We start from the raw sequence: 54,922 nt of genomic DNA, 5'->3' as shown, positions 1-54,922 counted from the left end.
CCGGCCACCCCGCACGCGCAGACGCCGCGTGGCCGTCCCGCGGCACTGGCCCCAGGCATCCGTGCGTGCCACACGTCCGAGCGCCGAGCAGGTCCGCTCCGCGCCGCCGAACGGTCGCGGCGAGCGCGTCGGCGGATGCCTCGCGGACCCCGTCGGTGGGCACTGACACAATCGACCCGGTGAGCACCGAGCCAGGGGGCACCGAGAAAGCCGAGCGCCCGCCGAATTCCGCCGAGCACCCCTTTCCCGTCCGCAGCATCGCGGTCAAGGTGGCGCAGTGGATCGATCGACTGGGCGTGGTCTGGGTCGAGGGTCAGATCACACAGATCAATCTGCGCCCCGGTACCCGTACCGCGTTTCTGGTGCTCCGCGATACCGCCGCCGACATGTCGCTCTCGGTCACCTGCGATCCGGATCTGCTGCGCAATTCGGCTGTCCCGCTGCAGGAGGGCAGCCGCGTGGTGGTGTACGGCAAGCTGTCGTTCTTCACCGGTCGCGGCACGCTGTCCCTGCGCGTCACCGAGATTCGCCCGGTCGGCATCGGCGAACTGCTCGCCCGGATCGAGCGGCTCAAGGCGCTGCTGGCCGCCGAGGGCCTCTTCGATCCACGCCTGAAGCGCCCGATCCCCTTCCTGCCCAACCGGATCGGCCTGATCACCGGTCGCGCCAGCGCCGCCGAACACGATGTGGTGACCGTCGCGACCACCCGCTGGCCCGCCGTGCGCTTCGAGATCCGCAATACCGCCGTGCAGGGTCCGACTGCGGTTCCGCAGATCCTCGAGGCCATCGCGGCCTTGGACGCGAATCCCGACGTGGACGTGATCGTGCTGGCGCGCGGCGGTGGCAGCGTCGAGGATCTGCTGCCGTTCTCGGACGAGACGCTCTGCCGGGCAATCGTTTCCGCCAAGACCCCGATCGTGAGCGCCATCGGTCACGAGCCGGACAACCCGATCTCCGACTATGTCGCGGATCTGCGCGCCGCCACCCCGACCGATGCCGCCAAGCGCGTCGTACCGGATGCCGCCGCGGAAGCCGCACTGCTGCAGGAACTGCGGGCCCGCGCCGCCGCCGCGCTGCGCGGATGGGTGGATCGCGAATCGCGCGCGCTGCACCAGATCCGTTCGCGCCCCGTGCTGTCCGATCCGCTGCGGTTGCTCGATCAGCGCCACGACGAGATCGAGCGGCATCACCGTTCCGGCCGCCGGGCCATCGATCACGTGCTGAACTCCGAATCCACCGCGACCCGCCATCTGCGCGAGAAGCTTTCGGCTCTGGGTCCGGCGGCCACGCTCGCGCGCGGCTACGCGGTGGTGCAGCGCGTCGCCGGCAAGGAACGCGAAGTGGTGCGCGCCATCGAGGATTCACCACCCGGCACCCAGCTCCGCATCCGCGTGGCCGACGGCGCGATCACCGCCGCCGCGCTCGCCGCCCAGCCCCTCGGCCCCCGAAAGGAATCCAGCACCGAATGAACGACGACGACCAGAACGAAATTGCCACCTTCGGCTACGAACGCGCCCGCGACGAACTCGTCAACGTGGTGAAGATGCTCGAGCAGGGCGGCCTCGATCTCGACGAATCCCTCACCCTCTGGGAGCGCGGCGAAGCCCTCGCCAACCGCTGCGAGGAACACCTCGCGGGCGCCCGCAAGCGAGTGGAAGACGCCCTCGCTCACCGCAATCAGGAGAACTGAGCGCTCGGAGAGGTGCGGTCGCGCGGCGAACACAGCCGCGCGACGACATGCACCTCGGTGCAGCGCTCAGGACGGCCCAGAACTCGAGGCGGGGCGCACCCAGGGTGAAAGTGGGGCAACGCTCGGTGCGGCGCGCGGCCCTCGAAGCGTGGTTCGGCCCTCGGAGCGGGGTTGGGCTCAGGTGCGGGGCAGCGGCTGGGCGTTGTCGACCGCTGTGGCGAGGGTGGTGAAGGCGCCCTTGTTGCCCGCGCCCTTGATCAGCACCCGCACATCGCCGAAGTCGGTGATCCAGGCGGGTTCGGTGCCGGTCTCGCCGTAGACGACCCACTTGCGATCGCCGATCTGCTCGGTCCCGGTGGCGTAGCGGGTGCCGACGATCTTCTTGGCGAGCGCCTCTTCGGTGGCGTCGGTCTGCGTGAGCTGCATGTACGTGCCCTGCGGCGTGAGGAATCCGACGGTGCTCACGTCGTTCACGGTGCCGCCCGCGGTGGAGGCGGTCGTGATCTTGTCGCGACTGCCCGAGTTGGCCGTCCATTCGGCCGGCAGCGCGGGCTCGCGCACGGAGAACGCGAAGTCGTGCGCATCGGACTTCAGCGCGGTGTGCACGTCGATGTGCGGAACCTGGCCCGCCGTCGGACCATTGGCCGTGAACGTGCACTGGCTGGCGATGCCCGCGATGACCAAGCAGATCAGCACCAGGGGTAGCAACGACCAGAACAGGTCCTTGTAGTCGTGCTGGGTCCGGGGCTTTTGGTACGACACGCCCCCAGTATCCACGGGCCCCGGTTGCGACCCGGCTCACACTCTCGTGTCGCGCGGCGGGAGGTTCCCCTGTCAGCGGCTTCGCGGGCGTAGAGGCTCACCACCAGCACGGGAGTGAAACGTCAGTACTTGCGGAGGTCGCCGAGGCGCAATGAGACAATTCACGCAGCAGTAGACAACCACAGGAGGCACCGCAATGACGGCACCCACGCCCGCACCCAGCCGCCGGGAGGCTCCGGACCGCAACCTCGCGCTGGAGTTGGTCCGGGTCACCGAGGCCGGCGCCATGGCCGCGGGCCGTTGGGTCGGCCGAGGCGACAAGGAGGGTGGCGACGGCGCTGCGGTGGACGCGATGCGGCAGCTCGTCGCGACCGTCTCGATGCGCGGCATCGTGGTGATCGGTGAGGGCGAGAAGGACGAAGCGCCCATGCTTTACAACGGTGAGCTGGTCGGCGACGGCACCGGCGCGGAACTCGACTTCGCGGTCGACCCGATCGACGGCACCACCCTGATGGCCAAGGGCTCGCAGGGCGCCATCTCGGTGCTCGCGGTCGCCGAGCGCGGCGCGATGTTCGACCCGTCGGCGGTGTTCTACATGGAGAAGATCGCCGTCGGCCCCGACGCCGCCGACGTGATCGACCTGTCCGCCCCCATCGCGGAGAACCTGCGCCGGGTCGCCAAGACCAAGAAGTCCTCGGTCTCGGACCTGACCGTGTGCATCCTGGATCGCCCGCGCCACGCCCAGTACATGCAGGACGTCCGCGACGCCGGCGCCCGCATCCGGCTGATCTCCGACGGTGACGTGGCCGGGGCCATCGCCACCGCCCGCCCGGAGTCCGGCGTGGACATGCTGATCGGTATCGGCGGCACCCCCGAGGGCATCATCGCCGCGGCGGCCATGCGCTGTATGGGCGGCGCGATGCAGGGCAAGCTGGCCCCGAAGGACGACGAAGAGAAGCAGAAGGCGATCGACGCCGGCCACGATCTGGACCGTGTGCTGTCCACCGAGGACCTGGTCTCCGGCGAGGACGTGTTCTTCTGCGCCACCGGCGTCACCGACGGTGATCTGCTGCGCGGCGTGCGCTACTACGGCGGCGGCGCGTCCACCCAGTCCATCGTGATGCGCGCCAAGTCCGGCACCGTACGCCTGGTGGATGCCTACCACCGTCTGACCAAGCTGCGCGAGTACGCCTCGGTCGATTTCGTCGGTGACGAGCACGCCACCCCGCCGATGCCCTGATTCGCGACCTCGCGCGCGAAACCCCCGGCGCGCGAAAACCCTTGCCTCCCAGCGAGGATTTCTCCACCCCGGCCGGACAGCCAGCAGCTGTCCGGCCGCGGTCGTTCCCGGAGCCGGAGTCGCGACGCGCCCGGCCCGTATTCCTGAACCGCGATGTGCGGATCGCCTCAGACGTGGCTCCCCCATCGGGCGCGAACCGGGCATAGGGTCGAAATCATGACCGAGACCGAGTACCGCATCGAACACGACACCATGGGCGAGGTCCGCGTTCCCGTCGACGCTTTGTGGCGGGCGCAGACCCAACGCGCGGTGGAGAACTTCCCCATCAGTGGCCGCGGCCTGGAGCGCGCGCAGATTCGCGCGCTGGGCCTGCTCAAGGCCGCGTGCGCGACCGTGAACAAGGAACTGGGACTGCTGGACCCGGCGAAGGCCGACGCCATCGTCGCCGCGGCCACCGAGATCGCGGACGGCAAGCACGACGACCAGTTCCCGATCGATGTGTTCCAGACCGGCTCGGGTACCAGCTCGAACATGAACGCCAACGAGGTGATCGCGAGCATCGCCGCGCGCGACGGCGTCACCGTGCACCCCAACGACGACGTGAACATGTCGCAGTCCTCCAACGACACCTTCCCCACCGCAACGCATCTGGCCGCCACCGAGGCCGTGATCAAGGATCTGGTTCCCGCGCTCGAGCACCTGCGCCTGGCCCTGCTGGACAAGTCCGAGCAGTGGCGCGAGGTCGTGAAGTCCGGCCGCACCCATCTGATGGATGCCGTGCCGATCACCCTGGGCCAGGAGTTCAGCGGATACACCCGGCAGGTGAGCGCGGGCATCGAACGCCTGCTGGGCACCCTGCCGCGCCTGGGCGAGCTGGCCATCGGCGGCACCGCCGTCGGCACCGGCCTCAACGCCCCCGACGGTTTCGGCGCGAAAGTCGTTGCGGCGCTGTCTCGATCCACCGGCCTGGACGCGCTCTCGGAAGCGGAGAACCACTTCGAGGCCCAGGCGGCGCGCGACGGCCTGGTCGAGGTGTCGGGTTCGCTGCGCACCGTCGCCATCAGCCTCACCAAGATCGCGAACGATATTCGCTGGATGGGTTCGGGTCCGCTCACCGGTCTGTCCGAGATCCAGCTGCCGGATCTGCAGCCGGGCTCCTCGATCATGCCGGGCAAGGTGAATCCGGTGCTGCCCGAGGCGGTTACGCAGGTCGCGGCGCAGGTCATCGGCAATGACGCGGCCATCGCGTGGGGCGGCGGCAACGGCCACTTCGAACTGAACGTCTACATCCCGGTGATGGCGCGCAATGTGCTCGAGTCGATCCGGCTGCTGGCCAATGTCTCCCGCCTCTTCGCGGACAGGTGCGTGGCCGGTCTGGTCGCCGACGAGGACCGGCTGCGCCGCCTGGCCGAGTCCTCCCCCTCCATCGTGACCCCGCTGAACTCGGCGATCGGCTACGAGGAGGCCGCGGCCGTAGCGAAGGAGGCCGTCAAGTCCCACAAGACGATTCGGCAGACCGTCATCGATCGCGGGCTGATCGGCGACAACCTGTCGGAGGCCGAACTCGACCGCCGTCTCGATGTGCTGTCCATGGCGAAGGTGGACGACAAGTAGGTCCCCCATCGGCGGCCGGATGTCGGCTAGCGTTCTCCCTTGCAGATAACGGTCGAATTATCGTCTTCCGAAAGGGATTTCGTGAAAATACGGGTTGTCGTCGCCGCAGCGGCGACTCTGGTGGCGTTGTCGTCGGGCTGTTCCTCGGGCAGCGACCACCACCCGGATGCCGCTCCGGCCTCCGCCACCAGCGCCGCCACGACCACGCCCGCGACCTCGTCGGCCGCACCCGGCGGCAAGGCCGCCGATTCGGCCGCCTACCGCCAGACCGACGGCGTGCTCGCGACTCCCGGGTACTTCTTCCAGACGCCCAGCGGCAATTTCCACTGCGCCATCTTCGACAAGCCGATCGCCTTCACCACCGGCTACTCGGCGGATCTGGGCTGTCAAGGTCTGGTCGCGGCGGTTCCGGACGGTGAAAAGCCTTGTGCGAAACCGGAACAATCGCAGGCGCTGATGCCCGCCTTCGGCCTCGCCGACAATGGCTCGCGTTTCACCTGCACGGCCGACGCACTTTTCTACGGCACCAGCGATTCTCCGGCGCTGCCGTACGGGCAGTATCTGAAAGTCGGCTCCTACAAGTGCCTTTCCCAGGAAATGGGAATCACCTGCTCGACCACCGATCAGGGTGCTTCTTTCTTCGTGTCGAAAGAGTCCAGCAAGCTGGTGAATTCAGCTGCCGGAGGAAATGGCGGAACCGATTCCGTATCGGTGCCCGACGTGGGTGGCGAGCGCCCCGCGAAAGCGGCGCAAATCCTGCAGGACGCGGGGTTGAAATACACCCAGATCGGCGGCAGCGATCGCGGTTCCCACGGCGCCCAATGTGTCGTGGTGAAACAAGCTCCGATCGCTGGATCCCAGGTCAAAGCGGGTGCGGAGATCACTCTGACCACCGGTGAGGCATCGCCGAACGGAACTCCCTGCTGATCCAGCCGGTCAGCGACCCATTTTTCAGATCCTTGAAAATAGTGAAACGCATCACGCGTTGCTATCGATTAACTGAATGTCCGCAAAATGCGGATGTTCACGAAAGGATCAGAACAATGTTGGTTGCAATTGGAGCGGGACTCGTGGCACTGTTCACACTCGGCGTCGGAGCCGTTCTGACAGCGCTGGGCATCATTCTTTGAAACCAAGCAGTGTGGGTATGGCGGCGTGAGCCGCCATACCCACGTTCGCTGTTCGTCGTTCACTGCGCGGCAATGATTTCCGGGTAGTTCTTCAGATCGATATCGTTCTTGGCGGAATCGCCGTATTTCACCATGAGCGTGAATCCCCGTGTTCCCAGGAACCAATTGCGCAGGCGCACACCGAGCGACGTGCGCGGGGCCAGGAAACGTCCCGGGCTGGCGTCGTCCGCCTTGCGGATGTAGCGCTTCATGATCTGCTCGTACCGAGCGAACGCCACCGTGTGATCACCGTCCGCGAGCGCCAGTTCCCCGGCGAGCACGTAGGCCCCCACGACCGCCAGGCCCGTGCCGAATCCGGCCAGCGTGTGGCCGTAGGCCGAATCGCCGACGAGGGCCACGCGCCCCTTCACGAAGTTCTTCATCGACACCTTGGCGATGGCGTCCAGATAGAAGCCGTCCAGGTCCGGGAGTTCGGCCAGCATGCTCGGCACCCGCCAGCCCATGCCCGCGAACTTCTCCGCGACGATGCGGCGCTGAGCATCGAGATCGTCTCGGGCGTAGTCGAGTTCGGGCGAGGCGAACAGGTAGAACTGTGAGGCCTTCGAACCGCCGGTCATGGCGAGCCGGCCGGGTGCGTTGCAGCCGAGGGACCGCGCCCGCTCCCGCTGCCAGTGCGGTTCGTTCTCCCAGTGCGATCCTCCCGCGAGGGCGTAGTAGTAGCCCTCGTGCTGGACGAATTCCTTCTCCGCGCCGAAGGCCAGCTTCCGGACGCGGGAGTGGATCCCGTCGCAGCCGATCACCAGGTCGAACGTCCGGGCGGGCGCGTTCTCGAATTCGACGTGCACACCGTGTTCGGTGTCGGTGAGCGCGGTGACGGTGTCACCGAAGAGGTATTCGCATTCGCCGGCGGTGCGCCCGTAGAGGACCTCCGCGAGATCGCCGCGCAGGATCTCGACATCGCCGCCGATGAAGTCGCCCGGGATGAGCCCGCGCCGCGCGCCGTTCTCGTCGACCATCACCCAGTCGGTCTTGCCGGTCTGGCGGCGCTCGATGTCGGCCAGCACGCCCATCCGCTCGAGCACCGTCATGTGGACCTCACCGGTGAAGTCGATGGCGTGGCCGCCGGGCCGCAGACCCGGTGAGCGCTCGACGACGGTGACCTCGAAGCCGTAGGCGTGCAGCCAGTAGGCGAGGGCGGGACCGGCGACGCTGGCGCCGGAGACGAGGACGGTGGCCTTGCTCATGATCTGAACCCCTTCATTAACTGCGTCCATAGGACGCTGTTTGTTGTCATTAGCGTATGCTGGACGCAGTTTCACGTCAAGAACCTTTTCCGGAAGGATGGCGACCATGCCGGCACCGACCGCTCTCACCCTGCTGTGGGGCTCCCAGGACCGCCCGCGCCGCGGGCCCAAGCCCTCCCTCACCCTGGAGGGCATCGTGGACGAGGCCATCGCCCTCGCCGATGCCGAGGGCCTGGCCAATCTGTCCATGGCGCGCCTGGCCGAACGCCTCGGGTGCGCCAAGATGGCGCTGTACCGCTATGTGCCGGGCAAGGGCGAGCTCACCGCGCTCATGTTCGACGCCGCCCTGGGCGCGCCCCCGGAACGGACTGCGGCACACGGTGATTCATCGGAGTACTGGCGCGACTACCTGCGGCTGTGGACCGAGACCTTCTTCGAGCGCGCCTGCGCCCACTCATGGGCACTGGAACTCATCCACGGCGTCCGCCCGATCGGCCCGAACGAGATGAGCTGGCTCGAGTCCGCGCTGGCCGAACTCGCGGACACCGGGCTGAACGCCTCGGAACGACTCGACGCCATCGTCCTGCTGCTCGGCCACGGCCGCAGCCTGGTCCAGACGATGGCCGGCAGCGACGCGGATGCCGAGGGACGCCTCGCCACCGAGATCGCCGGAGTGCTGAAAACCCACTCCGAGCGCTATCCGTCCGTCGCGGCGGCCTACGCCGAGCAGGCCGCCGCGGCCGATCCCGGCCGCAACAACGCCCTCGACTTCGGCATCGATCGCATTCTCGACGGCCTCGCCAGCCTCATGGCCACACGGCGGACCTGACGCGCACGCCGAGCAGCGCCCGGTCGCGACGAAGACCGTGGATGCCTATGCCCGCCGGGTGATTCGGCCTAGAGTCGATTCATGGCGGAGCTACCCGAATTGCAGCAGGACGCGGTCAGCACGGTGCGCGAGTTCTTCGCGGCACTGGAGATGAACATCGTGAACGAGGCGCTGGAACTGGCCGATCCAGGCATCGTCTGGAAGAACACCTCCCTGCCCGACGTGCGCGGCCTCGACCGCGTGCGCTGGGTGCTCGCCGGATTGAACAAGCCCCAGTTCGGCTTCCGGGTCGACATGCACCACATCGCGGCCACCGACGAGAACGTCGTGCTCACCGAGCGCACCGACTACCTGCGCTTCGGGCCCGTCGAGATCGCCTTCTGGGTGTGCGGCACCTTCGAACTGCGCGACGGCCGCATCACCCTGTGGCACGACCACTTCTCCTGGGAGAACTTCCTGCGCGGCACCGCGACAGGCCTGTTCCGCGCCGTGTTCTCGCGCTGAGCGAACGAATCCCTCGACGGTCTACGGCAAACCCGCCCGACCCGAACGCCGGCCCCAGCGGGCGTCGCGCGGTACGGCGGCGGCGCGGATTCGGCCGCACGCGGCTCCGACAGCCGCTGCGGCATTTGCGACAACACGAAAGGGGCCCGGAGGCAGCTGCCTCCGGGCCCCTTCGCGACTGTTCGGCCCGGGGCCGAAACCGATATCAGCCGCGCAGATGCTCCAGCTCGGCGACGGCTTTCTTGCCCTCGTCACCGAAGTCGGTGCGGGTGAAGATCTTCCACTCCTCGAGCAGCGGCTTGAACACCAGCTCCGGTTCGCGCGCGCTGTCGTAGATACCGGCCTCGGCCAGCACCTCGTCGCTGGTGCGACCATCGGCCAGCACCGCCACCGGGACGTGGAAATCGGCGATGCGGTCGGCGATGGCGCGCACGGCCTGATCGGGGGTCAGATCCAGCGCGGCGGAGACCAGGTTCGCGTAGAACACCGCCTGCAGCTCGTCATCGGCGGCCAGGCGCGCGGAAATCGCTGTGACGACCGGGTTCTCACCCAGGGCCTCGGTATTGCGGTGCCGCACGGCGGCCGCGCGCTCCTCGAAGGCCCACTCGGCCAGCACGTCGATCAGGTGCATCGCCGGACGGGTGTAATTGTCGGTCATGTGCTTCATGCGCAGGCGCTCGAGCGCGACCGGATCCACCGCACGGGTCACCATGAGGTAGTTGCGGATGAGGATCTCGTGGCGATTCTCCTCCGCGGTCCAGCGGCCCACCCAGCGCCACCAGGGCCCGATCCGCAGGTACTTGCCGATCTCACGGTGGTAGGAGGGCAGGTTGTCGGCGATCAGCACGCTGACGGTGAGCGCCGTCTTGGCGACCTCGCTCAGCTCCGATTGCGCGGCCTCCCAATCGGTCCCGCCGAGGAATACGAAGTTGCGGCCTTCGTCCCACGGCACGTAGTCGTGCGGCTGCCATTCCGCGGCGATGTCGATGTGTCGCGCGAGGTTTGCCTCCACCTCGGGCGCGAGCGACTCCAGCAGTTCCCGATCGGCCAATACGTTCTGCACCTGCACAACCTAGCGGCTCGACGGCAACAATGGTTATCTTCGATTCGTATTCGGACCTGCTATGACCCCGGTCACGTCCGTCCGGGTCGCGGAACGCGCGGTCGACGCGGTGAAACCCGCGCCGAATGCGCAGGTGCGGCCGCCGAGGTCCGGGACGCGGCACCGCCGCGCCCCGGACGGTCCGGACTACTTCGAGGTGACGGTGGTCTGTCCGCCCACCCAGCTGATGCTGCCGCCGGTGAACTCGCTCTGCTTGCCGCCGGTGATGTCGGTTTCGTCGCTGGTCGGGTAGCCGAGCGGGCCGCCGGGGCCGCCGTCGGCCTCCCACGCCTTGCGAATCTCGCCCCACACCACGTGGATTCCGGTGCTCGGTCCGGTGACGATCACACCGCCGTCGAACTCCTGCCACTTACCGCCGCCGGCCGCGTCCTGCTGTGCGCCGGTGGGCATTCCGAGCGGGCCGGTCGGGCCGCCGAGTTCGGTGTACTTCGCGAGAAAGTCACCGGCGACGGCGATTTCGCCGCCGTCCCGCGTCGCGATCTTGGTTTCGGTGGCGTGTTCGGTGGTGGTGCCGACGGCCATCTCGGTGGTGGTCGCCATGCCCGTATCGGATTTGACGTCCTTGTCCTTGTCCTTGCTGCAACCCGCGGCGCACATGGTCACGACCGCGACCGCCGCGATGATGCCGGCCGTACTACGTCGAGCGAACTGGTGCATTTCCCATCCTCTCGGTAACTCAGGCCATACCCCACCTCGATCAGCAATCATTCAGCGAAATCTATCGAGATCGCCGAATTGCGAATCGAGCAGGCATTTTCGGGAAATATACCCTGAGTACTGTGAGTTGAAACACACGCTACGCAGTTGCCCGACCGGATCGTTTCCCGGCGACTTCCACCGAGAACGATCCGATCGGGCAACGGAACCACGACCCGCTCACGCGGGGACTACCACCCACTCACGCGTTGGGCCCGAACTCCTCCAGCATCTCGGTGACCAGCGCCGCGATCGGCGACCGCTCACTGCGGGTCAGGGTGATGTGCGCGAACAGCGGATGGCCCTTGAGCTTTTCGATCACGGCGGCCACGCCGTCGTGTCGTCCGACTCGCAGGTTGTCGCGCTGGGCGACATCGTGGGTGAGCACCACCCGCGATCCGCTGCCCAACCGGCTCAGCACCGTGAGCAGCACATTGCGTTCGAGCGACTGCGCCTCGTCCACGATCACGAAGGAGTCGTGCAGCGACCGGCCTCGAATGTGCGTGAGCGGCAGCACCTCCAGCATGCCGCGCGCCTGCACCTCCTCCATCACCTCCGGGCTGGCGAGCCCTTCGAGGGTGTCGAAAACGGCCTGGGCCCAGGGACCCATCTTGTCGCTCTCGCTGCCGGGCAGGTAGCCCAGATCCTGTCCGCCGACCGCGTACAGCGGCCGGAACACCACCACCTTGCGATGAGATCGCCGCTCCAGCACGGCTTCCAGACCAGCGGTGAGAGCGAGCGCGGATTTACCGGTGCCCGCCCGGCCGCCCATCGAGACGATGCCGATGCTCTCGTCGAGCAGCAGATCCAGGGCGATGCGCTGTTCGGCGGACCGGCCGTGCAGCCCGAACGCCTCCCGATCACCGCGCACCAACTGCACCCGCTTGTCCGGAGTCACCCGGCCGAGCGCGCTCCCGCGCGGGCCCAGGATCCGAATTCCGGTGTGGCAGGGCAGATCCCGAGCCTCATCGAGATCGATGACGCTCTCGTTGTAGATCTTGTCGACGAATTCGGAGCCGACCTCGAGTTCCACCATGCCGGTCCACCCGGAGGTGACGACATCCTGTGCGTGGTACTCGTCCGCCGCCAAGCCGACCGCGGACGCCTTCACGCGCAGCGGAATGTCCTTGGAGATCAGGACCACCCGCTGCCCCTCGGCCGCGAGGTTCAGTGCGCAGGCGAGAATGCGGGAATCGTTTGTGTCCGTACGGAATCCGACGGGGAGCACCGACGGGTCCGTGTGATTGAGCTCCACCTGGAGCGTGCCGTTGGCGGCTCCGATGGGTATCTGCTGGTCGAGCCGACCGTGTGCCAGACGCAGATCGTCCAGCATCCGCAATGCCTCGCGGGCGAACCAGCCCAGTTCGTGGTGATGGCGTTTGGCCTCCAGTTCGCTGATCACCACGAGCGGCAGCACCACATGGTGCTCGCCGAAGCGGGTCAGGGCCCAAGGGTCGGAAAGCAGTACCGATGTATCCACGACAAAGGTTTTCAGTCCGGAATCGGACGACTGCGAGGCGCGAATTCCCTGACCCGTGGTACGCGGGCTCACTACGGAGCGGGCGTCCCCGGAGGGAACGTTGACGGAGCGTGCATCAGTCACGGTGGGCTCCTTTGCCACTCACGCGACACCGCGCGAGCGTTCTCGCTGGGCCGGTTCAGCCTTGGGGTCGTACGACCCGAGGGCCGGGTGCCGGCCCCCTCGCACTGAGTTGCTCAGCCACGATCAGGACCTCCCGTACGAGTCACACCTACGCGACCCGCACTCCCGACGCTACCGTCGAAATCGCGATCCGGCTGCCCGGATGGCAGGCGTGTTGGTGAAGATCCCGTTAACGCGTGTCCACTCTGGGCGTTTCGCCCAGTTCATCGAGCAGTATCGGCACATGGCTGTGCTCCGGCTCCCGCACGGCCGTCACCAGTGTCAACGGCCCCGCGGCGGCCTCGGCGCGCAGTCGCGCCAGCGCCTTCCGAGGCTCGTCCGCCGAGAGCTCTGCACGGTAACGGCGTTCGAATTCCATACGGCGTGTCTCCGGAGCGTCGTGATACCAGCGGCGCAATTCGTTCGACGGGGTCACGTCCTTCGCCCAGTCGTCTATCGCCGCTTGCTGTTTGCTGACTCCACGCGGCCACAGCCGATCCACCAGCACACGACGGCCGTCACCGGCCTCGGGTGCGTCGTACACGCGCTTGACCCGGTACCTCGGTTCCGCTGACATGAGTCCATTAGAGTCGATGCCATGGCCGATACTCTGGATCCCGAGTCGCTGTCCACCAAGGACCTGCACGATCGCGCGGTGAAGCTGGCTGTTCGCCACGGCGACGTGAAGTTCCTCTGGGACCTGCTCAAGTCCATCCCGGCCGCCTCGGCCGCCGCCGGCGATCTGGGCGAGAGCGAAGCCGACATCAAATACGTCCTGCCCATGCTCGACGACTACGTGCACGCGGGCGAAGGCGAGATCGGCGAGATCCTGCGCCCCCTCTACCTGGACTACCTGGCCAAACACTCCTGAGCCCGAGCTCGGGCTGCCGCGCTAGGGGCCGCGCAGCCCGGTGAGCACAGCGCGGACGAAGGGCAGGAACGCGTCCGGTCCCGAGGCCCGATCCTTCAGGTGCACAGTGGTGGTGTCGCTGGTTTCGAAGATCTCGCGCACGATGCTCAACCGTTGCCCGAGGTCCAGCCCCGCCCCCATGATGACGTGATCGACGGGACCCTGCGCGAACACGGCGCGTAGATCGGCCAGGCCGGTCCCGGAGTGGAACTCGATGTCCGGCAGGTCGATTCGCTCCCGGGCCTCGTCCACGACCACGGCGGTCAATCCCAGCAGCAGCACACTGATCGTCATGATGCCTCCGATCCGCTTGCAGGATAGGCCGATTCGCCTGTTCGCGCGCACGATCGGCGCGACCGCGACCTAGACTTCCGCCATGTCTGCCGAAGCCGCCCCGGAACTTCTCGTCTACCGCCGTCCGGGCTGCCCGTTCTGTTCTCGCCTGCGCCGGGTGCTCAACCGGCACGGGATCGTGCATCGCGAAATCGATATCTGGCAGGACCCCGAGGCCGCGGCGTTCGTCCGCTCGGTGGCCGGCGGGAACGAGACCGTTCCGACCGTCGTGCTGCGTGCGGGAACCGCCGAACGGAACTGGGTGAACCCGAACCCGCGCGAACTGGTCGCCACCGTGACCGCCGACGCCCCGGCCCTCACCGGCGGCCCGCGCCGATTCTGGAGCTGGTAACGCCGCTCCGCGCCCGCACCTGGTCGCCGGAACGAGAAACGGGGCCCCGCACCATCTTTCGATGGCACCGAGCCCCGTCCACAGGTCGGCGGATCAGCCGAGCAGACGCCAGTCCTCCAGGCCGTCGTACAGCGGGAAGTCGTGCGCCAGCTTCGAGACTCGGCGGCGCAGCGAGTCCAGATCCGCGGAGCCGACGAGGGCGCTCGCGATGATGTCCGCGACCTCGTTCCACTCGGTGTCACCGAAGCCGCGGGTGGCCAGGGCGGCGGTGCCGATGCGCAGACCGGAGGTGACCATCGGCGGGCGGGGGTCGAACGGAACGGCGTTGCGGTTCACCGTGATTCCGACCTCGTGCAGCAGATCCTCACCCTGCTGACCGTCCAGCGCGGAGTTGCGCAGGTCGACCAGGACCAGGTGCACATCGGTGCCGCCGGTGAGCACGGTGATGCCCTTGCCCGACACGTCGGCGGCATTGAGACGCTCGGCCAGGATCCGCGCGCCGGACAGGGTGCGCTCCTGGCGCTCCTTGAACTCCGGGGTGCCGGCGATCTTGAAGGACACGGCCTTGGCGGCGATGGCGTGCATGAGCGGCCCGCCCTGCTGGCCCGGGAACACCGCCGAGTTCAGCTTCTTGGCGAATTCCTCCTTGGCCAGGATCAGGCCGGAGCGCGGACCGCCGAGGGTCTTGTGCACGGTGGAGGACACCACGTGCGCGTGCGGCACCGGCGACGGGTGCAGCCCGGCCGCGACCAGTCCGGCGAAGTGCGCCATATCGACCCACAGGTACGCGCCGACCTCGTCCGCGATCTCACGGAAGGCGGCGAAGTCCAGATGCCGCGGGTAGGCGGACCACCCGGCGACGATCACCTTCGGGCGGGACTCGCGAGCGAGCTTGCGGACCTCGTCCATGTCGACGCGGTGATCTTCCTTGGACACACCGTAGGCGTGCACCTCGTACAGCTTGCCGGAGAAGTTCAGCCGCATGCCGTGGGTGAGGTGACCGCCGTGCGCGAGATCCAGGCCGAGCAGCTTCTCGCCCGGGGTCATCAGCGCGTGCAGCACCGCGGCGTTGGCCTGCGCGCCCGAGTGCGGCTGGACGTTCGCGTACTCCGCGCCGAACAGCTCGGTGACGCGGGTGCGGGCCAGGTCCTCGACGACGTCGACGTTCTCGCAACCGCCGTAGTAGCGGCGGCCCGGGTAGCCCTCGGCGTACTTGTTGGTCAGCACGCTGCCCTGGGCCTGCAGCACCGCACGCGGCACGAAGTTCTCCGAGGCGATCATCTCGAGGGTGTCGCGCTGGCGGGCGAGCTCTCCACCCATGGCCTCGGCGACCTCGGGATCGAGTTCGGCGAGGGACTGGTTGTTCACAGAGGTACTCGTCTGGGTCACGCCGCCGAGTGTATTGGCCGCCGGAGCGGCCCCGGCCAGGGGGTTCAGTGTCTCGGTAGCTTCGTGCCGTTGCATCGCAACCTCCGTACTCGGATACCCCGGGGGTAGACCCCAGGGCTCGTCGAGCACCCAGGCGCGCGGTGCGAGACGTCGTTGCTTCCCGGTGGTTGTTTCCACCTCGAGTGCGCCAGTCGCGGTGATCGCATCATATCGGGCGGGCCGCGCGCCTCCGGCCACCGCTCCGGGCGACCCGCGCGCACGACCCCGAAATCTCGAATCGCGCTCCTGAACTCGGAGGCGCGATTCCTCGATCGCCGACGTCGGTGCCTGGTTCGTCCGTATCGGTGGACAGGGTCGATTATTCGGGCTATGACGAGGCAACAATTCTCGGTATTGTTACGCCGCGCTGGCCGGTAATGCGCCAGTGGCATTGGCCCAAACTAGCTTTCGAGGTAAACAGATGCTGTACAACATCGCCGGCGGCGGAATCCAGGACATCTTCTTCACGTTCCTGAAGACCCTGTGCACCCTTTCCAGCGGCGGCGCCTCCTGCGCCAGCTGGGGCGCGTAACCCGCCCGCAAGACAGTCGGGGAGTAGCCCCTCACATCCCGCGAATCGCGCCGGGTGTGAGGGGTTCGTCCAAGAGGCGGCGGAATCGCTCCGATCGCTCCCCTGCATCGGCGGCTGCGTTCAGCCAGCCGCCGAGCAACTTGTATCCCTCCACGTAGGTCGAGATGTAGGCTCGCCACAGCGGCGAGGACAGGAAGCGCAGCGATTGGCGCGCGCGCTCGGGAGTGGTCAGACTCCAGCGCTGCAGGAACAACGCCACCTCGTCCGCATCGCGCCGGCGATCGTGCAGCAGCAGCGCCGCATCCTGGCGCACACCGAGCAGATTCGCCGAAGCGGCCGAAATCCGTTCGGCCCGTTCACCATCGAAGCGCAGTCCGAGATCCGCGTAGATCTCCTGCGCCCATACGCCCCAGCCCGGGCCGACGATGGATTTCAGCGCCAGATCCGCGAGCCCCTCGGCCATCAGGCACTGCGGGGTGTTCACCACGAACAGCGTCTGCTCGTCCTGCCCGGCCGCCACCAGTCCGGCCTCCTTGCGGCAGTGCTCGGTGTGATGGCCCGGGTACGACTCGTGCGCGATCAGATGCGGCAGCTGCGACATGTGCTGCTTCAGATCGGAATTGATGGCGACCCTGGACTGGTAGTTGCCGAGGTAGTAATTGAAGCCGGACCACGGCTTGTCGCCCACCACTTCGTATTCCACGCGTTCGTGATCGGGCAGCGGATAGCGCTCGCGCACCAACTCGCGCAGCGCCCCGGAGAACGCCGCGACGCACTCCCGCAGCCGCTCGGGCGGGATCTCGTCACCACGGCGGTGCGTGGTCAGCCGGTCGAGGAGTTCGCCGTCGCCGGGCAGTGTCTCCTCCAGCTGCCGGTGCGCCTCGCGATAGTCGGCCTCGTCGCCGGGCGCGATATCCACGTCGAAGTACGCGCGCACCTCGTCGATGAAATTGATGTCGTCGCCGGCGAATTTGCGCCCGGAGCATTCCAGCGCCACCAGATGCGCGTCCAGGAATTCGGTGCGCTCACTGGAGAGTCCGGCCTCGGGCAGTTCCTTGCGCAGTGCCGCGGCCCGCTGCGCGAGGTCGCGCGGATCGGGCTTCGGCGCGTTCTCCACCTCGCGGCGTAGCGCCGGGTCCCCGGTGAAGGCGTCGACGAAACCCTCCTCCAATCGGTCGAAGGCCAGGCCCAGTCGCAGGTAGTCGGTGACGAGTGGATGCGCTCCCATGACCTCGACCCTATTTGATCGCACCGATTCCCGGGACACCCGAGCGTGGCCTATCTCACGCCGGTTACCGGCGAGTAGGTACACCTGGTGTTCACCGCTCTGTCGGCCCCGAGCACAATTCGCGTATGCGAGAGGTGTGGACCGAATCTCACCGCCCCGGGCACGGCCGGTGTGAGAATTCGCCCGAGCGCAGCTGTTGTTCTTCGATGCGAGGGCGTGGCTGAGTGGCACGGATGAGCGAACCGAGTCCCTATGTGGAATTCGATCGGAAGCAGTGGCGCACACTGCGCAAGTCGACCCCCTTGGTGCTGACCGAGGAAGAGCTGGTGGGCCTGCGCGGTCTGGGTGAGCAGATCGACCTCGAGGAGGTCGCCGAGGTCTACCTGCCGCTGGCTCGCCTCATCCATCTCCAGGTGGCCGCCAGACAGCGGCTCTTCGCCGCCACCGCCACCTTCCTCGGGGAAACCCATCCGGACCGCCAGGTGCCGTTCGTGATCGGCGTGGCGGGCTCGGTGGCGGTCGGCAAGTCCACCACCGCGCGCGTGCTGCAGGCGCTGCTGGCGCGCTGGGATCACCATCCGCGGGTGGATCTGGTCACCACCGACGGGTTCCTGTATCCCACAGCCGAACTCACCCGGCGCGGCATCATGCACCGCAAGGGTTTCCCGGAGTCCTACGACCGCCGCAAGCTGCTGCGCTTCGTCACCGAGGTGAAATCCGGTGCGTCCGAGGTCTGCGCGCCGGTGTACTCGCACATCGCGTACGACATCGTGCCCGGTGAATACCACTGCGTGCGCCAGCCCGACATCCTGATCGTGGAGGGCCTCAACGTCCTGCAGACCGGGCCGCGCCTGATGGTCTCGGACCTGTTCGACTTCTCGGTCTACGTGGACGCGCGCATCGAGGACATCGAGAACTGGTACGTGCAGCGGTTCCTGTCGCTGCGCCAGACCGCCTTCGCCGATCCGAACTCGCACTTCCATCACTACGCGAAGTTCAACGATCAGGAGGCGACCAACGCCGCCAAGGAGATCTGGCACAACACCAACCGGCCGAACCTGGTGGACAACATCCTGCCGACCCGGCCGCGCGCGACCCTGGTGCTGCGCAAGGATTCCGACCACACCATCAACCGGTTGCGCCTGCGCAAGCTCTGAGCTGTCGCGCGCGGGCGGTCACAGCGTCCAGGCAGCGTCCAGGCGGCCGGCCACGTCGATGTCGATGGCCGCCCGGATGTTCGGCTTGCGGATCTCCTCGGCGATGTAGCGCGCCACGAAGCGGCGGATCTCGTGATCGACGCTGGCGATGATGCGCAGCAGTTCGCCGCGGCGGGACGCGCTCGCCACGTTGATCCGCACATTGCTCGGCTGCGGTTCGTCGATCTCGATCAGAACGCGCAGCGGCGGCGCGGTGCGCACGGTGAGATGCAGGTGAATCGTGCCGTCCACATGAAACGGATATCTGTCGACCGATAGGTCGATCAGCAGATCGACATCCAGTGGAATCACCAGATCGAACGAAATATTGTCCTGCACCTCACGATTGAGCCGCGGCTGCCCCAGCCGGACCGCGGCCGAGAGTTTCGCGATCTTTCCCGGTCCCGCGCCGATCGGCCCGAAGGCGAACTCCTCGCCGGTGAGTTTCTCGAAGGCCCCCGCGATTCGTTCCGGGGAGGCCGCGTATTCGAGAAAGCGGCGGCCGAACTCCTCGTAGGTGATGTACGGATCGGTGATCGTGTCGCTCGAATCGGTGATCGCGATGCTCGCATCGCCTCGATCGTTCCGGAATTCCGCGGGGCTGCTCTGCCCCTCGCGCAGCTCGCTCATGCCGTCCGACGCTACTGCAGCATCACCACGGCAATGCCGTAAGCCATTGCACTGCAACGAAACCGTTGAATTGCCGTGTCCAATGCGGCGGCGCCGTAGCCGACTTGCCGCCGCAGTGTCGGTTTACCCTCGTCAGACGCCGAAGCGCCGATGCCTGGCCGCGTAATCGCGCAGTGCGCGCAGGAAATCCACCCGCCGGAACTCCGGCCAGAACACCTCGGTGAACCAGATCTCCGAATAGGCGCTCTGCCACAGCAGGAATCCCGAGAGCCGCTGCTCACCGGAGGTGCGGATGACCAGATCCGGATCTGGCTGACCCGAGGTGTACAGGTGCTGGCCGATGGCGTCGACGGTGATGGACTGCACCAGATCCTCACCGGTCTCGCCCGCCTCGATCTCCTGGCGGACCAGCGAGCGCACGGCGTCGGCGATCTCCTGGCGGCCGCCGTAGCCGATGGCCACGTTCACGTGCACGCCGTTGCGGCCGTGGGTGCAGTCCGCGGCGTAGCGCAGCCGCTTGGCCACGTCCTCCGGTAGCTGGTGCAGGGCGCCGACGATGCGGACGCTCCAATTCTGTTCCGGCGCGGAGAGTTCCTCCACGACATCGGTGATCACCTCGTAGAGGGTCTCGAGCTCGTCCGCGTCCCGGCCGAGGTTCTCGTTGGACAGCAGGTAGAGGGTCACCATCTCGATGCCGACCTCGCCGCACCAACCGACCAGTTCTGCGATCTTGAGCGCCCCGACGCGGTGCCCGTGACTCACATCGGTGAATCCGTTCTCGCGCGCCCACCGCCGGTTGCCGTCACACATCACCGCGACATGCCGGGGATGTTGTCTGCCCGCCAGCTGCTTCGACAGCCGAGCCTCGTAAATCCGATACGGGAGCCCGCGCACCTGACTCGCAACCTTCACGGCAATCAACATACGCTCCCCCGCCTCCCCGGGATTTGCCGCACGGCAGAGAGCCATGGCCGGTGAGCACGCGTGGTGCGGTGTGGAGCTCACACGATTTCGGACGTACCCGACGAGTTACCCGGAACGGAACTCCACCGGTTGCCGCGTTTCGGAACGAGGATGAACCAGAGGGTCACGACGATCACTATCGCGCTTTTCCGGCGCTAACCTACGGTACCGTAGGTTACTGAGGAGGTAACCGGTGTCCGACACTGTGAAGCCGGCCGCCCTGGTTGCGGACGCACTCGAATCCGTCCGAGACGAGTTGGTCAAACCCCGCATGCGCGGGTGGATCCACCTGTGGGCGGTGGGCTTCGCCGCCATCGCGGTGATCGCCCTGGTCAGCAAGGCTGCCACGGTATCCACGACGGCGGCCTGGTCCACGCTCGTGTACGGGCTTACCGTGTGCGGGGTCTTCGGGATCAGCGCCACCTATCACCGGGTGAACTGGGCCACCGATCGTGCGCGCATGTGGATGAAGCGGGCCGATCACTCGATGATCTTCCTGTTCATCGCGGGCAGTTACACCCCGTTCGCACTCCTGGGGGTGCGCGGGCGAGCGGGAACCATATTGCTCGTCACGGTCTGGGTGGGCGCGCTCGCGGGCGTCGCGTTGAAGATGTTGTGGCCCACCGCTCCCCGCTGGGTGGGCGTGCCGCTGTACCTGCTGCTGGGCTGGGCGATCGTGCCGGTGGCCGGAACGCTGATCGGGAATGTCGGCTGGACGCCGGTCCTGCTGTTGCTCGCGGGCGGCATCGCCTACAGCGTGGGCGGGATCCTGTATGCCTCGCGCTGGCCGGATCCGTGGCCGGAGGTCTTCGGGCATCACGAGTTCTTCCATGCCGCAACGGTGGTGGCCGCGATCTGCCATTACGTCGCGGTATGGCTGGTGCTGCTGACCTGATCGGAGCAATTGCTCACAAACGCGCATTCCCGGGCAAAAGATCTCTAAAGTCCTGAGCAACAGCCGGACGACACCCGAGGCACACGACCGCTATGACCGTACCGACCGACGTCGCCCCCGCGACGCCTCTGGCGACGTGATCAGCAGAGCGATTCTCTGGGCGCTGCGCGCGCGATGGGGGCTGTCGGCGGTCGTCATGGCCTGCAACCTCAGCGGCCTGGCGGTCATCACCACGGAACTGTGGTTGAGCGGATTCTTCACCCGGCTCGGATCGAGCTGGATCACCACCTTCATCCAGGTCTCGATCTATCCGACGCTGGGTGCGCTGGTGGGCATCGTGCTCGCGGTGCGGGACCGGGAGCACTACTTCGGCTGGCTCGATCAGCGGCGCCCGCCCACCGAAACCGAGGCACAGCGCCTGCTGCATCTGCCCATGGGCATCACGCTGCGGGCGCTGGCGATCTGGATTCCCGGCGTCGTCGTCGCGGCGGCGGTGTTCGCGCACGACACCCCGCAGCGGGATTTCGCGGTGGTGCTCTCGATGTTCATGCTCGGCGGGTTCGAGTCGGCCGCGCTGACCTATCTGATCGTGGACCGGCTGATCCGGCCCACGATTCCGGTGATCGCCGAGGTCACCGACGGCAGCGTGCACTGGAGTTCCAGCGTGCTCACCCGGGTGCTGGTGACCTTCGCGGTGACCGGTGCGGTACCGCTTTTCATGCTCATCACCGTGCTCGCGGACCCCTCGTCGGATCCCACGCACCGGATCAGGACCGGGCTGTATCTGGCGGTGGTCGGATTGTCGGCGGGCGCGGTGGCCACCGCCGCGCTGGCCCGCGCCGTCGCCACCCCGATGGGCACCCTGCGCGACGCTCTGGATCGGATCGCGCACGGTGAACTCGACGTGAGCGTGCCCATCGGCAGTTCCAGCGAGATCGGCCGGCTCGAGCATTCGGTGAACGAGCTGGCCGCGAATCTGCGTGAGCGAGAACGCATGCGGACCGTGTTCGGACGGCACGTGGGCAACGAGGTCGCCGAGCGCGCCCTGTCCGCCACAACCGGTCCTGCCAATCTGACCGGCGATATGCGAGTTGTCACAGCGCTTTTCGTGGATGTGACCGGATCGGTGGCCCTGTCGACCGAGTTGGCCCCGCACGATTTCGTGGCCAAATTGAACCGGCTGCTGTCCATCGTGGTCGCTGCCACCGAGGACAATCACGGACTGGTCAACAAGTTCGAAGGTGATGCGGCACTGTGCATTTTCGGTGCGCCCATCGCCCTGGACGACAACGCCACCCCCGCCCTGCGCGCCGCCCGTCGCATTCGCGACGAGGTCGCCGCGCTGGCGGAGCTCGATATCGGAATCGGCTTGGCGCGCGGTCTGGTCTTCGCCGGTGACATCGGCGCGGACACCCGGCTGGAGTTCACCGTCATCGGCGACGCGGTGAACGAGGCGGCCCGCCTCACCACCGAGGCCAAGCAGGTCCCGCGGCGACTGCTGGCCAGTCAGGCCGTCATCGACGCCGCCTCGGACTTCGAGCGCGGCAAGTGGCTCGCCCACGACACCATCCACCTCCGGGGTCGCAAGGAGCCCACGTCAGTGTGGACCGACGTCGCGTCGCCCGCACGACCCCGCCGCAACGGCACCGTGTCTCCGGCCGCGACGCTCCCGCCGGTCCAACCCCCGGCGCCAGAACGCGCCGCCGACCAGGCTGCCGATCGCTGATCATTCCGCCCGCACTGTCGCGGATAGGTCCCGATGGTCGGCCACTCGCAGCAAGTGAAAATACGAAGTACACACAACTTCCGGACTGTAGAACCGCCCGCACGCTGCGGCAACGGATTATCCGGGTGCGGCCCCGGGGCGTACCGGAGTCGCAGGGCCGGATGCTACTCGAGGGTGATTCGGGGATCTGGTTCTCGACGGCACAGTCCAGGTATGCACCCTCGTGGACCTCTCGGTCAGCTCTCAGCGGCCACACCAGCACGTCCCCGCGCGGTGACCCTCGCCTTCGGCATGATCGTTCTGGCGCTGCTGGCCGGCGTCGCGGAAACGTTGCTGCACATGACGATCGCGGTCCGCGAGGACAGTGCCGGACCCGGCGAACTACTCACCGCCCTCCTCATCCGAGGCACCGTCTACCTCGCGGTACTCGCGGTGTCCTTCCGGATGGCAAACGGAAAGCCCTGGGCCCGAACCACTCTCGTGCTCGGTCTCGGAACCCTCGGCCTGGCGTCGCTCCTGATCGAGCCGATCGCCGCCGTGACCTCCGCCGAAGGCGATCTCTTCGACGGCCGGACTTTCACCTCGTGGGCGATCGCCGCCTGCCGCGCCGTACACGTCATCACGGTCCTGATCGCGCTCCCCGCCATGCTCAGCGCACGAACCTACTTCCGAAATCAGTCCGGCAGCAGGGCCGCGCGGAGGGCCTCGACGGTCGTGACCGGAAGGTCGCAGACCGTGCCCCGGCACACGTAGGCCGCCGGTACACCGTTCACCGGCGGCCGGTCGGCCAGCATGGGTTGGGAGTTCGGTTCGCCGGACACGATGACAGCGCCGCCCGGGGCTGCCGTGCGGGCCGCGGCCAGCAGCGTCGGGGACTCGTCGACCGAGGCGTCTTTCGTTGTGGCTATGGCGATTTGGATGGGACCACGCAGGGCGGACTCGGCTACCGCGAGCCAGTTCCCCGCCGAGCGAGGGGCTCGGGCGAGCAGTATCGCCCCGCGTTCCAGGGTGCGGTCGGCCAGGTCCCGGTAGTGCGTGGCGCGGTCCGGATCCGCGAGAGTCGAGGCGGTGAGCAGAGCTTCCGCGAGCACCGAGGCGCCTGCGGGAGTGGCGCCGTCCAGCGGGTCACGTGGGCGGGTAACGAGGGTTTCGGCGTCCGCCGCGGTGTCGAACCAGCTGCCGGGGTTCTCCGCGTCGGCGAAATGGGTGACGGCCGCGTCGAGGATGCGTTGCGCCTCGGCCAGCCAGTCGCCCTCGGAGGTCTGATGCAGGGCGAGCAAACCGATTGTGAGCCAGGCGTAATCCTCGAGCACGCCCTGAGCGGTACCGGCCGCGCCGCCGAGTGAGGCTCGGCAGACCCGCCCGTCGGCGACGTGCACGTCGAGGAGGAATCGGGCGCACCGCACGGCGGCCTCGATCCATTCCGGGTGTCCGTGGGCGGCCCCGGCCTCGGCGAGCGCCGCTATCGCCATACCGTTCCACGCGGTGACGACCTTGTCGTCCCGCTCCGGCTGCGGCCGCAACTCCCGCGCCGCGCTCAGAGCGGTCCGAATACGTTCCAGCCGTTCATGATCGGCTGGGTCGGGATCGGCGTACCGGGTCAGCACCGACGTGCCGTGCTCGAATGTTCCCGCGGTGGTGACCCCGAAGAACTCTGCGGCCCAAGCCCCGTCGAGCGCGCCGAGTATCCCGTTCAGCTCGGCGGGTGTCCACACGTAGGTCGCGCCCTCCACCCCGGGCTGCCCCGGTTCGAGGTGCGTGTCGGCATCCAGCGCCGAGGCGAATCCGCCCTGCTCGGTGCCCAGATCAGCCAGCAGGAACTGCACGGTCTCGCGAGTCACCCGCAGCGCCAACGATTCCGGACCGCCGGCCCGCTGCATGGGATCGTGCGGTACGACCTGCGCGGCATCGGAGTCCCGACGCGCGAGATGCGAGTAGAACCGCACCAGTTGCGCGTTGTCGTAGAGCATCTTCTCGAAGTGCGGCACCACCCACGCCGCGTCCACCGAGTAACGGGCGAACCCGCCCCGCAGCTGGTCGTAGATCCCGCCCCGCGCCATGGCCGAGGCGGTGAACGAAACCGCCTCCCGCGCAGCGTCATCCCCCACCCGCTCGTATTCCCTGAGCAAGCCCTCCAGCAGAGCGGTCGGCGGAAACTTCGGCGCGCCCCCGAACCCGCCGTGTTCGCGATCCACATCCTTGCGCACCGTGTTCACCGCGTGCGCGAGCAACTCCGCTCCCAGCTGCACCGAGCCCTCCGGCAGCCCGGCCGTCTGCTGCCGCAACGCGTTTCCCACCTGTGCCGCGGCGTCATCCACCTCGTCCCGCCGATTCACCCAGGTCTCGTTCACCGCGGTCAACAGCTGCGTGAACGACGGCATCCCGTGCCGAGCCGTCTTCGGGTAGTACGTCCCGCAGTAGAACGGCTCCCCCTCGGGCGTCAGGAAGCACGTCATCGGCCACCCGCCCTGGCCCGTCATGGCCACGGTCGCGTTCATATAGACCGCATCCAGATCGGGCCGCTCCTCCCGATCCACCTTGATGCAGACGAAATGCTCGTTCATCAGCGCCGCGGTGGCCTGGTCCTCGAACGATTCGTGCGCCATCACATGGCACCAGTGGCAGGAGGCGTACCCGATGGACAGCAGGATCGGCACATCGCGCTCGGCCGCCTCGGCCAGCGCCGCGGCATCCCACTCCCGCCAATCAACCGGATTGCCGGCGTGCTGGCGCAGGTAGGGCGAGGTCGCATCAGCCAATCGGTTCACCTGTCCAGCCTCCCACACGGGAGACAGGCGCGACGGGACCTGTCGGACACCACCCGCCCCTGCCGACGGCCGATCGGCCGTCCCGACGCGCCGGGGAAAGATCGACTTTCGGTACGGACCGCGATCGAGAAACCCGTACGCCGTATGGTGAGCGTCGGAAGCAGTCGGCCCGAGTCATTCGGTTTCGGTGATCCGATGCTATCGGCGGGAAGTGCTCAATGACGGCTGCACGACAGACCACCCTCAACCACGAGCAGAGCGAGTTCAGCGCGGCACGCGCGGCGGAAAAGATCGCGTGCGAGAAACAGAACGTGATGGCGGCCCATACCGTCGCCGGCCACGCCCTGGACGCGCAGGACTGTGCCTACCTGCTCGAGATGCTCGGCCTGGACGCCGCCGGCCGGGAGGAGTAGACGCGCAGCGGTGTGTGGGCGCCGTGGTCGGCGCCCACACACCGTCATCGCGAAGCGGCGGTTTCGGTGGCCTCGATCCATTCGGCGAAGGTCGGGCCCGCGAGTACCGCGTGCGGGCTCGCCAGCAGCGTTCCGTCCTCGAAGATTTCGCGGTCGGCGTTGTCCGGGTCGCTCACCTCGCGCACCTCGGCCGGGGCGCCACGCCGGGCGGCGAGCAGTGCGGCCGCACCCGCCATGGTCTCCGCACGCGGGCCCGCGATCTCCGGGAACGGGGCGTCCAGGGACTCGGGCAGCGGATTCACCGCCAGGTCCACCAGCGCCTCGGCGACCGAACGTGCCGCGACCAGTTGGGTTTTCATGTTCGCCACGTAGGCCACCTCACCCTGAGTGCCCCAGCCCATCATCACCTCGACGAGCTCGTGGAACTGGGCCGCGCGCAGAATCTGTACCGGCAGTGGCCCTTCCAGCAGCGCCTTCTCATGGGCGAGCTTGGCGGCGTTGTATCCCGCTACGGTGTCGTCGATTCCGATGATGGAGACCACCACCAGCCGCTCGACCCCGGCCTGGAGCCCTGCCTCGTACAGGTTCTTCGCCGCGGCGGTGAAGAACTCGGTCGCGATGTCCTTGTCCGCGGACGGGGTGCTCGCCGCGTCGATGACGACCTCGACCCCCTTCAGCGCCTCGAGCAGTCCCGCGCCGGACTCGATGTCCACCCCGTTCGCACGGGAGAACGCGACCACCTCGTGGCCCTGCTCCTTCAGCACGTCGACCACATGGCGGCCGAGCCGCCCGGTCGCCCCGGCCACTGCGATCTTCTTGGTGGTGGTCATGTCCGCTCCTCGGTTCTCTGCGGAAATCCTCCGCACTCACCGAGACGACGAGACAGCCCCGGCAAGTGTGACATCGGGGTCCGGTCGCGAGTCACGCCACTACGGCACGAACACTTCCGTGCTTGCCGGGATGCTGGGGCGGTCGGTGCGCACCGTGAGTTGCACCCGCCCGGAACCGGTGCCCGCGACGAGAATGGCAGGGCTGAGACGCTGTCCGGCGGGGACGAACCGGCTCACGCTGCCGCCCTGACCGGTGTCGAGGTTGTGCCAGTCGACGACTGCGGTGACGTCGCAGGCCAGCAACTGCGGCCCCCACTCGCCGACGGGCGAGAATCCCTGGGTGATGCGCAGGACCACCGAGTGCTCGGCGCCGGGCGCCTCGGAGTATCCGTACAGCGGACCGTCGAACGCGGTGCCGCCGGTGAAGAACATCCCGGCACAGATCCCGTCGCCGACGGTCAGGACCGGGGCGAGAGTGAAGCTGTTCTGTGCGCACGAACGCGGTTCCACATTGGAGTACCCGAGCTGGCAGGGCCCGCCGGGATCGGCCGTCGCGGGTGCGGCGGTGACTGCCGCCCCGGCGCCGAGAAGAGCTGCGGCGGCGGTCAGGAAAGGGATCGTGCGTTTCATCGTCGGACTCCACTCCATATCGGGCGCTGGGCTGCGAACTGGCGTGCATTTGCCGGCGTAGAAGGTGCATTGTCGGCGTGGACCGGCCACCCCGAGCGTGGGACAACCGACCGTCCACACCCGGAGTGTCGAGTCCACCAGCCGGCACGTTACGACACAGCCCCGGGCAACCGCCGATTTCCGGGCCCTGACCCGCCGTCAGCAAATTTTCCGAATCTACCGACGCGTAATCTCGAATTCGGGCGCATCCTGGACTTAAGTCGAGAATCTCCGCTGTTCGGGAGGCATGACATGGTCAGAGTGACCGCGATAAAAGCAAATGGCGAACATTGGCATCCACATCCCGGCGACGCCATCGAAGATCATGGCGAATTTCCAGCTCTGATCCTGTGCGCGATGGGCATCGGGGCACTCGCCCTGACGATCATCGCGGCCGCGTCCGGCTACCACGGCTGGGCGATCGCCGGGGCGATCGCGACGGTGGTGTTCTTCGCATCGGGCCTGCTGCTGATCCGGCTCGAGTACTTCCGCGAGTTCGAGCGAGAACAGCGGGTCGGCCGCCACGGCCACAACCCCCTGGCTCCCGGCGAATGGCGGCCCGGACAGCCCAGTTCCTGGCAGGAGCGGCATCGACCTCCCGAGACCGGCGCGCCCTAGGCCCCGAACCGATCACCGCTGCCACGCGTCGGCTCGGACTCAGCCGGGTGATGCCTTCTCCTGCAATGCGTTCAGGGTTCGGGTCAGGACTCGCGAGACCTGCACGGGACTGACGCCGAGTTGCTCGGCGATCTCGGCCTGACGCCGCGAATCGTACAACCGCATGATCAGCATCTGACGTTCCCGCTCGGCCAGCGCTCGGGCCAGCGGCCACACCGCGATCCGCGCCTCGATGACCATGTCGTCGCCGTCCCTGGCATCCGGATCCGGTTCGGAGACAGCACCTTCCGGCGTCCCGGCCGAGCGGATGCGGTGCAGATTGCGGACGATCAGAGCCCTGGTGACATCGACGCGGTCGAGACCGAGCTCGGCCGCGATCTCGGTGACGGTCGGCATCCGATGCAACCTCGCGCCCAGCGTGTCGACCGCCGGGTCGATCGCACGGCGGATCTCCTCGAGCCGGGCCGCCGTCGGGCACTCCCCGATCAGCTCGTTCCGCAGCGGAATTCGACAGGCATCGGCCCGGTCCAGTGCGGCGAGCTCGACGAGCAGCGCCTGGGTGCGGCGCACCTTGCCGAGCGTGTGGGCGGTTGCGTTGATCGATCGACAACTCATCGGTTCTACCTCGAATCCGGCCGGAGCCGACAGGACCGCGACAGCGTTCGTGTCAACACTGTAGGTCTACACGATGAACATACACCGATTGGAGCCGTAGACCACGAAAAACCGGCTTTTCGAGCAGCCTGCCGACCCGGCACCCGCCATGCCACCACCGGCTTCACCTGGACCGGAATCACCGAAGCCCGGATTTGCCTGCCTGTCGATCCGGAAGGCCGCGACGGGCACCGCGACACCCTCCATTCCATCAACCACGTAGACCTACAACGTTGACATGGCCTCTCGCGCAGCGTCTACTGGAGACGTGCCCGCGTCTCAGTGGGCACAGGGAAGGGCTCCGATGAGCATCGGCACACGTCATCGGCACCCGGAATCAGGTACACGCTCATGATCGTTCTCGGAATCCTCCTCCTGGGTGCCGGATTCTTCTTCGGAAATATCCTCTTCGACATCGCCGGCGCGCTGGTTCTGATGATCGGCGGCGCGCTCATGCTCGCCGGCCGGATGGGACACCGCCTCGGCGGTCGCCGCCACTATTACTGACCGATACTCGAGCACCGAGAGGTGTCGAATGAACGGAACTCGTGACGGGCCGTCGAGCGAACACTCTCGAATCGGCAACAGCCCACTCACCCGGGCGGCGGTGCTGGCTGCCGCGCTCGAGATCATCGACCACAGCGGCGTGGAACGGCTGTCCATGCGCCGCCTCGGCAAAGCCCTTGGCCGCGATCCGATGGCGCTCTACCGGCACGCGGTGAACAAGGCCGCGGTACTCGACGGCGTCGCCGAGACAGTGCTCGGACAGCTCACCGTCGACTCCTCCGACCCGGATTGGCAGCACCAGCTGCGCCTGATCGCGCGCGACTTCCGGCGCATCGCCGTCGACCACCCGAATGTGGTTCCGCTCCTGGTCACCCACCCGCTGGCGACCCCGCTCGGTTTACGGCCGATCGGCACGCTGCGGCCACTGGAACGCATCCTGAGCCTGCTGACCAGATCGGACTTCACCGGTTCCGACGCCCTGCACATCTACCGCGCGTTGTTCGGCTTCCTCTACGGACACGTCCTGACCGAACTGCAGGAGATCGTCGAGCGGCCCGAAGAGCCGACCGATCTGCTTCGCCTGGGCCTGCACCGCCTCCCGATCGGCGAGTTCCCGCTGCTGCGCGGTCTCGCCTCGGATCTGGCCGCCTACGACGGTGTCGAAGAACTGGAGCGCGGACTCGACATTCTGCTCACCGGCCTCGCCGAGAACGTGCCGCCCCCACCCACAGCCCCGCCCCCCGCGGCGATCACAGCGAACGGAGACAGGAAATGAGTACCGTCCACGACACGGTGGCACCGAAATTCGAAGGCTCCGATACAAATCGGCAGGCCTCGGCCGACCGCCGGCTGCGGCTCGCGCTCAACACCTCCGGCAGCGGGCCCTTCGACGGATTCTGGTGGCCGCACTCCCGTGATCTCGCCGGGGAGCTGCCGGACCTGCTCGCGGCGCTGAGCGGGCGGCTCGGCCCCATCCATCGCGTGGTCTACCACCTCGACGAGTGGACCCCCGCCCCGCGGAAGCTCGAATTCGCCGGGCGGCAGATACGACTCGACGGGTATCGACACCTCCCGGCTCGCACTCTCGAAGTGCTCGCGGTCAGCATCGGGGCCCAGCTCACCCTTCAGGTGATCATCCCGCAGCCGGACACCGAAAAGTCTGCCGCACAACAGCGTTGGGATTCCGAGGGCGGCGCTGGGGCTTGAACAGATCTCCCGCCGTCGGCACACTCGGCCGGATACCCGGGCGCGCGGTGTTCTTCACTCGGCAGACCCGCGCGACACCTGGGTGTCAACGCTGTAGACCTACGATCGAGCGGTACAGTGAGCAGCTTCCGCACAAGGAGGCATTCCACATGGCCGACAAGCCGACCAGCCGCAGGCGATCCGCCTCCACCGACACCGCCGACGCGAGCCGCGGCGAGCGCCCGATCACCCGGGCGGCGGTACTGGAGACCGCGCTGCGAATCGTCGACCAGGACGGGGTGGACGCACTGTCCATGCGGCGCCTGGCGGAGGCCGTGCGGCGGGATCCGATGGTGATCTACCGGCACGTGCCGAACAAGGCCGCGGTGCTGGACGGCGTCGCCGAACTCGTGTTCGACCAGTTGCGCGTCGATGCCACCGACATCGATTGGATGTCTCAATTACGTACGGTGGCAAGAGATTTCCGAAAGCTCGCGCTGGACCATCCTCGCGTGGTGACGCTGCTGGTCACCCGGCCGCTGGCAACGCCACTGGGACTGCGCCCACAGGCGGTGCTGCGGCCGCTGGAAGACATCCTGGCCCTGCTGATGCGCGCCGGATTCGCCGGGCCCGACGCGCTGCACATCTATCGAGCCCTGTTCGGATTCCTCTACGGGCACGTCCTGAACGAACTGCAGGAAATCGTGGAGAACCCGGAGGAAACCGACGACCTCCTGCGGCTCGGTCTGTACCGGCTGCCCATCGGGGAGTTTCCGCTGCTGCGCGCACTCGCACCGGCGCTGGCGACCTACGACGGCGCGGCCGAACTCGAACGCGGCCTCGACATCCTGCTGACGGGCCTCGCGGCGAACCTTCCCCGCCACAACGGCGCGGACGAGCACTGACTCTACGTCGTACGTCTACAGTGTAGACATACGACGTATTCGAGCATAGGCTGAGTCTGCTGCCGACTACAGAGCAGCGGAGGTAACAATGGCCATTACAGAAGTCGCCGTCTACGCGCACATGAACCCCGCCGACATCGAGTCGCTCGGGAACGAGCTCGACGCGATTCGCTCCGACATCGAGGAGCAGCGCGGTGCGCGAGACGCGCGATACATCCACCGCACCATCGCCTTTCAACGCACCCTCGACGCCGTATCCCGGCTGACCATCGCCGTCAGCCGGGGACGACTCGGCTGGATTCTCGGCACCGCCGGGCTGGCGACAGCCAAGAGCATCGAGAACATGGAGATCGGCCACAATGTCGGCCACGGCCAATGGGATTGGATGAATGATCCCGAAATCCGTTCCAGCACTTGGGAATGGGATATGGCGGGCCTGTCGTCGCAGTGGCGCTACTCGCACAACTTCCGGCATCACGTCTACACCAACGTCCTCGGAATGGACGAGGACATCGGTTTCGGCGTCATTCGGGTCACCCGGGACCAGCCGTGGCGGCCGCGTTTCCTGCTGCAGCCGCTGCAGAACCTCTTCCTGGCAGCAACTTTCGAGTGGGGCATCGCCCTGCACGACCTCTACTCCGAACAGGACCGCGCCGAAACACCCGCCGGGCGGACCGCCGAGAGCAGGGCGCTGATCCGCAAGATCGCCCGGCAGGCCGGCAAAGACTACGTACTGCTCCCCGCTCTGAGCGGACGGCGCTGGCGGCGCACGCTGGCCGCCGATCTGACCGCCAATATCGCCCGCAATCTCTGGGCCTACGTCGTGATCTTCTGCGGCCACTTCCCCGACGGCGCGGAGAAGTTCACCCCCGAGGCACTGGAGCACGAGACCGAGGCGGACTGGTACCTACGGCAGATGCTCGGCACCGCGAATTTCGACGCCGGCCCGGTCCTGGCCTTCCTCAGCGGAAACCTCTGCTACCAGATCGAACACCACCTGTTCCCGGACCTGCCGAGCAACCGCTATGCCGAGATCGCCGTACGGGTTCGCGCCCTGTGCGACAAGTACGAAATCCCTTATACCACCGGCACGCTCGCGCACCAATACCTGCAGACCCTGCGCACCATCAACACGCTCGCCCTGCCTGACCATCTCCTGCCGGACCGCGGGCCGGTTCGATAGCACGGGCGATCCACGCATATCCGTCGCTCCTTGTACTCGGGTATATCGATCGTTCGGCGGACCGAGCGGATCGTCCTCGCCGTCGACTGATCGACAGCGATCACCCGGCGGGCAGTCCCACTCATCGCCCCTCGGACTCTCCGGGATCAGGGGCGTGTGCGAGCATTTCGCGGTGGCTGGTGGAATTGATCTGTGGCCGGTCGTCGATCTGACCGATCTGCTGGACGTGCTCGATCTCGGTGACGCCGGTCCCGGACGATTTCGGGCCCGGAACGTGAGCTCTACGCTGCCGTCGACGCTCGGCAGCCAGACCCTCGCGCAGGCCGTCGTCGCCGCGGAACGCACGGTGCCGCACATGGCGGTGCAGTCGCTGCACGGCGTGTTCCCGCGCGGCGGATACGCCGACCGGGAGGTCGACGTGGAGGTCGAGGTCGTGCAGTCCGGGCGGGCGCTGGCGACCGTTCAGGTCTCGTTCCGGCAGGAGGATCGGGAACACGCGCGCGTGCTGGCCATGCTCAGCGTCGACGAACCCGACTTTCTCTCGCACGGAACCACATTGCCCGCGGACGTGCCCGGGCCCGAGGACTGCGCTGATCTGCCCTGCGCGCTGCTCCCGTGGGAGGTGCGGACGCTCGGTGGCGCGGACGCGGTTGCGCTCGATCTCGCGGGCCCGCCGTCCCTCGACGTGTGGATGCGCTGCGACAAGGCCCCCGACCTCCCCGGAATCGCCCGCGCGCTGCTGGCCCACGGCAGCGAGGGTTTCCTGGGCCCGACCGCGATGCGGCCCTACCCACGGGCCGAGATCGACCGGCGCGGCGGTCGGGGCGCGGCGGCGATGCTCACCCAGACCATCACCTTTCACCGCGGCTTCAGCCTGCACGACTGGCTCCTGCTGCGCTGCGAAAGTCCGTTCGCGGGCGCGGGCCGCATGTACACGCGAATCCAGATATTCACGCGCACAGGCGAGTTGGTCGCTTCGGTGGACGCGCACGGCCTGATGCGCAGCTCGGGCCGATAAGCTATCGGCCCGAGTCTCACTCGTACGCGCTGCGTGGGCGCGGACCCGAGATCACCCCGGAGTCCGGCACCGATCGCGCTCGGATCCCCCGTGGATCACACCGACACTGGTTTCGAGTCAGGCACGTGTGCAACGGATTTCGGGATCAGGGCGGTTGCGATGAGTCCCAGGAGGATGAAGCCCGCGGCGAGGTAGCCACCCAGTTCGATGCCGCTCGTCATCGCGACTCGGCCGGCTTCGGCGATCGATTCGGTCTGCGGCTGTGCCGCGAAAGCGTCTATCGCCGCGCCCGCGCTGTCGGTGATGGCGTGGGCATTGCGCTCGGCTCGGTCGGTGGGCATGCCGTCGGCGGTGAGGCGGTCGGTCACCCGGGAGCCGAGAGTCGTGAAGAACACCGTGGTCAGGACCGCGATACCGAGGGCCGAGCCGAGCTGACGGAAGGTGCTCTGGATCCCGGAGGCCTGGCCGTTGTCGGTATCCGGGATATCGGCCAGGACCACATTGGTGACCTGAGCGGTCGCGAAACCGACGCCGATACCGTACAGGCACAGAATCAGCGCCAGGGACCACCACGAATTGTCCGGGGAGGCGAAGAACGCCAGCGCCGCGAGCCCGACGATCTCGAAGGCGAGACCGACCCGCACCAGGTTCACCGGCGACACGTTCTTGTCGGCCAGCCCGAAGCTGGCCCCGCTGGCGATGAAGCTGCCGATGGCGATCGGAACCAGCGCCAGACCCGATTGCACCGCGCTGTAGCCGAGGGTGAATTGCAGCCACAGCGGCAGGACGGCGACGATGCCGAATTCGCCCAGACCGATGATCAGGGTGGCGATATTGCCGTTGCGGAACGAGGGCAGCGCGAACAGGCTCAGGTCCATCAGCGCCTTGTCCGCCTTGCCACCGCGGCGCAGAATCACCTGTCGCACAATGAATCCGGCCAGCGCGAACACGCTCAGCACGAGCGCGATCAGCACCGGCGAGGGACCGCTGCTCCAGGTGAAGCCGCCGATCCGCATCGGATGAGCGGTGCCGATCCACCCGTAGGTGCGCCCCTCGACCAGGCCGAAGGCCAGCAGACCCAGTCCCAGCACCGACAGCACCGAACCCAGGACGTCCAGACGTCCGGGCACGCGCGGTGAGCGCTCGATGCAGATCAGCACGCCGATCACGATCACCACGGCCAGCGGCACGTTGATGCCGAACGCCCAGCGCCACGACACGTGCTCGGCCAGCCAGCCACCCAGCAGCGGACCCAGCGCGGCCGCCGCGCCGATCGTGGAACCCCACACCGCGAACGCCTGACCGCGCGCTTTACCGGTGAAGGTGGCATTGAGCAGCGCCAGCGAGGTGGGCAGGATCATCGCGGCGCCCGCACCCTGCAGGAACCGCGCGGCGACCAGCAGACCGCTGCCGGGCGCGAGCCCGGCCAGGATGCTCGTCACACCGAACACGATGACGCCCGCGACGAACACGCGTCGCGCGCCGACGATATCGGCGATGCGTCCGACCACCAGCAGCAGGGCCGCGAAGACGATCGCGTAGGACTCCTGAATCCATTGCGCCTCAGTGGATCCCGTATTCAGGTCCTCGATGATCGACGGGATGATCACGTTCACGATCGTGGTGTCGACCACGATCAGCGCGACGCCGAGGGCGATGGCGAGCAATCCGAGCCACCGCAGCAGCGAGGTTTCCGTCCCAGGCTCGTCGATTGTCGTCTCGCCCATTCCACACCTTCTTTCATGGTGAAATAATTCCATCATGAAAGTAACTAGGATCGGAGTAGGTTGTCAAACGGTGTCGCCGGTGCCGGTCCGGCGCGAGAGAGAGGTGGACGGGAACAGATGGACCACCCGGTTCCACAGGCGCAGCAGGAGCAGCTGACCGAGGGGCTACGCGCCTACGGAGCGAACTTCCGGGAGTTCAGCCGCCGGTTCGCGACCTGGCTGGGCCTGCATTCCACCGACGCCGAAGCGCTCATCGAGATCCTCGCCGCCGAGGAACGCGGCGCGGTGCTGTCTCCCGCCCGCCTCAGCGAGCGCATCTCGCTGTCCCAGCCCGCGACCACGGCACTGCTGAACCGTCTCGAACAGGCCGGTCACGTGGTGCGTACGCGCGAGCACAGCGACCGGCGAATCGTCACCCTGCGCAGCAGCACCGAGGTGCACGAGCTCGCCGACGAATTCTTCCAACCGCTCGGCGAGCAGGTCGCCGACGTGATGGCCAGGTACTCCCCCGAGCAGCTCCGGCAGTTCGACAGCTTCCTGACCGAACTGACAGGTGCGATGAACAGCATTCTCGCTCAGCCGATTCCGCCGTCACCACGCCGAAAGCTTGAGGACGGCTGAGTATTACGACTGTTTCGTGGTGCGGGTGATCCAGGCGATCAGATCCGCCTCCACCTGTTCGCGATTGGTCTCGTTGAGGATTTCGTGCCGGGCGCCCGGGTAGGTGCGATAGGTGATGTCGGTCAGTCCGGCGTCGCGGTATCGGGAGACGAGCAGATCGCTGAGTCGCAGGCCGTCGTTCAGGGGATCCTCGGCGCCGACCATGACGTAGAGGGGCAGATCCGACGGAATGCCGTTCGGCGTCGAAAGTCGTTCGGCGGCAACCGTTGCCAGCAGGGCCATGTTCTCGGAGTCGATCTCGAAGCCGCACCACGGATGCGCCAGATACGCGTCGACCTGCGCCTCGTCGCGGCTGAGCCAGTCGGCCGTGGTGCGGGTGGGCTGAAAGCGAGCGTTGAAGAACCCCAGCAGATCTCCGCCCGCCCGGCCGATCGACGCGAACAACTCGTCCACCGCCGTGGTGCCGCACAACACGACATCGTCGACCAGACCCGAATGCTCCAGGATGTACTGCTGGACGGCGAAGGAGCCGAGACTGTGACCGAAAAGCACCAGCGGAATCTCGGCGTGGTCGTGACGTAGCAGTTCCGTGAGCCGCACCAGGTCTTCGACCAGCAGATTCCACCCGTTCGCGCCCAGATCGCCGGGGACACCGGAGATGCTGTGGCCGTGGCCGCGATGGTCCGGAGCGTAGACGGCGTAACCGAGGTCGGTGAGCTTCTCCGCGAGATGGCCGTAGCGCGCGGCGTATTCGCCCATCCCGTGCGCGATCTGCACGATCCCGATCGGCTCGCGATCCGAAGGCAGCCACTCCCGGACATGGACGATGGTGCCGTCGCTGCTGGTGAAGGTGGACATGGGGCGGCCTCCGATGAGTCGAGTCGACAGTGCCGAAATCGTCGCATCGATACGACCGCGATCCGATGGATCCGCGAACAAGGGTGCCGAGCACCGGACTGTTCGCGGCCACAATCGCGGCACGGTAACCTGCGGAATGTCGGAAATATCCCGGACCACGCCTCCCGCGGCGGTCATCGAGGTCGCCGACCTGTTGCTCGAGAACATCGACGACCTCGGACTGCGGCTGGCTCAGCGCTTCCTCGTGGAACTGGACTCCTACCGCAACGAAGCGCAGGTTCCGTTCGACTCCGTCCGCACCTCCTGCACACGCAACCTCACGCTGATGCTGCGACACTTCACCACCACCGCTCCGGCGGACCCGCAACCGCCCAAGGAGACCGGCCGGCTGCGCGCGCGACAGGGCGTGCCCCTGGCGGAGACCCTGCACGCCTTCCGCCTGGGATTCGAATTCCTCTGGTCCGAACTGGTTTCCGCGTCCAGGCATCACCCCGAGGTCACCGACGCCATGCTCGTCCCGCTCGCCGCCGAGGTCTGGGCACTGTCGGGCGAGTACGCCGTCGCGGTCGCCACCGCCTATCGGGAGACCACGACGGAGCTGGTTCTACAGCGCGAGCACGAACGCTCGGTGCTGGTGGAAGCGTTGTTCACCGGGATGATCGCGGACCCCGTCACACTCGGTGAGGCGACGCGAATCCTGGGACTGCCGCCCACCGGCCGCTATGTCGTCGTCGCCGCCGAACCACCCGCGACAGGTCGCGAGGCACTGCCGGGGATCGAACTCGCGTTGAGCGCGGCGGGAATCACCTCCGCCTGGCGGCTGCTGCCGGACCGGCAGATCGGTGTGCTGGCCCTGCCGCAGTCACGAGAACCCGCGGCGCTGAAGGCATTACGCGCACATCGCATCCGGGTGGGAGTCAGCCCGCCCTACGATGCGCTGCCCGAGACTCCACAGGCGCTGCACTTCGCCCGGCTCGCCCTCGCCGGATTGCGCGACCGTCCGCACGGCGTTGCCCTTTTCGACGACGACCCGCTCGCCATGCTGATCGCGGCGGCCCCGGTGGAAGCCGAACGGATGGTGCGGGTTTCGCTCGGACCGCTGCTCGCGCTGCCCTACGAGGAGCGCGAACGGCTGCTGCACACCCTGCGGACCTGGTACACCGCGAACGGGTCCGCCGCGGAAACCGGCCGCCGGCTCTTCCTGCACGCCAACTCCGTTCGCTACCGGCTGCGCCGCATCCAGGAGATCACCGGCCGGTCGCTGGACGATCCTCGCACCGTGCTCGAACTCGGTGCGGCTCTGCGCGCACTGCCGCCGAGCTGATCGTCTCCGCCTCGCGGTGAGCGGCGACCCGGCCCCGCGAGCCGCAGGGGGCCAATGAAATTGGGCTGGACAGGCGAGGAGTTGGCCGCGATGATGCGCGGGTATCGCTGTCGAATCCGCGGGGGTTGGTTGTATGTCGTTGTCGAGCAGGGCCGCACTGGCCATGGTGATTCCAGCGGCCGGGGCGCTGCTGGCCGCCGGAACCGCGCACGCGGCCGGTGATCAGTACGGTGCGATCACCACCGCCGACTATGTCCAGGTGTTCCATGCCACCGACTATCCGACTCAGGACGCGGCGAACAAGGCTGCGCTGCAAGCGTGTGGCCGGTCCTGGTGTGTGGTCAAGTTGGAGATCAAGAACAGTTGCGGCGCGGTGGTCGAACTTCCCAATCGCGGATGGTGGGGGCTGGTTCCCATGGCGTCCTCGCTGTGGTGGGGAACCGGCGCCACGGCCGCCGACGCACAGCAGATGGCCCTGTCGCAGGCACCGTGGCCGCTGCAACCGTGGGCCGTCGCACTACAGGCGGCATACGGCAGTTCGGTGACGAGCGCGCCGTTCGTCAAGGAAACCGTCTGCACCTCGAACGCCGGATGAGGTCGGGCCACATGTCACTCATCACGAAACTTGCTCTGGCCCTTGTCGTTCCGGCCGCCGCGGCGCTCGCCGGAACTGGAACCGCGCACGCGGCGGGCGATCTGTACGGCGCGATCGCGGTCGGGGGCTTCACCGTCGGCGAGGCCTTCGACTATCCGACGCAGTACGGCGCGGATCAGGCCGCCCTGGACACGTGCCGGGGCAAGAGCGCGGGCGTCTGCTACATCCAGGTCCGGGTCCACGACGAATGCGGCGTGGTCCTGGAAAAGGATGTGTTCAGTCTCGGCAGCGTGGTCCCGATCTACACCTCCGGAACCGGCGCGAGCGCGGCCGAGGCGGAACAGAACGCACGCAAACTCGCGGGTCCGGAGGTGAACCAGCCACCGTTCATCTACACCGTCAAACCGCTCTTCGTCCTGGACACCATCTGCACCTCGAACGCCCGCTAGCTCCGCTCCAGACCTCGGACACGCGGCTATCGCATATCCGCACCTACGGAAAATTCGGCTGGGAAGTCCCTCACTCACGGAGAAATCGTCCGATCGAATCCGCACATTCGACTACCCTTGGTGAATGAGCGAGCAGGACTTCCCTCCCGAGCTGGCAGAGATAGTCGGCCGATACGAACTCGCCTTCCTCGTCACCATCGGCGACCTGGGTCCGCACACCACACCGCAGCATCCGACCCTGCGCGGCAACAGATTCCAGATCACCGCACCCGGCCCCGCCACCTGCCGGAACATCGCGGCCCGGCCGGCCGTCACCCTGCTGTGGCCGCCCGCCGGCCCCGACGGCCACGTGTTGATCATCGACGGCCACGCACTGCTGCGTGACTACACCCTGGAAGTCGTTCCGTCCCACGCCGTCCTGCACCACACCGGGGCCGCCGAGGAAACGGCTCGCCGCTGCGCCGACTGCCGCCGCTTCAACCTCGCTCCCCCGTACGCCTTGAGCTAGGTCCTCCGGCACGGCCACCGTGCCCGCGATCGTTGCCCCGGACCGATCGGTGTACTAGCTTCCGGATATCGATACCGTCCCTGAGGAGAAGCCATGTCCGGCAGCACTGATCAGCCCTGGATTCGACCGACTCTGATCGCGACGCTCATCGCCGCGTTCATCACGCAGAACTCCATCGCCATTCCGTACGTGCGGCGCAACGGTCCGACATCGGCGGCGGACTTCTTCGTCGGCGACATTCTGAAGACGGTTCCGGGCCGGTTCGCGATGGTCGATCTCGCGTTCGTGGTGCTCGGTTTTCACGCGTGGGCGTTCGCCGAGGCTCGGCGGCTCGGCATCGTGCGGTGGTGGGCGATCTCGTTCGTGCTGACCTTCTCCGTCGGCATCGCCACCGCCATCCCCTTCTTCCTGCTGGTCCGCGATTTCACCGTGAGCAAGACGGCCCGAACGGCCTGAACTCACGACCCGCGCTCGGAATCACCGCGGCTGAGCGTCTTTCAGGAAATACACGACTTCCCACAGATGTCCGTCGGGATCGGCGAAGTAGCCGGCGTAGATCCCCCAGGGTCGCTCGAGCGGTGCGCGCACCAGGGTGCCGCCCGCGAACCGGGCGCGCTCGAGCACCCGGTCCACATCGTCGCGATCGTCCACGAACCAGCCCAGACTCATGGGAGAGCCCGCGATTCGCTCGACCGCGACGCCGGCGTCCTTGGCCAGATCCGCCCGCGCGTACAGCGACAGGATCATCCCGCTGCCGAGGGTGAACATCACCACCGCGCCACCCGGATCGGTCTCGTCACCCACGAACTCGCTCCCGATCACCCCGGGCGACGACAGACCGAGCGCATCGCGATAGAAGCGCAGCGAACGCTCCAGATCCGCTACTCCGAGAGTGATTGCGGCTATATCGGCTTTCACGGCGCTCTCCTCTGATTCGTGTCCGCGGTCGGCGTGCGGCCCTGTGCAACGGGCTCGGTCACCAGCCAATACTGTCCAGGTTCCGCCGTCTTGAATGAATCGGACGCGCCGCCGAATCCGGGCGGCCGCGCCGGAAGACGCTCCACCGACTCGGATCAGTCGGCGCGCAGCAGCGGCTGGGTGGTGCAGCGGAAGGCGCCGCCGAACAATCGGGATACCGAGAAGTCGAGGAATTCGACGGTGATGCCACGGGCTCGCAATTCCGCTCCGACACGGGTGAATTCGGCGTCTGTGATGTAGGTGGTCGAGTCGATGGGCAACCCGTTGGTGGCCATCGCGGCGGCTTCGTCTTCGGTGACGTCGATCTGTTCCCAGTCCCGCAGGGTCGGGGGAAGTCCGTCGGGCAGGCGGTCCGGGCAGGCGATCAGCAGGCCCTCCCGCACCAGGCCGATCGCGCAGTCCAGATGCAGGACATGCGCGGGCAACGCGACCGGGGTCACCGTATATCCGAAGGGCTCGAGGTATTTCGACAGCCAGGCAACGCCGAGATCGTTGGTGGCCATACCCGAGTGCCCGACGAAGACCTCTCTGCCCAGCACCAGCACATCGCCGCCCTCCAGGAACGGGCCCGCGCCGGGGTGGCCCAGCGGTGACTTCTCGGGCTGCGGCAGCGACACGTAGCGCGCGCCCGAGGGCATCACCCGCTCGAGCAGCAGGTCACGGGAGGCCAGTACCTCCATGCGACGGTGCGGGAACTGCAGCACGCCTTCGATCACATGTTCGCCCACGGTGAACCAGGGGTCGCGGACGAAGAAGTTGGCGTACCCGCCCGGTCCGGCCGATTCCTTCTCGACCTCGGTGAACACCCGCGGGCGCAGCACCTGCACGCCGTAGCGCAGCAGGACCGCCGCGAGTTCGTCGCGCTCGGCCTCCCATGCCTTCTGCATGTCCGGATAGACTTCGCCGAATTCGCGACCCCACACCGCTCCGAGGATCTCCACGGCGCTCTTCTCGACGGGCATCGAATGGCCCAGGAACGCTTCGCTGTCCGGTGCCCGGAATTCGCTCCGCGAGACGACCATGGTGCGCAACGGCGCGAACTCGCTCTCGACGAACACGTTCGAATTCTCCGCAGTCATGGAACGCAACGATATGCGCCGACACCCGCGCACCGTGTCGATGACGAAACTCACGGAGTGGTTGAAATCCGGCATTCGACCGGGTCGTCAGCCCTGCGCGGACTGCTTCCGAGGAGCGTCGGCGCAATTGATTTGCAACCTCACGAAGATCGATCCGTGACCGGTCCGGCCACACCGGCCGCCGCCTCGGCTACACGGCCACCCCGGGGTTCACCACCGCGCTCGGCGCTGGACCGGTGTCACGCCACGGGCATTCGCGGCCCGGTGACCCCCGCGCACGGACCGAGCACGGGCCGTGCCGTACAGCTTCTGCCTGGGACTATTCCGAAGTCGGGCATACGGGCGGGCGGCAGGACCGAGAGTCGGTGTATGGAACGCGATCCAGACAATACGAACACGCGCCGTGGAGACATCGCCACCATGCTGCTCGATCGGCGCCGAGACGAGCACCCAGGCCTGCGCACCCGCACCGCGGAGTGGTCGTGGGACGAGGTGGTCCGCGAGGCCGCCGCACGTGCCGCGCTGGCCCGGGAACTCCGGCGCGATGGTCCCTTCCATATCGGCGTGCTGCTGGCCAACGAACCCGACTTCGTCTTCTGGCTCGGTGCCGCAGCGCTCGCGGGCGCGACGATCGCCGGGTTGAACCCGACCCGCAGCGGTCCGCAGCTCGAGCGGGATATCGACTACGTGGACTGTCAGCTCATCGTCACCGACGCGGCGGGCATGAACCGTCTGCGCGGGCTCGACCACGGGCTCACCGATGATCGATTCCTGCTGATCGACGATCCGGCGTACACCGAACGACTTGCCGCACATCGTGATACCCGCGGCGAGGCGTACGCGGGTCCGGAAACGCTTCTGCTGCTGCTGTTCACCTCCGGCACCACCGGTGAATCCAAGGCCGTCAAGTGCACTCAGCGCCGCCTGGCCGCCATCGCGCACGCGGCCACGGACAAGTTCGGGCACAAGCGAGCGGACGTCGACTACTGCTGCATGCCGCTGTTCCACGGCAACGCCATCATGGCGCTGTGGGCGCCCGCCCTGTCCAACGGCGCGACGATCTGCCTCACCCCGCAGTTCTCCGCCTCCGGATTCCTCGATGACGTGCGGTATTTCGAGGCCACCTTCTTCACCTACGTGGGCAAGGCGCTGGGCTACCTGCTCGCCACCCCGCCGACGGACGCGGACGCCGACAATCGGCTGGAACGGGGTTTCGGCACCGAGGCGTCGGTGGACGACCAAGCCGAATTCCACCGGCGTTTCGGCGCGCGTCTGCACGAGGGATACGGGTCCAGCGAGGGCGCGGGCCTGGTCGCGCTCGCGCCCGACGCCCCCGCCGCCGCGCTGGGCCGCCCCGCACACGCCGGTGTCGCGGTGATCGACCCCGAGACGCTGAACGACTGCGCGCCAGCGAAACTCGACGAGCACGGCCGCGTGCTCAATGCCGACGAAGCGATCGGCGAAATGGTCGACAAGGCCGGCTCGCTCTCGTTCGAGGGCTACTACAAGAACGACGCGGCCGACGCCGAGCGCCTGCGCAACGGCTGGTACTGGACCGGGGACCTCGGCTATATCGACGATGCGGGCTTCCTCTATTTCGCTGGGCGCAAGGGTGATTGGATACGTGTCGACGGTGAGAACATCTCCGCCCTGCGGATCGAGCGGGTGCTGCGCCGGCATCCGTCGGTGGTGGCGACCGCGGTGTTCGCGGTCCCCGACCCCCGCTCCGGCGATCAGGTGATGGCGGCCGTCGAGGTCGCCGAACCCGGCGCTTTCGACATCGCGCGGTTCATCGAATTCCTCGGCGCCCAAGCCGATCTCGGTAGCAAGGACACCCCGCGACTGATTCGGGTGTCGACCCGGCTGCCGGTCACCGGATCCAACAAGGTGCTCAAACGCGAACTGCAGGCGCAGTTCTGGCGCACCCAGGACCTGATACTGCGCTGGGCCGGACGCGGGACACCGGACTACCGCCCCATGTCCGCCGCCGACAAGACCGGTCTGGAAGCCGAGTTCGCGCGGCACGGCCGCGAACGCCTGCTCCGAGAGCGGTAGCGCCACACCCTGCCGCGTGGCCCTGCGCGCCCCGCCGCATGGCGCTAGGACTCTTCGGCGCTCGCGCTCCGAAGAACCAGCATGTCGCGGGCTCCACTCTGGAACTCGTAGGCGACGGTCTCCCTGAGTTCGGTGCGGATCCCCCGCTGCGCGAGCGCCGCCCGAAGCGAGGCCAGCAGATCGGGTAGTGCCGCACCCGAGTGGTCGAGCAGCGGATACACCCGCACCTCGCCGCGGCTCACCCGGGCCAGTTCCGCCAGGGCCGCGAGATGGAAGTCCGTGTCGAGCCGATCGGCGTAGGTGAACAGCAGATGCGAACTCAGCACGAGGTCGAAGTCGTTGTCCGGGAACGGAAGTGCGGGCAGACCGGCGGCCACGTAGCGATCGGGATGCGCCTCGAGATCCGCGCCGAACCGGCGCACGGCGTCATGGCGAATACGCCGGTGCACCTCGGGGTCGCCGTCGTACCAGTCCCAGAGATACATCTCCCCGTGTGTGGCCGACCACGCGTTCCCGCGATCGGTGTCGGCCAGCGCCGTCTCGCACACCTGCTTCGCCGGCAGCGCGTAGAACGGGTCCACGGCCACCGCGCTCACCCCGAGTTCCGCTATCTCGCCGGTGAAGCCCGCCGCACCGCCGGGGCAGTCGAGCACTCGCCCGCGCAGGTCGTCCTCGGTGAGCGCGAACATCGCCCGATACTCCGCCAGTGACCTTGCGGTGAGCAGGAATTCACCGATGATCTCGTCGTCCATTCGATCCGTCACCGCACCAGCCTCACACGCTCGACCCGCATCGACCAGCGAATATCGGTCCGCCGGAATTCGATTGCCAGGCTCGCATCACGCTCGGTAACGTACATTTCGCATTCGGTGCGAAGGTGCCGGTTACTTCCTTGATCGATAGGTCGCGGGTTCGAATCCCGCTCGGGTCACGACCCGGTAGCTCAGTCGGTAGAGCAGTCGAATAACACCGGCACCGATATGGATGAACTCGGATGCACCACAAATTTTCGCGCTCGGCGCGGAACATATCGCACCTCCCGGTGCGCAGCGCACGGTTACTTCGCGGAGCCCCTGTTCGGGGCGGTGAAACGATCTAGACCCAATAGCCGTACGCGACAATGGATCTCGGGAGGCCCCACGTGCACCGGCCCGGTGCGCAGACATACGGATACTTCCTGGTACGCACCCACATCGCCGGTTCGACCCCGGGACCGCCGTGCGCGAGCACAGCGGTCAGGTGCATCTCCGTCGTCGCTTCGATCTCGGGCCGTTCACGTGTCGCTTCTCCCCGAACCAATGGGGGAATTCTCATGGCCAAGTTCAACATCGACCGACTGCGCGCACTCGTCGCGCCCAGCACCGCCACCGCCACCTCGCCGGTCACCGGTGAGCAGCTGCCGTCCGGCCGCACCCACGAGGGCGCACCCGGCTACCAGCGATCGGTCCAGGGCGAGCTGTTCCTGCTGGCGGTGTCGAACATGGTCGGGGAGAACACCTTCTACGAATCCGGCGATGCCCGCGACCACCGCTACGCGGTTCTGGTGCGCGAGGCCACCCGCCTGGATCCGGAGTGGACCGCGCGTTTCCTGCGCTGGCTGCGCAGCTCCGCGAATCTGCGCAGCGCCGCCCTGGTCGGCGCGGCCGAATTCACCAGGGCGCGGCTCGAGGCCGGCGCGGCCGGAATGTCGCGCCAGGTCATCGATTCGGTCCTGCAGCGCGCCGACGAGCCGGGTGAACTCATCGCCTATTGGCACGCCACCTACGGTCGCGCGCTGCCGAAGCCGGTCAAGCGCGGTATCGGTGACGCGGTCCGCCGCCTGTACGACGAGCGATCCCTCGTCAAGTGGGACAGCTCCGCGCGCGCCGTGCGCTTCGGTGACGTCCTGGAACTGACGCACCCCACGCCGAGCGCCGACAAGCCTTGGCAGGGAGCGCTTTTCACGCACGCCCTGGATCGCCGCCACGACCGCGACAACCCGATCCCGGACGCGCTGCCGACGCTGCGCGCCCGCGCCGACCTGCTCGCGCTGCCCGTGCCGGAGCGCCGCGCGCTCTTCCAGGACGCCGACCGCGCCCGCACCACGCTGCGCGCGGCCGCGATGACCTGGGAGGCGGTCGCCGGTTGGCTGCAGGGCCCGATGGACGCGCAGGCGTGGGAGGCGCTCATCCCGTCGATGGGTTTCATGGCACAGCTCCGCAACCTCCGAAACCTCGACCAGGCCCAGGTCTCCGACGAGGTGGCCGCGACAATCGCTGCCCGCCTCGCGGATCCGGCGCAGGTGGCCGCCTCGCGGCAGCTGCCGATGCGGTTCCTGTCGGCCTACCGGGCCGCGCCGTCGCTGCGCTGGGGCCACGCCCTGGAGCAGGCGCTGAACCACTCGCTGGCCACCGTGCCGACGCTGTCCGGCCGCACCCTGGTGCTGATCGACACGTCCGGCTCGATGGACTCCATCTTCGCCGAGAACGGGACCCTGCGCCGCTGGGACGCGGCCGTGGTGTTCGGCCTGGCCCTGGCCACTCGCTGTGAACAGGTGGATGTGGTGTCCTATTCGTCCGGCGGGAACTGGGGTGGCCGCAGCTATCCGGACTCGATCGTCTTCCCGGCGCGGCCCGGCGAGCCACTGCTGCGCGCGGTGGAGCGGTGGAAGTCCGACGGCTACTTCATCGGTTCGGGCACCGACACGGCCCTCGCGGTACGCACGCACTTCGCGAACCACGATCGTGTCGTCATCCTCACCGACGAGCAGGCCACCGGCGGCGATGTCAGCGCGGCCATGCCCGCCACGGTTCCGCTCTACACCTGGAACCTGGCCGGCTACCGATACGGTCACGCCCCCAGCGGCGGCCGCAACCGCCACGCCTTCGGCGGGCTGACCGACGCGGCCTTCGGCATGATCACGCTGATCGAGTCGGGCGCGAACGCCGAGTGGCCCTTCTGACAGGGGAACTCACGCGAATCGCCGGACCGGCAGGGTCGCACACCGGTCGGCGACGAACGCAACGCGGCCCCGATCCATCAGGATCGGGGCCGCGAATTGCGTTGCGCGTCAGAAGAACTCGACGACGTCAAGCGGAGCCGTTGGACGTCTCCGGCTTCTTCGGAGTCTCCGACTCCAGGGTCGCGATGCCGTGCTCGGTACCCTCGTCCGCCTCCTGATCCGGTTCCGGATGCTCCGGAGAGAAGGTGGCGGGCAGGTTCTTCAGGTGCTTGTTCATGCTGCGGACCAGCAGCACGGTGCCGGCCAGCAGCACCAGGATGATGACCAGGCCCAGGGGCGACGCCTTACCGAACTCGGGTCCGGTTGGCGAGGTGGGATTCGTCTGGGCGAGCAAGGTCATGATCATCGGTCGGCGTCCTCGGTGTCGGCGTCGTCGATTCCCGCGAACAGGTCGGTCTCCGGGATGGCGGTCTTGACCCGGGTCTTGGCCAGCTCGAATTCCTCTGTGGGCCACAGCTTCTGCTGCAGCTCCGTCGGCACCGCGAAGAACGCGCCGTTGGGATCGATCTGAGTGGCGTGCGCGCGCAGGGCGTCGTCGCGCGCCGGGAAGTACTTGCCGCATTCGACCTGGGTGGTGACCCGGCCCATGATGTCGCCACGCTCGCCGCGTTCGGCGGCGTACTTGCGCATGCGATCCATCCACTCCTGCATGGGGAACGGCTCACCGCGACGCTCGTACTCGTCGGCGAACACCTCGAGGCGGATCAGGCTGAAACCGTGGTTGTAGTACAGCTTCGACGGAGTCCACGGTTCGCCCGCGTCGGGGAATCGCTCCGGATCGCCGGCGGCCTCGTAGGCGGCGACGGAAACCTGGTGGCACATGATGTGGTCCGGGTGCGGGTAGCCGCCCATCTCGTCGTACGTGGTGATCACGTGCGGCTTGAACTCGCGCACGACTCGCACCAGCGCCTCGGTGGCCTCCTCGAGGGGTACCAGCGCGAAGCAGCCCTCGGGCAGCGGCGGCAGCGGATCGCCTTCCGGCAGACCGGAATCCACGAATCCGAGCCAGGTCTGGCGAACCCCGAGCGCCGCCGCGGCGGCCGCCATCTCGGTCCGGCGCACCTCGGCGATGTTGTCCTTGATGCCGGGCGTATCCATTGCGGGATTGAGGATGTCGCCACGCTCGCCACCGGTCAGGGTGACGACCAGCACCTCGTTGCCCTCGGCCGCATAGCGAGCGGTGGTAGCCGCGCCTTTGCTGGATTCGTCGTCGGGGTGTGCGTGTACCGCCATGAGGCGAAGGCCACTCACTTCTCGTTCACCTCACCGATCACAGTTGTCACCTCGTAGCTTTTCGCCGAGTCCAGACATGGGCTTCCGATTTCTATTCCCTATAGTTCCATCCGATCGTTATTTGTTCCGACCTACCCCCCGGGAGCGTCCTGCCATGACGGAGAGACCGGCCGACCGCTACGGCATCAAGCCCAGCAGAAACCGCCGCTGGCTGCCGTACGCACTGGGCGCGGTGGTCGTCGTGGCCGGGACCGGAGTGGCCTACCTGGGCTATCAGCAATACGGGCCGCAGGACATCGAGCCCGATCGGATCGGGTACGAGGTGATCGACGATTCGACGATCAGCGTCGATTTCAAGGTGACGCGCAAGGATCCGAGCAAGCCGGTGGTCTGCTACATCCGCGCCATGGACGGCGACACGCTCGAGGTCGGCCGCCGCGAGGTGCTCATCCCCGCCTCCGACAGCGGCACCGTGCGACTCAACACCACCCTGCGCACCACCTCACGTGCCGGTGCGGGCAATATCTACGGCTGCAGCGACAAGGTCCCCGCCTACCTCCGCGTGGGGTGAAAAGTCCGATACACGCGCCCCTTCGGCGCTTCTACCTGCATATTTGCGGATTGTGCTAAAATAGCCCCACACACGGTTCCGGCCCTCGGAGCCGTGTTTGCTTGCATTGACGGCCGGTGCTGTCGGGACTCTCCCCCAGGACTGCTAAGGCCGTCCATTGTTGCTGTGCCCACCCTCGGGTGGAAGTGGCGGCGGGCATCAGGGAATCCCGGCCTGCCGGGGACAACTACTAGGGAGTGATCGAGATGACTGAGAACGTGACCTGGCTGACACCGGAGTCGCACGAGAGGCTCACGAGCGAACTCGCCGCGCTCATCGCCAACCGTCCGGTCATCGCGGCCGAGATCAACGAGCGTCGCGAAGAAGGCGATCTCAAGGAGAACGGCGGCTACCACGCGGCACGCGAGGAGCAGGGCCAGCAGGAAGCGCGCATCCGCCAGCTGCAGGAACTGCTCAACAACGCCAAGGTCGGCGTCGCGCCGACCAAGGCCGGCGTCGCGCTTCCGGGCTCGGTCGTGAAGGTCTACTACGACGGCGACGAGAACGACACCGAGACCTTCCTCATCGCCACTCGCGAAGAGGGCCTCGGCGGCGACCTGGAGACCTACTCGCCGCAGTCCCCGCTCGGCGGCGCGCTCATCGACGCCAAGGTCGGCGACACCCGCGAATACACGCTGCCCAATGGCAAGTCCATGAAGGTCACGCTGGTCTCCGCGGAGCCGTACCACAGCTGAGACAGGCACCCGAGCGTCGCGGCCCCGGTCTTCACAGACCGGGGCCGCGGTGCTTTCGAGCCGTGAAAGACGAAGCGCCGCACCGGATTCCGGTGCGGCGCTTCGTCTTTGTCGATTACCCGAGACTCAGCCGAGGGCTTGTTCGAGGTCGGCGAGCAGGTCGCTGACGTCCTCGATGCCGACCGAGAGGCGGACCAGGTCGGCCGGGACCTCGAGGGCCGAGCCCGCGGTGGAGGCGTGCGTCATGGCGCCGGGGTGCTCGATCAGCGATTCCACGCCGCCGAGGGATTCGGCCAGGGTGAAGATCTTGGTGCGGGCGCAGAAGTCCAGCGCCGCCTCACGACCGCCGTGCACGCGGACCGAGATCATGCCGCCGAAGCGCCGCATCTGCTTCTGCGCCACGGTGTGACCCGGGTGTTCGGGCAGGCCCGGGTAGATGACCTGGGCGATCTTCGGATGGTTCGCGAGGAACTCCGCGAGGGTCTCGGCGTTGTCGCAGTGCCGGTCCATCCGCAGCGCCAGCGTCTTGATGCCGCGCATGGTCAGGAACGCGTCGGTCGGGCCGGGAACCGCGCCCGCGCCGTTCTGCAGGAACGCGAACTTGGTGTCGAGTTCCTGATCGTTGGTGATGAGCGCACCGCCGACCACGTCGGAGTGACCACCCAGGTACTTGGTGGTCGAATGCAGCACGATGTCCGCGCCCAGCAGCAGCGGCTGCTGCAGGTACGGGGACGCGAAGGTGTTGTCCACCACCAGTTTCGCTCCGCCGGCGTGCGCGATCTCGGCGATCGCGGAGATGTCGCCGATGTTCAGCAGCGGGTTGGTCGGGGTCTCGATCCACACCAGTTTGGTGTTGGGGCGCATGGCCGCCGCGATCGCGTCGTTGTCCGACACCGCCGCCACCGAGTACTCGATGCCCCACTGGGTGAAGACCTTGTCGATGAGCCGGAAGGTGCCGCCGTACGCGTCATCCGGGATGACCAGGTGGTCGCCGGGCCGCAGGTTCGCGCGCAGCGCACAGTCGGTGGCCGCCATCCCGGAGGCGAAAGCCCTTCCGTACGTACCGGATTCGATGGCCGCGAGATTGGCCTCGAGTGCCGTGCGCGTCGGATTGCCGGTGCGCGCGTACTCGAATCCGCCGCGCATGCCGCCCACGCCGTCCTGGGCGAAGGTCGAACTCGCGTAGATCGGCACGTTCACCGCACCGGTCAAAGGGTCCGGATCGTACCCGGCGTGCACCGCCCGTGTGGAGAAACCCAGCTGATCGCTCATACCCCACAGCCTAGGGACGCTCCCGCAACCCCCTGGCTTCGGGGGCGGTCCTCGGGTGATACCGCCACGAGGCGAGAACGATCACCCCGCGTGCCGTCCCACCGCGGATAGGCCAGGATCGAGCTGCCACATCGACGAGCAACGCGCGGAGAGCATCGTGCCCATCAGCAATGACAAGGTTGTCGCCCATCGGTTCCTGGCCGATATGTACCGCGACGACTACTACCCCGATCACGCGGTCGACCAGGGCAAGAAGATCCTGGTGACACTGTGTGAGCGCATCGAGGCCGACAAGCCCGCCGACCTGGCCGCCCTCTACGCGCTCACCCACGCGGCCACCGACGAGTTCAACGAGCTGGTCGAGGTGTTCTACGAGGCGGGCAGCGAGATCGAGACGGTGGCGCGGGACACGATCGCCACCGACTTCCTGTTCATCGCACACGCCTACGGCTTCGCCGACGCCGACAACGAAGAACTGGTCGCCACCCGGGATTGGTGACGCCGCGACACGGCACCGGACGGATCCCGTGCCGGACGACATCGGCGCACCACTGCCCGGCGTTGCGAATCGACAGCGATGCCATCTCGGGAACGAGGCCGCGGGTGCGACGCGATCCCGCCGAGCCGTGGCCGCCGGATCGGTGCGGGTTCTAGGCTGAGCGGCATGGTCACCGTAGACGAACTGTTCGCCATCGAATCCCTGCTGACCGACGAGGAGCGCGCGATCCGTGACACGGTGCGCGCGTTCGCGGCCGATCGTCTGCGCCCGCACGTGTCGGAGTGGTTCGAGGCCGGGACCTTCCCCGCCCGCGAGATGGCGCCGGAACTCGGCAAGCTCGGACTGCTCGGCATGCATCTCGAGGGGTACGGGTGCGCGGGCACCTCCGCCACCGCGTACGGGCTCGCCTGTCTGGAGCTCGAGGCCGTGGATTCCGGTGTGCGGAGCATGGTTTCGGTGCAGGGCTCGCTCGCCATGACCGCGATCCACAAGTACGGGTCCGAGGAGCAGAAGCAGCGATGGTTGCCGGAGATGGCGGCCGGAACGCTGATCGGCTGCTTCGGCCTGACCGAACCGGACTTCGGCTCCAACCCCGGCGGCATGCTCACCCGCGCCCGCCGCGACGGGGACGACTGGATTCTCGACGGATCCAAGATGTGGATCACCAACGGGTCCGTGGCCGACGTGGCGATCATCTGGGCGCAGTCGCGCGAGGGTGAGCGCGATGTCGTACGCGGATTCGTCGTCCCTACGGACACACCGGGTTTCAGCGCTCGCGAGATGCATCACAAGCTGTCCCTGCGGGCCTCGATCACCGCGGAACTGTCACTGGACGCGGTGCGCCTGCCCGCCGACGCCCAGCTGCCGCAGGCGCGCGGACTGGCCGCACCGCTGGGCTGCCTGTCCGAGGCGCGATTCGGGATCATCTTCGGGGCACTGGGCGCGGCACGCGATTGCCTCTCCGCCGCAATCGATTACGCGCGCACCCGGGTGGTCTTCGACAAGCCGCTGGCCGGCTATCAGCTCACCCAGGCCAAGATCGCGGACATGGCGCTGGAGCTGGGCAAGGGCCAATTGCTGGCACTGCACCTGGGCCGGTTGAAGGATCGGCACGAGATCAGCAACGAGCAGATCAGTTCGGGCAAGCTGAACAGCACCCGCGAAGCCATCAAGATCGCCCGCGAATGCCGGACCATCCTGGGCGCCAACGGAATCACGCTCGAGTACCCCGTACTCCGGCATGCCAACAACCTGGAATCGGTCCTCACCTACGAGGGCACCGCCGAAGTCCACCAGCTGGTGCTCGGCGAGGCGCTCACCGGTTCCAAGGCCTTCCGCTGACCGACTGTCGGCAGGCCTCGAAAACCGCAGCGGCGCTTGATTTTTCCGCACTCGACCGTGCCGCCCGCACACCGCGGCAGCGGATATCCACGCCGCCGCGGAACACCCGCTGCCGCACGCGCCCGAGCACATCGGCGTGAACGTCCGTCCGCACCGGCCGTACCCGCCCGGCCCCTGACCGCTCCGCCGGGGGTCGCGCAGCGGTCCGGAACGGGGCGGCCCGGCGGGTGCGGCAAACTGCGCGATATCTCACAGGCCGGTCCGCGGACTCGCTCCGATTGCTAGCATGACCAGGTGTTTTTGCCCGGCTCCGCACTGCTCGTCGTCTCGGCGCGTAAGACTCTGAACCGCCTGCAACGCACACACGGAGTCCCGGCGCTATCGGCAGGCCAGGAGTTCCCGGGTGTCGCCGCAGCGGTGGATCAGCATGCCGCCGCCGTTCGCGACATCCTCGACCTCGGCGTCGAGAACTCCGGCACCGTACCGCCGAGCGTGCTGCTCGCCGGATACGCCCGAGGCCTGATCGAAGACCTGCGCGACCTCGACGAGCACGCGCCCGAGACTGCCGAGGAATGGCAGTGCGCCGACTGGATGCATCTGCGGCTGGCGGGCGTCTGCTCGCTCGCCCGCAACGTCTGAGTGGCGGAACGCACCCTGGTGGACGCCCCACCCCGCGTGGCGGAATGCCGCCGAACACGCAGGGCCCCGGACAGCGAACGACCCCGCGCACTCCGATGTGCGGCGGGGCCGTTCGTCTCGAAGCCCGGCGGCCGGATCTGACGGGCCGCGCGAGGTGTCCGGGCTAGATCATGCCCGGCTCACCGCCGTGCTCCCGCCGACCGCGATCATCCCTGCTGCGGTCCTGCCAGCCCCGGTCTTCCATACCGCCGTCATCCATGCCGCGCATGCCGGGATTCCCCATGCCACGACCGGGCATACCGGAGTTGCCCATGCCACGATCGTGCATGCCGGGATTGCCCATCCCGCGCTCGTGCATGCCCGGATTGCCCATACCCTGCTCGTGCATGCCGGGGTTGCCCATCCCGCGCTCGTGCGCGCCCGAGCCGCCCATTCCACGATCGTGCATGCCCGGGTTGCCCATACCGCGCTCACCCATGCCCTGCTCGGGCATGCCGCGATCCGGCATCATGCCGCGGTCGGGCATGCGCTCGCGCATTTCGTCGGTCTGGCCCATCTGACCGCCGGGCATCGATCCCTGATTCGGATATCCGCCCTGCTGTCCGTAGCCCTGGACGGACCCGGAACCCTGGACGTACCCACCGGGCGTTCCCGCCGACTGCTCGGCCCACTTTCCGGGCGGGTTCTGCGAGCCCGCCATCGACCGCTCGCGGCCCATGTCCGCCTGGACGGTCGAGGACTGCTGCTGTCCCATCATGGCGCGCTGACGAGCCGCGTCCTCACGACCACGCTGGAACGCCTCGGCGTGACCGCGCACCTCGGGCATCTCGCTCTCGATGGTCTCCAGCCAGCCGTCCCACCGCTTCTGCATGGGACGGATCAGGCCGCCGCCGACGCCGACGATCAGCACACCGGCAATGGTGGCGAGCACGGTCACGAGAATCGGCGTGGTGACCGAGGTGGCCACGCCGATCTGATTGAGCGCGGCGATAATGCCTACGCCCCAGACGAATACGGCCGCGATCCGGCCCATCATGCGGCCGTACGACAGCCCGCTGAGCATGTTCGAGATCATGTCCATCACCACGCGGGCGATGGCCCCCGCGATACACACGATCACGATGGCGAGCGCCAGCCTGGGCAGCCAGGAGACGATGCCGTTGAGCATGGTACTGATCGGGTTCGGACCGAAGACGCCGAAGCCGAGCTGCAGCGCGATCAGCATGATCGCGTAGTAGGCCAGCTTCGCGATGATGTCGCTGGCGTCGTAGCGGCTACGTGCCAGCATGTCCTTGATGCCGCCGCGCTCGACCAGACGATCGAAACCGACCTGATCCAGGATTCGGGTCACCAGCCGCGCGACGAGTTTCGCCACGAGCCAGCCGATGACGAGAATCGCCAGGAACCCGGCGAACTTCGGAACGAACGTGGCGACGGAGCTCCACGCGTCCGAGAGCCCCTTCTGGAAATCGATAGCCAAACTCGAGGTGTGCATGTAACCCCGTCCCTTCGCTACCCGTTCCGGCAAGGTGCCGGAACTTGCTCCAAGGGCGGTTATACCCCTACGCGTACACCCGAACCGGCAGTTTGCGAAAAAGTTGCCGATTCGGGTGTCAGGGGTTTGCCAGCCGATTTCGTGATAGCTGGGTACGCGATGAGGCTCGCTCAGTACGCGCTGTTGACGTTGTCCATCGAGCCATAGCGGTTGGCGGCGTAGTTGCACGCGGCGACGATGTTCGCGACCGGGTCCCACACATCGTGCGAGGTGCCCTCGACGTGGTACGCGTTGAAGGTCGGGTCGATCACCTGCAGCAGGCCCTTGGACGGGATGCCCATGGCGGCGTTGGAGTCGTACAGGTTGATCGCCTGCGGGTTGCCGCTCGACTCACGGATGATGTTGCGCATGATGCCGTCGTAGCTGCCGGGGATGCCGCGCGAGGACATGATGTCCAGCGCCTGGCGGATCCAGCCGTCGAGGTTGTTCGGGTACGAGGGCGCGGGGGCGGGCGCGGGAATCGGCT

60 protein-coding genes and 1 riboswitch are annotated in these 54,922 nt (G+C 67.4%); of the genes, 34 read left to right on the top strand and 26 right to left on the bottom strand.

Features of this window, described 5'->3' with window-relative positions:
* Positions 1 to 170: 170 nt before the first annotated feature.
* Complete coding sequence (xseA, locus tag NJ1_RS34365; protein WP_218025305.1) at positions 171 to 1,469, top strand: exodeoxyribonuclease VII large subunit; 1,299 nt, start codon at positions 171 to 173, stop codon at positions 1,467 to 1,469.
* Positions 1,466 to 1,690: an exodeoxyribonuclease VII small subunit gene (locus tag NJ1_RS34360; protein WP_067703343.1), complete on the top strand. Its 225-nt coding sequence runs from the start codon at positions 1,466 to 1,468 to the stop codon at positions 1,688 to 1,690. Before xseA ends, NJ1_RS34360 begins: the two co-directional genes overlap by 4 nt.
* 177 nt (positions 1,691 to 1,867) lie before the next feature.
* On the opposite strand, the gene NJ1_RS34355 is transcribed toward NJ1_RS34360, so the two are convergent.
* A complete protein-coding gene (locus tag NJ1_RS34355; RefSeq protein ID WP_067703341.1) occupies positions 1,868 to 2,452 on the bottom strand; it encodes a DUF4245 domain-containing protein in 585 nt (194 codons plus the stop codon).
* 196 nt (positions 2,453 to 2,648) lie between these two features.
* Here NJ1_RS34355 and glpX point away from each other — a divergent pair, with 196 nt between their 5' ends.
* Together glpX and NJ1_RS34345 are read left to right on the top strand one after the other, a co-directional pair.
* Entirely contained in the window at positions 2,649 to 3,692 is a 1,044-nt protein-coding gene (gene glpX / locus NJ1_RS34350) for a class II fructose-bisphosphatase (RefSeq protein ID WP_067703339.1), read from the top strand.
* Positions 3,693 to 3,908: 216 nt separating this feature from the next.
* Positions 3,909 to 5,306, top strand: a complete 1,398-nt coding sequence (locus tag NJ1_RS34345) for a class II fumarate hydratase (RefSeq protein WP_067703337.1) — start codon at positions 3,909 to 3,911, stop codon at positions 5,304 to 5,306.
* Positions 5,307 to 5,332: 26 nt separating this feature from the next.
* On the opposite strand, the gene NJ1_RS39530 is transcribed toward NJ1_RS34345, so the two are convergent.
* Entirely contained in the window at positions 5,333 to 5,512 is a 180-nt protein-coding gene (locus NJ1_RS39530; protein WP_157574502.1) for a hypothetical protein, read from the bottom strand.
* A gap of 70 nt (positions 5,513 to 5,582) precedes the next feature.
* Between NJ1_RS39530 and NJ1_RS34340 the strand changes: the two genes are divergently transcribed.
* On the top strand, positions 5,583 to 6,233 hold the full coding sequence (locus NJ1_RS34340; protein WP_157574500.1) for a PASTA domain-containing protein: 651 nt from the start codon (positions 5,583 to 5,585) through the stop codon (positions 6,231 to 6,233).
* 262 nt (positions 6,234 to 6,495) lie between these two features.
* Here the strand turns inward: NJ1_RS34340 and NJ1_RS34335 are convergent, their stop codons facing one another.
* A complete protein-coding gene (locus NJ1_RS34335; RefSeq protein WP_067703331.1) occupies positions 6,496 to 7,680 on the bottom strand; it encodes an FAD-dependent monooxygenase in 1,185 nt (394 codons plus the stop codon).
* Positions 7,681 to 7,786: 106 nt separating this feature from the next.
* Here NJ1_RS34335 and NJ1_RS34330 point away from each other — a divergent pair, with 106 nt between their 5' ends.
* On the top strand, positions 7,787 to 8,509 hold the full coding sequence (locus NJ1_RS34330) for a TetR/AcrR family transcriptional regulator (protein ID WP_067703389.1): 723 nt from the start codon (positions 7,787 to 7,789) through the stop codon (positions 8,507 to 8,509).
* Between the two features lie 81 nt (positions 8,510 to 8,590).
* Entirely contained in the window at positions 8,591 to 9,013 is a 423-nt protein-coding gene (locus NJ1_RS34325; protein ID WP_067703327.1) for a limonene-1,2-epoxide hydrolase family protein, read from the top strand.
* A 205-nt stretch (positions 9,014 to 9,218) separates the two neighbouring features.
* Here NJ1_RS34325 and NJ1_RS34320 read toward each other — a convergent pair whose 3' ends face one another.
* The 4 genes from NJ1_RS34320 to NJ1_RS34305 form a co-directional block, all read right to left on the bottom strand.
* Positions 9,219 to 10,076, bottom strand: coding sequence for an acyl-ACP desaturase (locus NJ1_RS34320; protein ID WP_067703386.1), 858 nt, complete (start codon positions 10,074 to 10,076; stop codon positions 9,219 to 9,221).
* Between the two features lie 186 nt (positions 10,077 to 10,262).
* The gene (locus NJ1_RS34315; RefSeq protein WP_067703325.1) at positions 10,263 to 10,793 is read right to left on the bottom strand and encodes an LGFP repeat-containing protein; all 531 of its coding nucleotides are present in this window, start codon (positions 10,791 to 10,793) and stop codon (positions 10,263 to 10,265) included.
* A 241-nt stretch (positions 10,794 to 11,034) separates the two neighbouring features.
* A complete protein-coding gene (phoH2, locus tag NJ1_RS34310; protein WP_084479151.1) occupies positions 11,035 to 12,435 on the bottom strand; it encodes an RNA 5'-3' helicase PhoH2 in 1,401 nt (466 codons plus the stop codon).
* A 229-nt stretch (positions 12,436 to 12,664) separates the two neighbouring features.
* Positions 12,665 to 13,051: a DUF488 domain-containing protein gene (locus tag NJ1_RS34305; protein WP_067703322.1), complete on the bottom strand. Its 387-nt coding sequence runs from the start codon at positions 13,049 to 13,051 to the stop codon at positions 12,665 to 12,667.
* Positions 13,052 to 13,072: 21 nt separating this feature from the next.
* Here NJ1_RS34305 and NJ1_RS34300 point away from each other — a divergent pair, with 21 nt between their 5' ends.
* Entirely contained in the window at positions 13,073 to 13,345 is a 273-nt protein-coding gene (locus tag NJ1_RS34300; protein WP_067703320.1) for a hypothetical protein, read from the top strand.
* A gap of 21 nt (positions 13,346 to 13,366) precedes the next feature.
* Here the strand turns inward: NJ1_RS34300 and NJ1_RS34295 are convergent, their stop codons facing one another.
* A complete protein-coding gene (locus tag NJ1_RS34295; protein ID WP_067703315.1) occupies positions 13,367 to 13,678 on the bottom strand; it encodes a hypothetical protein in 312 nt (103 codons plus the stop codon).
* 82 nt (positions 13,679 to 13,760) lie between these two features.
* Here NJ1_RS34295 and NJ1_RS34290 point away from each other — a divergent pair, with 82 nt between their 5' ends.
* A complete protein-coding gene (locus tag NJ1_RS34290; protein WP_067703312.1) occupies positions 13,761 to 14,069 on the top strand; it encodes a glutaredoxin family protein in 309 nt (102 codons plus the stop codon).
* A gap of 93 nt (positions 14,070 to 14,162) precedes the next feature.
* On the opposite strand, the gene glyA is transcribed toward NJ1_RS34290, so the two are convergent.
* Both glyA and NJ1_RS34280 read right to left on the bottom strand, forming a co-directional pair.
* Positions 14,163 to 15,458 carry a serine hydroxymethyltransferase gene (glyA, locus tag NJ1_RS34285; RefSeq protein WP_067703381.1) on the bottom strand — a complete coding sequence of 432 codons (1,296 nt, stop codon included), beginning with the start codon at positions 15,456 to 15,458 and terminating at the stop codon, positions 14,163 to 14,165.
* 120 nt (positions 15,459 to 15,578) lie between these two features.
* A riboswitch (ZMP/ZTP riboswitch) is annotated at positions 15,579 to 15,663 on the bottom strand.
* Between the two features lie 397 nt (positions 15,664 to 16,060).
* The gene (locus NJ1_RS34280; RefSeq protein WP_067703309.1) at positions 16,061 to 17,257 is read right to left on the bottom strand and encodes a DUF885 domain-containing protein; all 1,197 of its coding nucleotides are present in this window, start codon (positions 17,255 to 17,257) and stop codon (positions 16,061 to 16,063) included.
* Between the two features lie 224 nt (positions 17,258 to 17,481).
* Between NJ1_RS34280 and coaA the strand changes: the two genes are divergently transcribed.
* On the top strand, positions 17,482 to 18,414 hold the full coding sequence (gene coaA / locus NJ1_RS34275) for a type I pantothenate kinase (protein WP_067703306.1): 933 nt from the start codon (positions 17,482 to 17,484) through the stop codon (positions 18,412 to 18,414).
* A gap of 18 nt (positions 18,415 to 18,432) precedes the next feature.
* Here the strand turns inward: coaA and NJ1_RS34270 are convergent, their stop codons facing one another.
* Positions 18,433 to 19,083 carry a hypothetical protein gene (locus NJ1_RS34270; protein ID WP_245717705.1) on the bottom strand — a complete coding sequence of 217 codons (651 nt, stop codon included), beginning with the start codon at positions 19,081 to 19,083 and terminating at the stop codon, positions 18,433 to 18,435.
* Between the two features lie 132 nt (positions 19,084 to 19,215).
* A complete protein-coding gene (locus NJ1_RS34265) occupies positions 19,216 to 20,007 on the bottom strand; it encodes an isoprenyl transferase (protein WP_067703304.1) in 792 nt (263 codons plus the stop codon).
* A 310-nt stretch (positions 20,008 to 20,317) separates the two neighbouring features.
* On the opposite strand from NJ1_RS34265, the gene trhA reads away from it, so the two are divergent.
* The 3 genes from trhA (at position 20,318) to NJ1_RS34250 (ending at position 23,420) form a co-directional block, all read left to right on the top strand.
* On the top strand, positions 20,318 to 20,941 hold the full coding sequence (gene trhA / locus NJ1_RS34260; RefSeq protein WP_067703375.1) for a PAQR family membrane homeostasis protein TrhA: 624 nt from the start codon (positions 20,318 to 20,320) through the stop codon (positions 20,939 to 20,941).
* Positions 20,942 to 21,077: 136 nt separating this feature from the next.
* Complete coding sequence (locus NJ1_RS34255) at positions 21,078 to 22,667, top strand: adenylate/guanylate cyclase domain-containing protein (protein ID WP_067703301.1); 1,590 nt, start codon at positions 21,078 to 21,080, stop codon at positions 22,665 to 22,667.
* Between the two features lie 213 nt (positions 22,668 to 22,880).
* On the top strand, positions 22,881 to 23,420 hold the full coding sequence (locus NJ1_RS34250) for a hypothetical protein (RefSeq protein WP_157574498.1): 540 nt from the start codon (positions 22,881 to 22,883) through the stop codon (positions 23,418 to 23,420).
* Here NJ1_RS34250 and NJ1_RS34245 read toward each other — a convergent pair.
* Positions 23,342 to 25,435: a thioredoxin domain-containing protein gene (locus NJ1_RS34245; RefSeq protein ID WP_084479149.1), complete on the bottom strand. Its 2,094-nt coding sequence runs from the start codon at positions 25,433 to 25,435 to the stop codon at positions 23,342 to 23,344. The two genes, NJ1_RS34250 and NJ1_RS34245, sit on opposite strands and share 79 nt — an antisense overlap.
* A 218-nt stretch (positions 25,436 to 25,653) precedes the next feature.
* Here NJ1_RS34245 and NJ1_RS34240 point away from each other — a divergent pair, with 218 nt between their 5' ends.
* Positions 25,654 to 25,848 (top strand): hypothetical protein, encoded by a 195-nt coding sequence (locus NJ1_RS34240; protein ID WP_067703289.1) that lies wholly within the window; start codon positions 25,654 to 25,656, stop codon positions 25,846 to 25,848.
* Positions 25,849 to 25,892: 44 nt separating this feature from the next.
* On the opposite strand, the gene NJ1_RS34235 is transcribed toward NJ1_RS34240, so the two are convergent.
* Together NJ1_RS34235 and NJ1_RS40735 are read right to left on the bottom strand one after the other, a co-directional pair.
* Positions 25,893 to 26,678: an SDR family oxidoreductase gene (locus NJ1_RS34235; protein ID WP_067703286.1), complete on the bottom strand. Its 786-nt coding sequence runs from the start codon at positions 26,676 to 26,678 to the stop codon at positions 25,893 to 25,895.
* Positions 26,679 to 26,777: 99 nt separating this feature from the next.
* Complete coding sequence (locus NJ1_RS40735; protein ID WP_245717704.1) at positions 26,778 to 27,308, bottom strand: hypothetical protein; 531 nt, start codon at positions 27,306 to 27,308, stop codon at positions 26,778 to 26,780.
* 396 nt (positions 27,309 to 27,704) lie between these two features.
* Here NJ1_RS40735 and NJ1_RS34225 point away from each other — a divergent pair, with 396 nt between their 5' ends.
* The gene (locus NJ1_RS34225) at positions 27,705 to 27,965 is read left to right on the top strand and encodes a hypothetical protein (RefSeq protein WP_157574496.1); all 261 of its coding nucleotides are present in this window, start codon (positions 27,705 to 27,707) and stop codon (positions 27,963 to 27,965) included.
* Between the two features lie 39 nt (positions 27,966 to 28,004).
* Here NJ1_RS34225 and NJ1_RS34220 read toward each other — a convergent pair whose 3' ends face one another.
* Complete coding sequence (locus NJ1_RS34220) at positions 28,005 to 28,580, bottom strand: sigma factor-like helix-turn-helix DNA-binding protein (RefSeq protein ID WP_067703281.1); 576 nt, start codon at positions 28,578 to 28,580, stop codon at positions 28,005 to 28,007.
* Between the two features lie 390 nt (positions 28,581 to 28,970).
* Between NJ1_RS34220 and NJ1_RS39905 the strand changes: the two genes are divergently transcribed.
* From NJ1_RS39905 to NJ1_RS34190, 6 genes are all read left to right on the top strand, one after another.
* Positions 28,971 to 29,126 (top strand): DUF6131 family protein, encoded by a 156-nt coding sequence (locus NJ1_RS39905; RefSeq protein ID WP_169813239.1) that lies wholly within the window; start codon positions 28,971 to 28,973, stop codon positions 29,124 to 29,126.
* A gap of 28 nt (positions 29,127 to 29,154) precedes the next feature.
* Positions 29,155 to 29,901, top strand: coding sequence for a TetR/AcrR family transcriptional regulator C-terminal domain-containing protein (locus NJ1_RS34210; protein WP_067703276.1), 747 nt, complete (start codon positions 29,155 to 29,157; stop codon positions 29,899 to 29,901).
* Positions 29,898 to 30,332, top strand: coding sequence for a DUF5994 family protein (locus NJ1_RS34205; protein WP_245717703.1), 435 nt, complete (start codon positions 29,898 to 29,900; stop codon positions 30,330 to 30,332). Before NJ1_RS34210 ends, NJ1_RS34205 begins: the two co-directional genes overlap by 4 nt.
* A gap of 149 nt (positions 30,333 to 30,481) precedes the next feature.
* On the top strand, positions 30,482 to 31,216 hold the full coding sequence (locus NJ1_RS34200) for a TetR/AcrR family transcriptional regulator (RefSeq protein WP_067703271.1): 735 nt from the start codon (positions 30,482 to 30,484) through the stop codon (positions 31,214 to 31,216).
* A gap of 88 nt (positions 31,217 to 31,304) precedes the next feature.
* Complete coding sequence (locus tag NJ1_RS34195) at positions 31,305 to 32,399, top strand: fatty acid desaturase family protein (protein WP_067703268.1); 1,095 nt, start codon at positions 31,305 to 31,307, stop codon at positions 32,397 to 32,399.
* A 172-nt stretch (positions 32,400 to 32,571) separates the two neighbouring features.
* Positions 32,572 to 33,417, top strand: a complete 846-nt coding sequence (locus NJ1_RS34190; RefSeq protein WP_084479148.1) for an acyl-CoA thioesterase — start codon at positions 32,572 to 32,574, stop codon at positions 33,415 to 33,417.
* Positions 33,418 to 33,512: 95 nt separating this feature from the next.
* Here NJ1_RS34190 and NJ1_RS34185 read toward each other — a convergent pair whose 3' ends face one another.
* The gene (locus NJ1_RS34185) at positions 33,513 to 35,144 is read right to left on the bottom strand and encodes an MFS transporter (protein ID WP_067703265.1); all 1,632 of its coding nucleotides are present in this window, start codon (positions 35,142 to 35,144) and stop codon (positions 33,513 to 33,515) included.
* Positions 35,145 to 35,261: 117 nt separating this feature from the next.
* Here NJ1_RS34185 and NJ1_RS34180 point away from each other — a divergent pair, with 117 nt between their 5' ends.
* Positions 35,262 to 35,765, top strand: a complete 504-nt coding sequence (locus NJ1_RS34180; protein ID WP_067703263.1) for a MarR family winged helix-turn-helix transcriptional regulator — start codon at positions 35,262 to 35,264, stop codon at positions 35,763 to 35,765.
* 3 nt (positions 35,766 to 35,768) lie between these two features.
* On the opposite strand, the gene NJ1_RS34175 is transcribed toward NJ1_RS34180, so the two are convergent.
* Complete coding sequence (locus NJ1_RS34175; RefSeq protein WP_067703362.1) at positions 35,769 to 36,623, bottom strand: alpha/beta fold hydrolase; 855 nt, start codon at positions 36,621 to 36,623, stop codon at positions 35,769 to 35,771.
* Positions 36,624 to 36,759: 136 nt separating this feature from the next.
* Here NJ1_RS34175 and NJ1_RS34170 point away from each other — a divergent pair, with 136 nt between their 5' ends.
* From NJ1_RS34170 to NJ1_RS34150, 5 genes are all read left to right on the top strand, one after another.
* Positions 36,760 to 37,947, top strand: a complete 1,188-nt coding sequence (locus NJ1_RS34170) for a PucR family transcriptional regulator (protein ID WP_084479146.1) — start codon at positions 36,760 to 36,762, stop codon at positions 37,945 to 37,947.
* A 133-nt stretch (positions 37,948 to 38,080) separates the two neighbouring features.
* Positions 38,081 to 38,542: a DUF4189 domain-containing protein gene (locus tag NJ1_RS34165; protein ID WP_067703260.1), complete on the top strand. Its 462-nt coding sequence runs from the start codon at positions 38,081 to 38,083 to the stop codon at positions 38,540 to 38,542.
* 11 nt (positions 38,543 to 38,553) lie between these two features.
* Positions 38,554 to 38,991: a DUF4189 domain-containing protein gene (locus tag NJ1_RS34160; RefSeq protein WP_067703257.1), complete on the top strand. Its 438-nt coding sequence runs from the start codon at positions 38,554 to 38,556 to the stop codon at positions 38,989 to 38,991.
* Between the two features lie 124 nt (positions 38,992 to 39,115).
* Positions 39,116 to 39,499, top strand: coding sequence for a hypothetical protein (locus tag NJ1_RS34155; RefSeq protein WP_067703255.1), 384 nt, complete (start codon positions 39,116 to 39,118; stop codon positions 39,497 to 39,499).
* A 93-nt stretch (positions 39,500 to 39,592) separates the two neighbouring features.
* Positions 39,593 to 39,955: a DUF2834 domain-containing protein gene (locus tag NJ1_RS34150; protein WP_067703253.1), complete on the top strand. Its 363-nt coding sequence runs from the start codon at positions 39,593 to 39,595 to the stop codon at positions 39,953 to 39,955.
* A gap of 21 nt (positions 39,956 to 39,976) precedes the next feature.
* Here NJ1_RS34150 and NJ1_RS34145 read toward each other — a convergent pair whose 3' ends face one another.
* Both NJ1_RS34145 and NJ1_RS34140 read right to left on the bottom strand, forming a co-directional pair.
* Entirely contained in the window at positions 39,977 to 40,417 is a 441-nt protein-coding gene (locus NJ1_RS34145) for a VOC family protein (protein WP_067703250.1), read from the bottom strand.
* A 155-nt stretch (positions 40,418 to 40,572) separates the two neighbouring features.
* Positions 40,573 to 41,556 carry a dimethylarginine dimethylaminohydrolase family protein gene (locus NJ1_RS34140; RefSeq protein ID WP_067703247.1) on the bottom strand — a complete coding sequence of 328 codons (984 nt, stop codon included), beginning with the start codon at positions 41,554 to 41,556 and terminating at the stop codon, positions 40,573 to 40,575.
* Between the two features lie 369 nt (positions 41,557 to 41,925).
* Between NJ1_RS34140 and casI the strand changes: the two genes are divergently transcribed.
* Complete coding sequence (gene casI / locus NJ1_RS34135; RefSeq protein WP_067703235.1) at positions 41,926 to 43,611, top strand: steroid-22-oyl-CoA synthetase; 1,686 nt, start codon at positions 41,926 to 41,928, stop codon at positions 43,609 to 43,611.
* Between the two features lie 44 nt (positions 43,612 to 43,655).
* On the opposite strand, the gene NJ1_RS34130 is transcribed toward casI, so the two are convergent.
* Complete coding sequence (locus NJ1_RS34130) at positions 43,656 to 44,375, bottom strand: methyltransferase domain-containing protein (protein ID WP_245717702.1); 720 nt, start codon at positions 44,373 to 44,375, stop codon at positions 43,656 to 43,658.
* Positions 44,376 to 44,923: 548 nt separating this feature from the next.
* Between NJ1_RS34130 and NJ1_RS34125 the strand changes: the two genes are divergently transcribed.
* The gene (locus NJ1_RS34125) at positions 44,924 to 46,552 is read left to right on the top strand and encodes a TROVE domain-containing protein (RefSeq protein WP_067703232.1); all 1,629 of its coding nucleotides are present in this window, start codon (positions 44,924 to 44,926) and stop codon (positions 46,550 to 46,552) included.
* Between the two features lie 127 nt (positions 46,553 to 46,679).
* Here NJ1_RS34125 and NJ1_RS34120 read toward each other — a convergent pair whose 3' ends face one another.
* Together NJ1_RS34120 and mca are read right to left on the bottom strand one after the other, a co-directional pair.
* On the bottom strand, positions 46,680 to 46,958 hold the full coding sequence (locus tag NJ1_RS34120; RefSeq protein WP_067703229.1) for a hypothetical protein: 279 nt from the start codon (positions 46,956 to 46,958) through the stop codon (positions 46,680 to 46,682).
* Positions 46,955 to 47,845 carry a mycothiol conjugate amidase Mca gene (mca, locus tag NJ1_RS34115; RefSeq protein ID WP_067703226.1) on the bottom strand — a complete coding sequence of 297 codons (891 nt, stop codon included), beginning with the start codon at positions 47,843 to 47,845 and terminating at the stop codon, positions 46,955 to 46,957. The genes NJ1_RS34120 and mca overlap by 4 nt, the downstream gene beginning before the upstream one ends.
* A 154-nt stretch (positions 47,846 to 47,999) precedes the next feature.
* Here mca and NJ1_RS34110 point away from each other — a divergent pair, with 154 nt between their 5' ends.
* Positions 48,000 to 48,416, top strand: coding sequence for a DUF4307 domain-containing protein (locus NJ1_RS34110; protein WP_067703223.1), 417 nt, complete (start codon positions 48,000 to 48,002; stop codon positions 48,414 to 48,416).
* Between the two features lie 245 nt (positions 48,417 to 48,661).
* Positions 48,662 to 49,150 carry a transcription elongation factor GreA gene (gene greA / locus NJ1_RS34105; protein WP_067703220.1) on the top strand — a complete coding sequence of 163 codons (489 nt, stop codon included), beginning with the start codon at positions 48,662 to 48,664 and terminating at the stop codon, positions 49,148 to 49,150.
* A gap of 126 nt (positions 49,151 to 49,276) precedes the next feature.
* Here greA and NJ1_RS34100 read toward each other — a convergent pair whose 3' ends face one another.
* Positions 49,277 to 50,422, bottom strand: a complete 1,146-nt coding sequence (locus tag NJ1_RS34100) for a cystathionine gamma-synthase (protein ID WP_067703217.1) — start codon at positions 50,420 to 50,422, stop codon at positions 49,277 to 49,279.
* A gap of 157 nt (positions 50,423 to 50,579) precedes the next feature.
* On the opposite strand from NJ1_RS34100, the gene NJ1_RS34095 reads away from it, so the two are divergent.
* The 3 genes from NJ1_RS34095 (at position 50,580) to NJ1_RS34085 (ending at position 52,901) form a co-directional block, all read left to right on the top strand.
* Complete coding sequence (locus tag NJ1_RS34095; protein WP_067703214.1) at positions 50,580 to 50,921, top strand: DUF5713 family protein; 342 nt, start codon at positions 50,580 to 50,582, stop codon at positions 50,919 to 50,921.
* Positions 50,922 to 51,086: 165 nt separating this feature from the next.
* Positions 51,087 to 52,262, top strand: a complete 1,176-nt coding sequence (locus NJ1_RS34090) for an acyl-CoA dehydrogenase family protein (RefSeq protein ID WP_174557152.1) — start codon at positions 51,087 to 51,089, stop codon at positions 52,260 to 52,262.
* A gap of 294 nt (positions 52,263 to 52,556) precedes the next feature.
* On the top strand, positions 52,557 to 52,901 hold the full coding sequence (locus NJ1_RS34085) for a DUF6401 family natural product biosynthesis protein (RefSeq protein ID WP_067703208.1): 345 nt from the start codon (positions 52,557 to 52,559) through the stop codon (positions 52,899 to 52,901).
* Positions 52,902 to 53,064: 163 nt separating this feature from the next.
* On the opposite strand, the gene NJ1_RS38545 is transcribed toward NJ1_RS34085, so the two are convergent.
* On the bottom strand, positions 53,065 to 54,396 hold the full coding sequence (locus NJ1_RS38545; protein ID WP_084479143.1) for a mechanosensitive ion channel family protein: 1,332 nt from the start codon (positions 54,394 to 54,396) through the stop codon (positions 53,065 to 53,067).
* 170 nt (positions 54,397 to 54,566) lie between these two features.
* A partial coding sequence (locus NJ1_RS34075) for a transglycosylase SLT domain-containing protein (RefSeq protein ID WP_157574494.1) occupies positions 54,567 to 54,922 on the bottom strand: 356 nt, incomplete at its 5' end.

It is taken from the genome of Nocardia jejuensis NBRC 103114 (assembly GCF_001613145.1).
In the GTDB taxonomy this organism is placed as follows: domain Bacteria; phylum Actinomycetota; class Actinomycetes; order Mycobacteriales; family Mycobacteriaceae; genus Nocardia; species Nocardia jejuensis.
The sequence above is the reverse complement of the archived record's forward strand: the minus strand, read 5'-3'. Positions and strand labels throughout refer to the sequence as shown.

Coding starts and splice junctions, on each gene's coding strand:
- NJ1_RS34360 (WP_067703343.1), top strand. CDS start 1,466: ATGAACGACGACGACCAGAACGAAATTGCCACCTTCGGCTACGAACGC.
- glpX (WP_067703339.1), top strand. CDS start 2,649: ATGACGGCACCCACGCCCGCACCCAGCCGCCGGGAGGCTCCGGACCGC.
- NJ1_RS34345 (WP_067703337.1), top strand. CDS start 3,909: ATGACCGAGACCGAGTACCGCATCGAACACGACACCATGGGCGAGGTC.
- NJ1_RS34335 (WP_067703331.1), bottom strand. CDS start 7,680: ATGAGCAAGGCCACCGTCCTCGTCTCCGGCGCCAGCGTCGCCGGTCCC.
- NJ1_RS34330 (WP_067703389.1), top strand. CDS start 7,787: ATGCCGGCACCGACCGCTCTCACCCTGCTGTGGGGCTCCCAGGACCGC.
- NJ1_RS34325 (WP_067703327.1), top strand. CDS start 8,591: ATGGCGGAGCTACCCGAATTGCAGCAGGACGCGGTCAGCACGGTGCGC.
- NJ1_RS34315 (WP_067703325.1), bottom strand. CDS start 10,793: ATGCACCAGTTCGCTCGACGTAGTACGGCCGGCATCATCGCGGCGGTC.
- NJ1_RS34305 (WP_067703322.1), bottom strand. CDS start 13,051: ATGTCAGCGGAACCGAGGTACCGGGTCAAGCGCGTGTACGACGCACCC.
- NJ1_RS34300 (WP_067703320.1), top strand. CDS start 13,073: ATGGCCGATACTCTGGATCCCGAGTCGCTGTCCACCAAGGACCTGCAC.
- NJ1_RS34295 (WP_067703315.1), bottom strand. CDS start 13,678: ATGACGATCAGTGTGCTGCTGCTGGGATTGACCGCCGTGGTCGTGGAC.
- NJ1_RS34290 (WP_067703312.1), top strand. CDS start 13,761: ATGTCTGCCGAAGCCGCCCCGGAACTTCTCGTCTACCGCCGTCCGGGC.
- NJ1_RS34280 (WP_067703309.1), bottom strand. CDS start 17,257: ATGGGAGCGCATCCACTCGTCACCGACTACCTGCGACTGGGCCTGGCC.
- NJ1_RS34270 (WP_245717705.1), bottom strand. CDS start 19,083: ATGAGCGAGCTGCGCGAGGGGCAGAGCAGCCCCGCGGAATTCCGGAAC.
- NJ1_RS34265 (WP_067703304.1), bottom strand. CDS start 20,007: ATGTTGATTGCCGTGAAGGTTGCGAGTCAGGTGCGCGGGCTCCCGTAT.
- trhA (WP_067703375.1), top strand. CDS start 20,318: ATGCGCGGGTGGATCCACCTGTGGGCGGTGGGCTTCGCCGCCATCGCG.
- NJ1_RS34250 (WP_157574498.1), top strand. CDS start 22,881: ATGCACCCTCGTGGACCTCTCGGTCAGCTCTCAGCGGCCACACCAGCA.
- NJ1_RS34240 (WP_067703289.1), top strand. CDS start 25,654: ATGACGGCTGCACGACAGACCACCCTCAACCACGAGCAGAGCGAGTTC.
- NJ1_RS34235 (WP_067703286.1), bottom strand. CDS start 26,678: ATGACCACCACCAAGAAGATCGCAGTGGCCGGGGCGACCGGGCGGCTC.
- NJ1_RS40735 (WP_245717704.1), bottom strand. CDS start 27,308: ATGAAACGCACGATCCCTTTCCTGACCGCCGCCGCAGCTCTTCTCGGC.
- NJ1_RS34225 (WP_157574496.1), top strand. CDS start 27,705: ATGGGCATCGGGGCACTCGCCCTGACGATCATCGCGGCCGCGTCCGGC.
- NJ1_RS34220 (WP_067703281.1), bottom strand. CDS start 28,580: ATGAGTTGTCGATCGATCAACGCAACCGCCCACACGCTCGGCAAGGTG.
- NJ1_RS39905 (WP_169813239.1), top strand. CDS start 28,971: ATGATCGTTCTCGGAATCCTCCTCCTGGGTGCCGGATTCTTCTTCGGA.
- NJ1_RS34210 (WP_067703276.1), top strand. CDS start 29,155: ATGAACGGAACTCGTGACGGGCCGTCGAGCGAACACTCTCGAATCGGC.
- NJ1_RS34205 (WP_245717703.1), top strand. CDS start 29,898: ATGAGTACCGTCCACGACACGGTGGCACCGAAATTCGAAGGCTCCGAT.
- NJ1_RS34200 (WP_067703271.1), top strand. CDS start 30,482: ATGGCCGACAAGCCGACCAGCCGCAGGCGATCCGCCTCCACCGACACC.
- NJ1_RS34195 (WP_067703268.1), top strand. CDS start 31,305: ATGGCCATTACAGAAGTCGCCGTCTACGCGCACATGAACCCCGCCGAC.
- NJ1_RS34185 (WP_067703265.1), bottom strand. CDS start 35,144: ATGGGCGAGACGACAATCGACGAGCCTGGGACGGAAACCTCGCTGCTG.
- NJ1_RS34180 (WP_067703263.1), top strand. CDS start 35,262: ATGGACCACCCGGTTCCACAGGCGCAGCAGGAGCAGCTGACCGAGGGG.
- NJ1_RS34175 (WP_067703362.1), bottom strand. CDS start 36,623: ATGTCCACCTTCACCAGCAGCGACGGCACCATCGTCCATGTCCGGGAG.
- NJ1_RS34170 (WP_084479146.1), top strand. CDS start 36,760: ATGTCGGAAATATCCCGGACCACGCCTCCCGCGGCGGTCATCGAGGTC.
- NJ1_RS34165 (WP_067703260.1), top strand. CDS start 38,081: ATGTCGTTGTCGAGCAGGGCCGCACTGGCCATGGTGATTCCAGCGGCC.
- NJ1_RS34160 (WP_067703257.1), top strand. CDS start 38,554: ATGTCACTCATCACGAAACTTGCTCTGGCCCTTGTCGTTCCGGCCGCC.
- NJ1_RS34155 (WP_067703255.1), top strand. CDS start 39,116: ATGAGCGAGCAGGACTTCCCTCCCGAGCTGGCAGAGATAGTCGGCCGA.
- NJ1_RS34150 (WP_067703253.1), top strand. CDS start 39,593: ATGTCCGGCAGCACTGATCAGCCCTGGATTCGACCGACTCTGATCGCG.
- NJ1_RS34140 (WP_067703247.1), bottom strand. CDS start 41,556: ATGACTGCGGAGAATTCGAACGTGTTCGTCGAGAGCGAGTTCGCGCCG.
- casI (WP_067703235.1), top strand. CDS start 41,926: ATGGAACGCGATCCAGACAATACGAACACGCGCCGTGGAGACATCGCC.
- NJ1_RS34125 (WP_067703232.1), top strand. CDS start 44,924: ATGGCCAAGTTCAACATCGACCGACTGCGCGCACTCGTCGCGCCCAGC.
- NJ1_RS34120 (WP_067703229.1), bottom strand. CDS start 46,958: ATGATCATGACCTTGCTCGCCCAGACGAATCCCACCTCGCCAACCGGA.
- mca (WP_067703226.1), bottom strand. CDS start 47,845: ATGGCGGTACACGCACACCCCGACGACGAATCCAGCAAAGGCGCGGCT.
- NJ1_RS34110 (WP_067703223.1), top strand. CDS start 48,000: ATGACGGAGAGACCGGCCGACCGCTACGGCATCAAGCCCAGCAGAAAC.
- greA (WP_067703220.1), top strand. CDS start 48,662: ATGACTGAGAACGTGACCTGGCTGACACCGGAGTCGCACGAGAGGCTC.
- NJ1_RS34100 (WP_067703217.1), bottom strand. CDS start 50,422: ATGAGCGATCAGCTGGGTTTCTCCACACGGGCGGTGCACGCCGGGTAC.
- NJ1_RS34090 (WP_174557152.1), top strand. CDS start 51,087: ATGGTCACCGTAGACGAACTGTTCGCCATCGAATCCCTGCTGACCGAC.
- NJ1_RS38545 (WP_084479143.1), bottom strand. CDS start 54,396: ATGCACACCTCGAGTTTGGCTATCGATTTCCAGAAGGGGCTCTCGGAC.